Origin of the sequence: Leifsonia poae, from assembly GCF_050632195.1 — a bacterium.
Classification (GTDB): domain Bacteria; phylum Actinomycetota; class Actinomycetes; order Actinomycetales; family Microbacteriaceae; genus Leifsonia; species Leifsonia poae_C.
Map to the genome: position 1 here is coordinate 2201333 of NZ_CP192580.1, position 55870 is coordinate 2257202.

General features: G+C 66.2%; 55 protein-coding genes, 3 tRNA genes and 2 pseudogenes (2 of these 60 cut by a window edge). 19 read left to right on the forward strand and 41 right to left on the reverse strand.

Annotation, left to right across the window (positions count from 1 at the left end; all coding sequences use genetic code 11):
- Window positions 1-30 carry the 5' portion of an ATP-binding protein gene (locus tag ACQ86A_RS11140; protein ID WP_431277130.1) on the reverse strand. It extends 2232 nt beyond the left edge of the window, so 30 of the gene's 2262 nt are visible here — the first part of the coding sequence; its start codon is at window positions 28-30; its stop codon lies beyond the left edge, outside the window.
- Window positions 31-167: 137 nt separating this feature from the next.
- Between ACQ86A_RS11140 and ACQ86A_RS11145 the strand changes: the two genes are divergently transcribed.
- Both ACQ86A_RS11145 and ACQ86A_RS11150 read left to right on the forward strand, forming a co-directional pair.
- Window positions 168-458 (forward strand): YciI family protein, encoded by a 291-nt coding sequence (locus ACQ86A_RS11145; RefSeq protein WP_431277131.1) that lies wholly within the window; start codon window positions 168-170, stop codon window positions 456-458.
- Window positions 459-501: 43 nt separating this feature from the next.
- On the forward strand, window positions 502-1104 hold the full coding sequence (locus tag ACQ86A_RS11150; RefSeq protein ID WP_431277132.1) for a class I SAM-dependent methyltransferase: 603 nt from the start codon (window positions 502-504) through the stop codon (window positions 1102-1104).
- A gap of 47 nt (window positions 1105-1151) precedes the next feature.
- Here ACQ86A_RS11150 and ACQ86A_RS11155 read toward each other — a convergent pair whose 3' ends face one another.
- On the reverse strand, window positions 1152-1934 hold the full coding sequence (locus ACQ86A_RS11155; protein WP_431277133.1) for an SDR family oxidoreductase: 783 nt from the start codon (window positions 1932-1934) through the stop codon (window positions 1152-1154).
- 333 nt (window positions 1935-2267) lie between these two features.
- Here ACQ86A_RS11155 and ACQ86A_RS11160 point away from each other — a divergent pair, with 333 nt between their 5' ends.
- Entirely contained in the window at window positions 2268-3572 is a 1305-nt protein-coding gene (locus ACQ86A_RS11160; protein WP_431277134.1) for a HEPN domain-containing protein, read from the forward strand.
- Window positions 3573-4090: 518 nt separating this feature from the next.
- On the opposite strand, the gene ACQ86A_RS11165 is transcribed toward ACQ86A_RS11160, so the two are convergent.
- Window positions 4091-4327 (reverse strand): hypothetical protein, encoded by a 237-nt coding sequence (locus ACQ86A_RS11165; protein ID WP_431277135.1) that lies wholly within the window; start codon window positions 4325-4327, stop codon window positions 4091-4093.
- 275 nt (window positions 4328-4602) lie between these two features.
- Between ACQ86A_RS11165 and ACQ86A_RS11170 the strand changes: the two genes are divergently transcribed.
- Window positions 4603-5556, forward strand: coding sequence for a TIR domain-containing protein (locus ACQ86A_RS11170; protein WP_431277136.1), 954 nt, complete (start codon window positions 4603-4605; stop codon window positions 5554-5556).
- 2 nt (window positions 5557-5558) lie between these two features.
- A complete protein-coding gene (locus ACQ86A_RS11175; RefSeq protein WP_431277137.1) occupies window positions 5559-6020 on the forward strand; it encodes a hypothetical protein in 462 nt (153 codons plus the stop codon).
- 678 nt (window positions 6021-6698) lie between these two features.
- Here the strand turns inward: ACQ86A_RS11175 and ACQ86A_RS11180 are convergent.
- The 4 genes from ACQ86A_RS11180 to ACQ86A_RS11195 all read right to left on the reverse strand — a co-directional run bounded on the left by ACQ86A_RS11180 (window position 6699) and on the right by ACQ86A_RS11195 (window position 11709).
- The gene (locus ACQ86A_RS11180) at window positions 6699-7199 is read right to left on the reverse strand and encodes a hypothetical protein (RefSeq protein ID WP_431277138.1); all 501 of its coding nucleotides are present in this window, start codon (window positions 7197-7199) and stop codon (window positions 6699-6701) included.
- Between the two features lie 740 nt (window positions 7200-7939).
- Complete coding sequence (locus ACQ86A_RS11185) at window positions 7940-10108, reverse strand: cell wall-binding repeat-containing protein (protein ID WP_431277139.1); 2169 nt, start codon at window positions 10106-10108, stop codon at window positions 7940-7942.
- A 318-nt stretch (window positions 10109-10426) separates the two neighbouring features.
- Window positions 10427-11119, reverse strand: coding sequence for a VIT1/CCC1 transporter family protein (locus tag ACQ86A_RS11190; protein WP_431277140.1), 693 nt, complete (start codon window positions 11117-11119; stop codon window positions 10427-10429).
- Window positions 11120-11196: 77 nt separating this feature from the next.
- Window positions 11197-11709 carry a universal stress protein gene (locus ACQ86A_RS11195; RefSeq protein ID WP_431277141.1) on the reverse strand — a complete coding sequence of 171 codons (513 nt, stop codon included), beginning with the start codon at window positions 11707-11709 and terminating at the stop codon, window positions 11197-11199.
- A 183-nt stretch (window positions 11710-11892) separates the two neighbouring features.
- On the opposite strand from ACQ86A_RS11195, the gene ACQ86A_RS11200 reads away from it, so the two are divergent.
- On the forward strand, window positions 11893-12531 hold the full coding sequence (locus ACQ86A_RS11200; protein WP_431277142.1) for a M23 family metallopeptidase: 639 nt from the start codon (window positions 11893-11895) through the stop codon (window positions 12529-12531).
- Between the two features lie 9 nt (window positions 12532-12540).
- Here the strand turns inward: ACQ86A_RS11200 and ACQ86A_RS11205 are convergent, their stop codons facing one another.
- The 5 genes from ACQ86A_RS11205 to ACQ86A_RS11225 form a co-directional block, all read right to left on the reverse strand.
- Window positions 12541-12960, reverse strand: a complete 420-nt coding sequence (locus tag ACQ86A_RS11205) for a VOC family protein (RefSeq protein ID WP_431277143.1) — start codon at window positions 12958-12960, stop codon at window positions 12541-12543.
- Between the two features lie 70 nt (window positions 12961-13030).
- A complete protein-coding gene (locus ACQ86A_RS11210) occupies window positions 13031-14098 on the reverse strand; it encodes a hypothetical protein (RefSeq protein ID WP_431277144.1) in 1068 nt (355 codons plus the stop codon).
- A gap of 80 nt (window positions 14099-14178) precedes the next feature.
- Complete coding sequence (locus tag ACQ86A_RS11215) at window positions 14179-14778, reverse strand: DUF1269 domain-containing protein (RefSeq protein WP_431277145.1); 600 nt, start codon at window positions 14776-14778, stop codon at window positions 14179-14181.
- 80 nt (window positions 14779-14858) lie between these two features.
- Window positions 14859-14934 (reverse strand) — tRNA-Val (locus ACQ86A_RS11220).
- Between the two features lie 25 nt (window positions 14935-14959).
- A complete protein-coding gene (locus tag ACQ86A_RS11225) occupies window positions 14960-15439 on the reverse strand; it encodes a peroxiredoxin (protein ID WP_431277146.1) in 480 nt (159 codons plus the stop codon).
- A 207-nt stretch (window positions 15440-15646) separates the two neighbouring features.
- On the opposite strand from ACQ86A_RS11225, the gene aceE reads away from it, so the two are divergent.
- The 6 genes and pseudogenes from aceE to ACQ86A_RS11255 all read left to right on the forward strand — a co-directional run bounded on the left by aceE (window position 15647) and on the right by ACQ86A_RS11255 (window position 23256).
- On the forward strand, window positions 15647-18373 hold the full coding sequence (gene aceE, locus ACQ86A_RS11230) for a pyruvate dehydrogenase (acetyl-transferring), homodimeric type (RefSeq protein WP_431277147.1): 2727 nt from the start codon (window positions 15647-15649) through the stop codon (window positions 18371-18373).
- A gap of 17 nt (window positions 18374-18390) precedes the next feature.
- Window positions 18391-19583: pseudogene (locus ACQ86A_RS11235) on the forward strand (PucR family transcriptional regulator).
- Window positions 19584-19676: 93 nt separating this feature from the next.
- The gene (locus ACQ86A_RS11240) at window positions 19677-20597 is read left to right on the forward strand and encodes an ACP S-malonyltransferase (protein WP_431277148.1); all 921 of its coding nucleotides are present in this window, start codon (window positions 19677-19679) and stop codon (window positions 20595-20597) included.
- Window positions 20598-20608: 11 nt separating this feature from the next.
- The gene (locus tag ACQ86A_RS11245; RefSeq protein ID WP_431277149.1) at window positions 20609-21613 is read left to right on the forward strand and encodes a beta-ketoacyl-ACP synthase III; all 1005 of its coding nucleotides are present in this window, start codon (window positions 20609-20611) and stop codon (window positions 21611-21613) included.
- A gap of 41 nt (window positions 21614-21654) precedes the next feature.
- Entirely contained in the window at window positions 21655-21903 is a 249-nt protein-coding gene (locus ACQ86A_RS11250; protein ID WP_271178624.1) for an acyl carrier protein, read from the forward strand.
- A 117-nt stretch (window positions 21904-22020) separates the two neighbouring features.
- Window positions 22021-23256, forward strand: a complete 1236-nt coding sequence (locus ACQ86A_RS11255; protein WP_431277150.1) for a beta-ketoacyl-[acyl-carrier-protein] synthase family protein — start codon at window positions 22021-22023, stop codon at window positions 23254-23256.
- A 129-nt stretch (window positions 23257-23385) separates the two neighbouring features.
- On the opposite strand, the gene ACQ86A_RS11260 is transcribed toward ACQ86A_RS11255, so the two are convergent.
- Entirely contained in the window at window positions 23386-23889 is a 504-nt protein-coding gene (locus ACQ86A_RS11260; protein WP_431277151.1) for a DUF3145 domain-containing protein, read from the reverse strand.
- A 195-nt stretch (window positions 23890-24084) separates the two neighbouring features.
- On the opposite strand from ACQ86A_RS11260, the gene ACQ86A_RS11265 reads away from it, so the two are divergent.
- Window positions 24085-24288 (forward strand): PadR family transcriptional regulator, encoded by a 204-nt coding sequence (locus ACQ86A_RS11265; RefSeq protein WP_431277152.1) that lies wholly within the window; start codon window positions 24085-24087, stop codon window positions 24286-24288.
- A 74-nt stretch (window positions 24289-24362) separates the two neighbouring features.
- Window positions 24363-24641, forward strand: coding sequence for a hypothetical protein (locus ACQ86A_RS11270; RefSeq protein ID WP_431277153.1), 279 nt, complete (start codon window positions 24363-24365; stop codon window positions 24639-24641).
- Here ACQ86A_RS11270 and ACQ86A_RS11275 read toward each other — a convergent pair.
- Window positions 24638-25411, reverse strand: a complete 774-nt coding sequence (locus tag ACQ86A_RS11275) for a DUF1684 domain-containing protein (RefSeq protein WP_431277154.1) — start codon at window positions 25409-25411, stop codon at window positions 24638-24640. The genes ACQ86A_RS11270 and ACQ86A_RS11275 overlap by 4 nt on opposite strands.
- Before the next feature lie 140 nt (window positions 25412-25551).
- Window positions 25552-27235: pseudogene (locus ACQ86A_RS11280) on the reverse strand (bifunctional 3'-5' exonuclease/DNA polymerase).
- Between the two features lie 112 nt (window positions 27236-27347).
- Here ACQ86A_RS11280 and ACQ86A_RS11285 point away from each other — a divergent pair.
- Window positions 27348-27698, forward strand: coding sequence for a hypothetical protein (locus ACQ86A_RS11285; protein WP_431277155.1), 351 nt, complete (start codon window positions 27348-27350; stop codon window positions 27696-27698).
- A 26-nt stretch (window positions 27699-27724) separates the two neighbouring features.
- On the opposite strand, the gene ACQ86A_RS11290 is transcribed toward ACQ86A_RS11285, so the two are convergent.
- Window positions 27725-28183: an NUDIX hydrolase gene (locus ACQ86A_RS11290; RefSeq protein WP_431277156.1), complete on the reverse strand. Its 459-nt coding sequence runs from the start codon at window positions 28181-28183 to the stop codon at window positions 27725-27727.
- 88 nt (window positions 28184-28271) lie between these two features.
- On the opposite strand from ACQ86A_RS11290, the gene ACQ86A_RS11295 reads away from it, so the two are divergent.
- Both ACQ86A_RS11295 and ACQ86A_RS11300 read left to right on the forward strand, forming a co-directional pair.
- Window positions 28272-28739, forward strand: a complete 468-nt coding sequence (locus ACQ86A_RS11295; RefSeq protein ID WP_431277157.1) for an NUDIX domain-containing protein — start codon at window positions 28272-28274, stop codon at window positions 28737-28739.
- A 23-nt stretch (window positions 28740-28762) separates the two neighbouring features.
- A complete protein-coding gene (locus ACQ86A_RS11300; RefSeq protein ID WP_431277158.1) occupies window positions 28763-29671 on the forward strand; it encodes a hypothetical protein in 909 nt (302 codons plus the stop codon).
- 110 nt (window positions 29672-29781) lie between these two features.
- Here ACQ86A_RS11300 and ACQ86A_RS11305 read toward each other — a convergent pair whose 3' ends face one another.
- The 7 genes from ACQ86A_RS11305 to ACQ86A_RS11335 form a co-directional block, all read right to left on the reverse strand.
- On the reverse strand, window positions 29782-30702 hold the full coding sequence (locus ACQ86A_RS11305) for an alpha/beta fold hydrolase (protein WP_431277159.1): 921 nt from the start codon (window positions 30700-30702) through the stop codon (window positions 29782-29784).
- A 151-nt stretch (window positions 30703-30853) separates the two neighbouring features.
- Window positions 30854-34699 carry a YcbK family protein gene (locus ACQ86A_RS11310; RefSeq protein ID WP_431277160.1) on the reverse strand — a complete coding sequence of 1282 codons (3846 nt, stop codon included), beginning with the start codon at window positions 34697-34699 and terminating at the stop codon, window positions 30854-30856.
- 16 nt (window positions 34700-34715) lie between these two features.
- Complete coding sequence (locus ACQ86A_RS11315) at window positions 34716-35858, reverse strand: hypothetical protein (protein ID WP_431277161.1); 1143 nt, start codon at window positions 35856-35858, stop codon at window positions 34716-34718.
- On the reverse strand, window positions 35855-36277 hold the full coding sequence (locus ACQ86A_RS11320) for a hypothetical protein (protein ID WP_431277162.1): 423 nt from the start codon (window positions 36275-36277) through the stop codon (window positions 35855-35857). Before ACQ86A_RS11320 ends, ACQ86A_RS11315 begins: the two co-directional genes overlap by 4 nt.
- 114 nt (window positions 36278-36391) lie before the next feature.
- A complete protein-coding gene (locus ACQ86A_RS11325) occupies window positions 36392-37648 on the reverse strand; it encodes a hypothetical protein (protein WP_431277163.1) in 1257 nt (418 codons plus the stop codon).
- Window positions 37645-39966: a hypothetical protein gene (locus ACQ86A_RS11330; RefSeq protein WP_431277164.1), complete on the reverse strand. Its 2322-nt coding sequence runs from the start codon at window positions 39964-39966 to the stop codon at window positions 37645-37647. Before ACQ86A_RS11330 ends, ACQ86A_RS11325 begins: the two co-directional genes overlap by 4 nt.
- Before the next feature lie 383 nt (window positions 39967-40349).
- On the reverse strand, window positions 40350-41012 hold the full coding sequence (locus ACQ86A_RS11335) for an AfsR/SARP family transcriptional regulator (RefSeq protein WP_431277165.1): 663 nt from the start codon (window positions 41010-41012) through the stop codon (window positions 40350-40352).
- A 283-nt stretch (window positions 41013-41295) separates the two neighbouring features.
- On the opposite strand from ACQ86A_RS11335, the gene ACQ86A_RS11340 reads away from it, so the two are divergent.
- On the forward strand, window positions 41296-41592 hold the full coding sequence (locus ACQ86A_RS11340; RefSeq protein WP_431277166.1) for a hypothetical protein: 297 nt from the start codon (window positions 41296-41298) through the stop codon (window positions 41590-41592).
- Here the strand turns inward: ACQ86A_RS11340 and ACQ86A_RS11345 are convergent.
- The 8 genes from ACQ86A_RS11345 to ACQ86A_RS11380 form a co-directional block, all read right to left on the reverse strand.
- A complete protein-coding gene (locus ACQ86A_RS11345) occupies window positions 41561-42001 on the reverse strand; it encodes an SRPBCC family protein (protein WP_431277167.1) in 441 nt (146 codons plus the stop codon). The two genes, ACQ86A_RS11340 and ACQ86A_RS11345, sit on opposite strands and share 32 nt — an antisense overlap.
- Before the next feature lie 52 nt (window positions 42002-42053).
- Window positions 42054-42818, reverse strand: coding sequence for an ABC transporter permease (locus tag ACQ86A_RS11350; RefSeq protein WP_431277168.1), 765 nt, complete (start codon window positions 42816-42818; stop codon window positions 42054-42056).
- A complete protein-coding gene (locus tag ACQ86A_RS11355; RefSeq protein ID WP_431280431.1) occupies window positions 42815-43603 on the reverse strand; it encodes an ATP-binding cassette domain-containing protein in 789 nt (262 codons plus the stop codon). The genes ACQ86A_RS11350 and ACQ86A_RS11355 overlap by 4 nt, the downstream gene beginning before the upstream one ends.
- On the reverse strand, window positions 43600-43740 hold the full coding sequence (locus ACQ86A_RS11360; protein WP_431277169.1) for a hypothetical protein: 141 nt from the start codon (window positions 43738-43740) through the stop codon (window positions 43600-43602). The genes ACQ86A_RS11355 and ACQ86A_RS11360 overlap by 4 nt, the downstream gene beginning before the upstream one ends.
- Window positions 43737-44039: a PLD nuclease N-terminal domain-containing protein gene (locus ACQ86A_RS11365; RefSeq protein ID WP_431277170.1), complete on the reverse strand. Its 303-nt coding sequence runs from the start codon at window positions 44037-44039 to the stop codon at window positions 43737-43739. Before ACQ86A_RS11365 ends, ACQ86A_RS11360 begins: the two co-directional genes overlap by 4 nt.
- 38 nt (window positions 44040-44077) lie before the next feature.
- Window positions 44078-44151: transfer RNA gene (locus ACQ86A_RS11370), tRNA-Ile, on the reverse strand.
- A 13-nt stretch (window positions 44152-44164) separates the two neighbouring features.
- Window positions 44165-45397 carry a glycosyltransferase gene (locus ACQ86A_RS11375; RefSeq protein WP_431277171.1) on the reverse strand — a complete coding sequence of 411 codons (1233 nt, stop codon included), beginning with the start codon at window positions 45395-45397 and terminating at the stop codon, window positions 44165-44167.
- A gap of 120 nt (window positions 45398-45517) precedes the next feature.
- Window positions 45518-46498: a DMT family transporter gene (locus tag ACQ86A_RS11380; RefSeq protein WP_431277172.1), complete on the reverse strand. Its 981-nt coding sequence runs from the start codon at window positions 46496-46498 to the stop codon at window positions 45518-45520.
- Between the two features lie 40 nt (window positions 46499-46538).
- On the opposite strand from ACQ86A_RS11380, the gene def reads away from it, so the two are divergent.
- On the forward strand, window positions 46539-47105 hold the full coding sequence (gene def, locus ACQ86A_RS11385) for a peptide deformylase (protein ID WP_431277173.1): 567 nt from the start codon (window positions 46539-46541) through the stop codon (window positions 47103-47105).
- Here def and ACQ86A_RS11390 read toward each other — a convergent pair.
- The 10 genes from ACQ86A_RS11390 to ACQ86A_RS11435 all read right to left on the reverse strand — a co-directional run.
- Entirely contained in the window at window positions 47102-48013 is a 912-nt protein-coding gene (locus ACQ86A_RS11390) for a sensor histidine kinase (protein ID WP_431277174.1), read from the reverse strand. The genes def and ACQ86A_RS11390 overlap by 4 nt on opposite strands.
- A gap of 82 nt (window positions 48014-48095) precedes the next feature.
- Window positions 48096-48410, reverse strand: a complete 315-nt coding sequence (locus ACQ86A_RS11395; protein ID WP_431277175.1) for an SHOCT domain-containing protein — start codon at window positions 48408-48410, stop codon at window positions 48096-48098.
- Between the two features lie 151 nt (window positions 48411-48561).
- Window positions 48562-49224 carry a response regulator gene (locus ACQ86A_RS11400; protein ID WP_431277176.1) on the reverse strand — a complete coding sequence of 221 codons (663 nt, stop codon included), beginning with the start codon at window positions 49222-49224 and terminating at the stop codon, window positions 48562-48564.
- A complete protein-coding gene (locus ACQ86A_RS11405) occupies window positions 49221-50432 on the reverse strand; it encodes a histidine kinase (RefSeq protein WP_431277177.1) in 1212 nt (403 codons plus the stop codon). Before ACQ86A_RS11405 ends, ACQ86A_RS11400 begins: the two co-directional genes overlap by 4 nt.
- Before the next feature lie 102 nt (window positions 50433-50534).
- Entirely contained in the window at window positions 50535-50750 is a 216-nt protein-coding gene (locus ACQ86A_RS11410; protein ID WP_431277178.1) for a hypothetical protein, read from the reverse strand.
- Window positions 50751-50941: 191 nt separating this feature from the next.
- A tRNA-Asn gene (locus ACQ86A_RS11415) sits at window positions 50942-51014 on the reverse strand.
- A gap of 238 nt (window positions 51015-51252) precedes the next feature.
- Window positions 51253-52275, reverse strand: a complete 1023-nt coding sequence (locus tag ACQ86A_RS11420) for a D-isomer specific 2-hydroxyacid dehydrogenase family protein (protein WP_431277179.1) — start codon at window positions 52273-52275, stop codon at window positions 51253-51255.
- 58 nt (window positions 52276-52333) lie between these two features.
- On the reverse strand, window positions 52334-53185 hold the full coding sequence (locus tag ACQ86A_RS11425) for an ATP-binding cassette domain-containing protein (RefSeq protein WP_431277180.1): 852 nt from the start codon (window positions 53183-53185) through the stop codon (window positions 52334-52336).
- Window positions 53186-53194: 9 nt separating this feature from the next.
- Complete coding sequence (locus tag ACQ86A_RS11430) at window positions 53195-54886, reverse strand: dipeptide ABC transporter ATP-binding protein (RefSeq protein ID WP_431277181.1); 1692 nt, start codon at window positions 54884-54886, stop codon at window positions 53195-53197.
- Window positions 54883-55870 carry the 3' portion of an ABC transporter permease gene (locus ACQ86A_RS11435; protein ID WP_431277182.1) on the reverse strand. 65 nt of this gene lie beyond the right edge of the window, so only the last 988 of its 1053 coding nucleotides appear in the window; its start codon lies off the right edge, out of view — the gene reads right to left on this strand; it ends in the stop codon at window positions 54883-54885. Before ACQ86A_RS11435 ends, ACQ86A_RS11430 begins: the two co-directional genes overlap by 4 nt.

Sequence of the window (55870 nt, forward strand, 5' to 3'; positions counted from 1 at the left end):
CCCGCTCGGCGCGACCGCCACTCCGCTCACGGGATCCTTCTCTCCTCACGCTCAGCATAAGAGCAGGTGGGCCCCTCGAACCAGGTTCAGGATGTGGAGGCTGCCGACACGCGCTCGGTCGCCGGTCGTCGGCAGCACGTGTCAAGGTTCGGTGGGACGATGGCTGCATGCCTTCTTTCATCTTCGTCTACCGAGCCGGGCCTGACCCGGTGCCGGCTGAGCGCGTAGCAGAGAACAGAGCGGCGTGGCGCGAGTGGAACGCAGCGCTTCAAGAGGAGTACGGGATCCGCACGTCTGGGGGAGTGGTCGTGACTGCCCACGGAACCAACGAGTACGCCGGAGACATGCGCGGCGCTTCGATGGTGGAGTTCGAATCCCTCGAAGCGGCGGTCGAGGTGGCAAAGAAGAGCCCGAACCTCGCGTTCGGCGGCAGCGTGGATGTTCTGGCTGAATACTGAACAGGTTCATGGGTTGGGGGAGTCGCTTCATGGGGGAGGTCCAGTGACCATCGATACCGTGCGTGATGCATACAGTGCCCGATCGGCCGAGTACATCGACCTGTTCGGCACAGTGGATGTGGCCGCTGACGCGGATAGACAGCTCATCAAGGTATGGTCAGAATCGTTGACAGGCTCAGTCCTGGATGTCGGATGCGGGCCGGGTCAGTGGACGGACTTTCTCGTTCGTTCGGGCGTCGATGCCGAGGGGCTCGATATCGTTCCAGAGTTTCTGGACTACGCGCGAAAGCGGTTTCCAGGAGTTCCGTATCGGTGTGCCGGTCTTCCCGCACTGGGGGTTCCGGATGCGTCCATCTCCGGGGTTCTCGCGTGGTTTTCGTTGATCCACCTGTCGCCAGAGGAGACGACTGCGGCCTACCTGGAGCTTGCTCGAGTCGTTCAGCCGGGCGGCACGTTGCTGATCGGCTTCTTCGAGGGTGACGACCAAGTCGAATTCCCGCACGCAGTGGCAACGGCGACCTACCGATCCGTCGAATCCATCAGTCGGGATCTCGCAACTGTGGGGTTCCGTGTTCGGTCGTCGACGTCACGCGTTGATCCCGGCGTTCGTCCGCTCGCGACAGTCACCGCGGAGAGGGTGGGATGACGGTACCCTTCTCGCGGTGACTATTTCGCTTCGCAGTGCGGCAGGGATCACAGCTCGGGGATCGTGTACGCGCCGCGGATGCCACCATCCATCGGAATGTCGGCTGCGGTGAGATATCCGCTGTCGCTGGATGCGAGAAATACCGCCACGCCAGCGATCTCGGCGGGCGTGGCGAACCTGCCGGTCGGTACGTGGCCAAGACGTTCCTTCAGCCCTTCGGGACCCAACTTCTCGAACATGGCTCGGCTCTGCGGAGTCTCAACAGGCCCGATGCTGATGGAATTCGCGCGAATACCCGTCTTGGCGAGGTGGATACCGAGATCTCGTGTGGTCTGGATGACAGCTGCTTTGGCCGCTGAGAATGCGGTCTGGGCCGTCGCGGCCCCCATCCCGGAGAGAAACGAGCCGGTCGTAACGATCGAGCCGCCCCGACCACTGGAACGCATCACGGGTGTCACGTATTTGCACATCAGCACGACGGGAAGTACGAGGTTCCGGAACGCAGCCTTCCAGGTCGCGGTGCTGTTCTGTTCGAGTGCGTGATCGTCAGGATCAAGCGGACCAGCGTTGTTGTAGAGCACATCGATCCGTCCGTGGCGATCAACGATCGCCGACACGACATCAGTCACTCCTTGCTCGTCCCGGAGGTCAACGCGATGACGGTCGACGTTCGCGAGTTCGACTCGGGCGCGATCGAGGCCGACCACAGTTGCGCCCTCACTCAGAAAGCGCGCGGCTACTGCTTCACCTATCGTTCCCCCGACTCCGGCCACCACGCAGACCTTCCCGGCGAGTCGGCGGTTGCTGTCATTGACGCTGGGGCTGGTCATCGTCGTCTCCTCGTCGTCTTTCGGGCATCGGAGAAACTCTACGTCGGCGTAATAGAGAGGGCGAGGGGACCAGGCAGTTGGTAACCAATCTACGGTTGAGATCGCTAACTGGGTAACTTAGATACTACTTTGGCGCCTGTGAGTCGGCGCCAGGGCGTGACCTTAGCCCATTCGACAGCAGAGCAAGTCCCCGGCGGGTCGCCGAGACAATGAGTGGTGAGCGATAGGAGCGCCGAGCATCCCGGAACCCGGCACCGAGGACAGGGGAGCCTCCTAGGCTTAGCGCATCGCTCAGACCAGGGACACTCGAGCAAGAGCCGAATGGGGGAAGTAGTGCCGAACGACCTGAAGCTGGGAACCCGCAGAACCGGGGATCTCATTGACTTCGACCCGACAACCCCGCCGGTCAAGGTTGTGCTGGAGTACACGGAGCAGGGGATAAGCGTCGAGGTCCCGTGGTCAGGCCCGGACGACTATTACGCCTCCTGGTTCCTGGAAGGGAATCTGCTAGGCAACCAGACCGAGCCGCGTGCGACTCCTAAGCGACTTCTCTTCGTCGACTCCCACGGCGCTGTTCAACTCATCGGCTGCTGGCCTCACGGGTATCACACGAACTTCGCCACTGGTACCGGGCGCGTTTGGGCCCAATTCGCGGTGATGGGCGTCGACGACGACGTCGATTTCCTGCAGGTGAACGGCCTGCAGTCGGAAGTGTCCGGACTTCGCGAGTGGCTGGGCGTGAGTAGCGTCTCAGAAGATATGGACGGCCCAACCAGAAGCCTCACGATCGTTGCCAAGTCAGCTGACGAGATCGTTGTCTCTCCCGATCTGACACTTGTGCCGACCTGGGCACTGGAGCGTCCCGAGTCGGGCACGACTCTCGTCCGGGATCTCGTTGCCTGCCGAACTGAGTCCCAATCTCCTCTACCTTGGGGCGATCTCGCTGCAACCCATCAGGGCGTCAAAGATCTTATGGTTCTCGCTCGGTGGCGACCAGAGATCTCGGTTCCGTCGATCGCAACCAGGGACGACGATCCTCTTCTCACCATGGACGGCACCGACCACGGCCGACAGTGGAGGAAGGTCGTGCCGGCGCGTTGGGAAGAGCCGCCAGCCGCACCGGGCGGTTACAGGCCCCACCTGATGGAATTCGGCGAGATTGGGGGAGCCCAAGGCGTGGCGAGGTGGTTGCACCTGCGAGATGAGTTCAGCCGAGCTTTCGACCCCATCATTTCCGACCGCTACCTGCAACAAGTGCCAGCCGTCACGCACCTTGCTCAGGTCGGGCCAGGCCTCGAAGCGCTCGGGTACCTCCTACTCAAGAACCGGGATGGGGTCGGATCCCAATCCGCCAAAGACTCCTCACTGCGGACGCGCCTCGATCGGATCGCTGCGGATATCGACGGTGCGGTTCCGTTCGATGTTGGTATCTGGGCGGAAGAGATGACGCGTGTGTATAACGGCATTAAGCACGCAAATCGACAGCTTCCAGCTGAGCTGTCACTGCTTAATTGTTGGCGGGAGTCGGTGGTTGCCGTTCGGGCATGGGTTGCCCTTGAGCTTGGGACGCCCCCAGCGGCGGCGAAGCGGCGGCTCGAGCTCGATCCATCGGCGGCGCGCTTCATCGAGCGACCTTAAGGCCTAAGAACGCTGGTCGGTACGCTCGCAAGCATGAACGCCGCCACGTGCTCAGCGCTGACCGCTGTCTTCCCGCTGATCCTCCTCACTGTGGTGCTTGAAGGAGCGCGGGTGAGCATCAAGATTCTACGCAAGCCATGGTTTCGGCGTCTCGTTCTCCCGACGATCGCCACCTCGGTTATCGGAACCGGTCTCAGCCCGTGGGTGGCAGCTCGATGGAATAGGGCTGATCGGCGGAACTCTCGCGTGGACGCTGTTCGCGTTCGCTCTTGGAAGCCTTGCGATTATCGCGCTGATGATTCTGGCGCTGTCGGGAAAGCTGCGCCGACTACTCCCGTCTGATGACAACCGCTCCTGCCAGTCACTTCACAGGGATTGAACGAGGCAGCAACTCACGAATCGAGCCATCCGGTCAGGTTGAGAATCTCGCTGACGGATTCCTCTACCGGCGCAGGATGAGTGACGACTTGGAAATGGCGGATCGCCTCGTGGTCCGAACGAGAGTGGTACACGTCCACTCATCCGCGCAGCGATTCCGCCAACTCATCCGTCGGCTCTCGCTCGGTCACCCGCTGCTTCAAGATGGCGATCGGCGCGGTCGTCTCGCAGATGATCAGTCTCGCGCCGGGCACCGTTTCTAGCACTAGCTCCACCTCCTGCTCATCGTTGAAGACCATGGGGATGATGAGCTTGATGTCGGGGACTGCAGCAATGTAATTGGGCCAGATCGCTCGGAGATTCTCGCGCGGAACCACCGACCAGGATATGGGTGCACCAGGCCGAGCTCGTCCATGTCGATGACACCCCACGCGACGTCCGGAGCGCCAAGAGCAAGCGCCAACGCCCTTGCCAGAGTGCCTCTTCCTGAGCCATGGGCACCATGCCGCACTAAGACATCCGCCATGAAGACCGATTATCGCGCCAACCCAGTAGGAACCCGGATTGCAACTCCCGTTCCATCGACTCCCGCCCTTGACGGCTTGTTGGCGAGGAGAAGGATCGTGCGCCTCCCGCTGCGGGGGAGGGCTCGATGTCCGGGGCTGCCGGTACTCTGCACTACATGGTGGCTCTAGGCAAAGAGGCGGAAGACGAACTAGGCGGCAGGATGCCGGAGCGAGTGTTTGTCGTCCATGGGCGTAATGGCGCTGTCCGTGATTCGATGTTCACGTTTCTTCGCGCGCTGGGTTTGCGTCCGCTCGAGTGGGATCAAGCCGTTGCGCTTACCGGCGAGGGAACTCCTTACATCGGTGACGTGCTCGACGTCGCATTCGAGAGCGCGCAGGCGATCGTCGTTCTATTCACCCCCGACGACGTGGCGTATCTGCGACGTGAATACGCTCATGACGATGAATCGGAGACAGAGCCGCGCGGCCAGGCTCGCCCCAATGTGCTTTTTGAAGCAGGGATGGCAATGGGCCGCAACGTCAAGCGGACGGTTCTTGTGGAGCTCGGCGACCTGCGCCCGTTCAGTGACGTCGGTGGCCGGCACGCCATTCGAATGAACAATTCTCCTCAAATGAGAAAGTCCCTTGCCGAGCGTCTGAAGACAGCGGACTGCCCGATCGATCTGAGCGGGACGGATTGGCTGACCGCTGGGGACTTCACATCGCCGCCGAAGCCAGGGAATGGGCTGCCGATGGGGAAGAAGCTCCCGAGTACAGATAGGTTCGGGGCTCATGTCGATGGGCATTGGTATGTCTCCGGAGGCACGAGGCTCGATCAGGTGAAGGTCACCAACAACGGAGCCGTACCGATCTACGACGTCAAGTTGGAAGTCCCAGAAGCTTTGGCGCCGCACGTGCAATTACGGTCAGACAGCCCCGTAGCCCGACTGCCAGTAGGGAAGTCCTTCACGATAAGGGCATGGACGACGAATAAGACGTTTCAGGGTGGGGCGCCAGACCAGTTCGAGTTGCGGGTCGTTGGGCGGCTCGAAGACGGCGAGCCTTTCGAGCAGGATGTCTACTTTGATGCGGTGGGTTGATCATGGAACTTTCGGTCGAATATCCGCTGGATTCTGATGGATTCCTTCGGCGTGAGTGTCCAACTTGCGAGCGCGAGTTCAAATGGCACCACGGCCCAACAGAAGAGGCGCCATCGGATTTCGTCTATCCCGACGTGTATTGGTGCCCTCGGTGCGGGAAATCGGCCGGCCACGACTCCTGGTGGACTCAGGAACAGGTTGAGTATTCGCAGGCTGCGATGGCCGTATCTGCAAACGACATGATCAATGAGGCTCTAACGGACGCATTCAAGCCGAACCGCAAAGGGCTAGTTCACGTAGAGATCAACGAGGTTGCACGACCAGGAATGCCCGATCCGCTCGTCGAACCCGACGACATGATGCTGATCGCTCCTCCCTGTCATCCGTGGGAACCGGTGAAAATTCCTGAGGATGCTACCGAGCCGTACTACTGCCTGATTTGCGGTTCGGCTTACGCCGTCTGAGCTCGGAAACTGGGTGATATCACTTTGGCGCCTCTGAGTCGGCGCCAGGGCGTAATTGTCGTCCATTCGACAGCGGATACAGTCCTCGGCGGGCACCGACCTGCTCACCGGAACCCCCTCGACGTCTGCAGTCTTCGCCGGAACCCTGAGGACGTTCGACGGGTCGGCTTCACCAAACTCGCCCACACCTTCCCCAGCCGACCGGTCCGCGACGCCGGCTCACGGCGCGATTGCCATGCCGAGGTTGTGGACGGCCATTGCCAGGTGCCGGGCGGCCGCCGTCACCGGCGTCCAATTGACGATCAGGTTACGTGCGCTAGGAAGCGGCAGAGCGGACCTTGCGGACTTCGCCGACACCGTCGTCGATCTGAGCGGTGCCGTCAAAGTCGAATCCGTGTTTGCGCAGAAGTCCTGTGCTCGCGGGTTCGGGTCGCTACCTAGAGCTGCTCCGGGTCCCGTTCAGCATGGCCACGAGCAAGCCGACGCCGGCACCAGATTACAACCACACAGATTCTCTCGGACCAATCCCTGAACTGGGTCGGGCTCGGCCTCCCCGGGGGCGCCGCGCCCGTCCTCGCCATCATCATTTGGAGGCGGGTGAGGCGCTATACGTCAGGGTTGTTGCAACGCTGGTTTGTGGAGTCTCGATAGAAGTGCGCTCCTCAATGCTGACGGGCCTCACGACCCGCTACGGCCGAACGCGTGGGACTCCACGTGACTCCGCTGGCGATGGGTGTTGGGGGACTGGACCCATTCGATCTTGACCTCAACCACGTACGAAGAGCCGTTGTTGGTGATCTTCGCGGTGTGCCAGGCGTACTCACCACGCCGCATCACACGCCCAAAGTCCCAATCGGAGAATCCCTCAGAGTGCATCACCGGCCGAGGCGCCGGCACCGGTTTTACACCGTTCTGGCCGTCGTGGGGGTCCCAACCTTCCCAGACGCTTCCGGGTAAGCCGCGGACGCGGGAGGCGATCGAGACGCGCTCGACGTCACCGGGCCCCGCTTGTCGCACCTCGGCGCGCCAAAACTCTGAGCCAGGGTACTGGCCAGCCTGTGACGTCCAGTCGAACTCCCAGTGAGGCATCGACGATGCGCGCTGACGCGCGATCGAATATCCCGACAGCACCAACGCGACGAACGCGATGCCAGATGCAACCCAATCGGCCGGAGTCATGCGGTCAGGGTAGAGCAAATGTAGTCGGCACGCTGGGGGTTTGTGGGCCGATCTATGCTCCTGCTCGCCGGCCAGGACGTCGACGCGGCCGTCTATCAACCACCATGCGGCCGACTATTAGACCACCCGATTCCGATAACTACAAGGAATGTCACGATTGCGCCGACCAACCAAAGCCACTCGGGGACCGCAGTCAGCAAGAAGTTCGTGCGCCAGATCTGGCAGCCCGTTGCGGAGCCGGGCGCGCAAACCGACGACTGTTACGTACGTGTACAGATGCGTGGAAGTGCTCGGCGTGAAGAGGCCTGAGCTCGTCAGCGACCAGGTGGGTCTCTGCGCGCTATTGCCATCAATTGCAACGACGTCAAGCGCTTCGACCGAGGTGAATTCTCCAACGACGACGACGAGACATATGTGGGAAGCGAGATAAACCAAATGATCGTGCGGCTCATGGCGATCCGTCTCACCGGGCGCGGCGCGGACCTACTGGCGTCATATCGGGAAGGCAACAACTCACAAGAGCTCAATCAGGTGGTCGACGCCTTTGGCTTTCAAGTCGATCAAGATGGGTGCTGGCACCGCGACTCCGATGGACGGATCCATCCTGGCGCGTAGCTAGGTTACTACTTGACATAATGTGCATTATCAGCGCTTGACCACCGCGAGCGAAGTCGGCGCCAAGACGCTGGTCTCGACGCCGACCCACTGAGTGTTTCCGGACCGGCGCGCCTACGCAGCCGTCACTGGAGTCGGGCGGTGTTCAGGCATCCGAGGAGGATGTCTGCGTTCGAGTTGAGGGTGCCGGGGCCGCCGAGGATGGTCACCTGGCTGCTGCCGATCGCGTAGATGCTCTGCGCCACCGATTGCGGCACGCAGGTCGCGTCTGCTCCCGGCATGAGCTCCAGCGCCGCGCCCTGGTGCGCAGCCAGGCTCGCGCCGGCGAGAGCGTCAGGGAAGTTCAGCCCGCTGGCCAGGAACATCGGCACACTGCTGCCCGCGCCGAAGAACTGGTTGTTGATCGCAGCGGACGCACTGTATCGGTCAGCCCCCGAAAGGCGAGTCGGCGAGAACCCTGCCGTGCCGAGATCGGTGAGGATGCCGTCCGAGACCGAGGCTGGGCCGCCCGCCACATACGTGGTCGTGATGCCCATGGCGGTCAGAGTGGCTTTCGTCGCCGCGTCAAGGTGGGGCGAGATGCCGGGGACCAGGATCACCGGGGCGCCCAGCTTCGACGCGACGGGACCCGCGGACAGGGCATCCGGAAAGTTCGCGCCGTTGGCGAGGAACGCGATATGCGTGGTCGCTCCGGCACCGGTGCCGAACATGGCTTCAGCGATGTTGCGGGACGCCTCATAGCGGTCGGCACCACCGTTACGGGTCACGTCGGCCGGGGTGGGAGTGTAAGCCTGGAGCTGCGCCAGCACGTCGTCGCCGACCGAAGCCGCGCCGCCCACGACGTAGATCTTCTTCGGCTGCAACGCCGTCAACTGTGCCTTCACCGCGTCAGAGATCGCATGCGGCGATACCAGCATGAGTGGACCACCGCACTTGCCGGCAGCCGGTGCCGCAGACAGCGCATCAGGGAAATTCAGACCGTTGGCGATATACACGCACCCCACCGGTGCCGCGTAGTTTCCGGCGGCGAAACTCGCAGAACCCGTGAACCGGTCAGCTCCGAACAGCCGCGTCACATGCTCCGACTGGATCACGCCGACCTCACCCAGGTTGTAGTCGGAGAACCACAAATGCCCGGAGCCGTCGAATGCCATTCCCCCGACCTGGGTGTACGGCTGCTGCGGGAACATCGCCGCAACCGGAGGCTGACCGGGCTCGATCGACGCGATGCCTTGCGCGATGAGGAACGAGTTGTTGTCGTCGTCGGTGACGTATTGTCCGCTTCCGAACCAGAGCTGGTCGCCCTTACCGGGGAAGATCCAGCCGACTTCGCGCCCTGTGGGAAGCGAATACTCATGTGTGAACGTCCCCGTCGGGGTCATCGACCACACGGTGCCACCGCTGTAATCCTGGTCGAGTCCCAGCACCCAGATGTGGCCGTCCTCGGAGATCGTCAGGTCGCCGATGCGGCCGACCGATCCGTCTCGGCTGTAGAAGGTCGCCGGCATCTGCAATCGCTTCAGGGTTCCGCTGGTGGTCACTTCGTCGACCTCTGTAGGACGGCTGAACCAGATGTTGCCGGCAGGGTCCTTCCGCAATGCGCCCTCGCCGTAGTCGGCGGTCGGCACGAACATCACGGTAGTCCGGGTGTTCGTGGGCAGATAGATCGAGTAGAGGGAGCTATCGGAGAGGTAGTAGATCGTGTCCGGGCCCATGAAGGCGAAGTCGACTCTGCTGCTCGAATTCGTTCCGAGATAATGGTCGGTCAGTGCGCCGAAGCTTGTGCTGATCTCTTCGATGTAGTCGTCCATGAACGGCATCGTGAAGTAGAGATTGCCGTTGGGTCCGAGCGTGAGCTGGTTGACCGTGTAGGTGAACCTCTGCTTCACGATGAGTTTGCTGGCGCCGGCGGGCAGTTCCGCGATGTAGCCGCTGTCGCCCGGTACACCACCGCCGACATAGAGGTTGCCCGCTGCGTCGAACACGAACGAGCTCGGATAGGAGTTGACCGTGTTGGCGCCGAGGAGCTGGGTCTTGTCGAACCCGATTTCGGTGACCTTGCCCGACGGCGTGACCTTGCCGATCCCATCCGCCTCGCCGAACCACATGTTCCCATCCGGGCCCAGCGTCATTCCGTTCGGCAGCTGGTTCTTGGACGTGTCGTATTCCGGGATGTTCGCCGCGTTCGGCGGCGGCGGAACCGCCACTGCGGGTGTGATGATGCCGGCACCGGCCAGAACTGCGGCTGAGATCGACGCGGTGACGGTGAGAGCGGTGACGATGCGACGGCGCACTGGTTCCCCTAGGGACGGCAAGGCGGTCGCGTTCTGGTGAGAGCGCGGCCGCCGGTGTAGATAAGGCGATTCAGCTTAGAGTTCGGGGCGCCCTGTCAGCCATGGGCGCGAATCGCCAATTCCACCCCAATTCGAGGGGCCCAAATGTCGAGGTGGTCGCGCGTCCCTTCACGCTTGCCCGGCGCTCGTTCGTTTCAGGGACCGACTCCCCCGCCACCAGCCGGCGTGGCAAACCGCTGGACTTGCGGCAAGCCTTCCTCAGCATGCTCTGCTCATATGTCAGAGGAGCGCCGGACGGTGTCAGAGAGCCGGACGGTGTCAGAAGATCAGAAGGCCGACCAGATAGCTGACTCCGAGTGTTCCGAGGCCGACCGTGAGGGCGCGCGCGATGGTGCGGGAGACCCCGGTTCGGCCGGTGCGGGCACTGACGATGGACGTCAGGACCAACGACACGGCCACCGCAACGAGGATCGCCCACGCCTCGAGTGCTCCGGGCACCAGAATCGTGATCAGCAGCGGGATGAGCGCCCCCAGAACGAAGGCGGCGCTCGCTGTGACGCCCGCCCAGATCGGTGCGCCGAAGGACATGACCTCACGGATGCCGTGCTCGGTCTCGAGTTGCGCGCCCAGCGCATCCTGAGCAGTCAATTGCTCCGCGACCTCACGCGCCAGCCCGTCGGTCAGCCCCTTTGCTTCGTAATAGCCGGCGAGCTCGGCGATCTCGTCTTCCGGGCTCGACTCCAGTTGGGCGGCCTCCTCGCGGGCCAACCTCACCTGCACCTCGCGCTCGGCGGCCTCCTCCGACCACTTGGCGCCGCCGAGGCTCAGTCCCCCGGCGACGGTCGCGACAATCGCTGCGGTGAGCAGCGTCGCATCGCTGGCGCCGGCGCCCGCGAAACCCTCCAGAACACCGGCCGTGGCGATGATGCCGTCGTTGGCGTCAACCGTCCAAGATCGCAGTGATGCTGCATCCGTCACCGCCAGGCGGAGTCGGGTGAGCATGCTGGTCATGCGTCATATTCTCAGAGGGCGAACCGCCCCGTCGACAGGAAGCGCCGATTGGCGCGGATTGCCCGTGATCCGAATGCTCAGTCGAGCGTCGGCGACTTCGTACCGCGCCGATGCTCTACCGGCACGACGACCACCGGACGGTGCACCGATCGGCTCAGGTGGGTCGCCACCGAGCCTGCGAGCCAGGACTCCAGGGCGCGACCGAATCCAGCGCCGTGTGTGCCCACCACGACGAGGCGTGCGTCGACCTCCTCGGCGAGCCTGGTCAGCGCTTGGCTCGGGTCGCCGTTCAGGATGCGCAGCGACCAGCCCTGCTCGAGCGTCGGCCGGTCCTTGAGCGCGGTGGTGATCGCGCCGGCGAGTTCGAGCGCAACCGACTCTTCCGCCCTGTCGACCTCGACGGGATGCAGGGAAGCCTGCCGGCGGTCCCCTTTCTCCCACTCCGTGAGGTAGCTGTCGAGCGTGACGTATCCACAGAGCAGCGGGCGATCGATCTCCGCCGCGAGCATGGCTGCTTCAACGACCACCGCCACGGCCTGGCCGGGATAGACGCCGACGACCACGGGTCCGGATGCTCGGATCTCCGCCATGCCCCATTGTCGACCTGTGCGCGGGATGGGTGCAATGTCGGTGCCGTCATCCATACCCAGAGCTACGGCCGGCATACAGCCGACGTACGAGAGTCGTCCAGGCTTCTTTGCAGTCAGTATTTTAGAGTCTCTCTGTCGGCCTCCGTGTTCGACCCCTCCCCTCCCCCACTCCCTGGAACACCTGTGCCTACAATCGCGTCCCTCTTCGGCCGTTCGGCCACCGCACTGATCGCCGGTGCGCTCGCTTTCAGTCTCACGGCGGCGCCCGCACAGGCCGGAATCGGCCAGGATGACCTGGTAACTCTCGGCAGTCAGCCAGCCTCCCAAGCCATCGACGTCTCCGCTCAGGTCGATCTCCCGAAAATCGCGCGCGAGAGCGTCGCCATCTCGTACCACCCGCCGGTGGTCTGGCCCGTCGGTGCGGGCGCGCCGATCTCCAGCGGCTTCGGTGCGCGTTCGGCGCCCACCGCGGGTGCATCGAGTGATCACCAGGGTGTCGACTTCGCGCCCGGCATGGGCACGACGGTGCACGCCGCTGCGGCGGGAACGGTGCGGGAGGAAGTCGGCGGCGACGACGGAGGGTGCGGAGTATCGATAACGCTCGACCACGATCTCGCCGGCGAGGTCGTCTCAACCCGCTACTGCCACCTCGCGGTGGGATCGCTCGCGGTCGCGGTCGGCCAGCCCGTCGTCGCGGGTCAGCCCATCGCATCCGTCGGGAACACCGGAGTCTCGACCGGTGCGCACCTGCATTTCGAGGTGCGCCCGGGCGGCACCACCGCTATCGACCCACTCCCCTGGCTTCGCGCGCACGTCTTCTAGACGCGTGCGTCACGCTGGAGCGGCGCCCGAGATGTTCACCAGCCAGTTGACGCCGTACTTGTCGACAGCCATGCCGAAGCTGTCGCCCCAGGGCGCCTTCGACAGCGGCTCGACCACGGTGCCGCCCTCGATGAGCTTCTCCCAGTAGCCCGTCAGTTCGGCCTCGTCCGCTCCGCTCAGCGAGATCGAGATCGACGACCCCTCTGTGAACGGCATGTGCTGGGGAACGTCGGCTGCCATCAGGACGAAACCGCCCGGCGTCGTGAGCTGTGAGTGCATCACCTTGTCCGCCTCAGCGGGATCGTCGGCCATGTTGAATTCGGCGAACGTGCTGATCGTCAGCTCGCCCCCGAAGACGCTCTGGTAGAAGGTGATCGCCTCACGGGTCTTGTCTCGGAAGTTCAGGTACGGGTTCAATGTCGAAGCCATGAAAATGCCCTCCTAGTGGCCATGTGATTTCAGCGTAGCCAGGGGTTACGACGTTGCACGAGTGCAATGTTCAGCGCCGATATGCGTCGACGATCAGGGATCCGCGCACCTCGCCGAGTCGGTCGACCAGACGCTCGATCAGTGCCGATGTCACTCCCGATGCGGTCAGATCGTACGGCCCTATCGGCTGGAGCTTTCCGCACCTCACGCGCACCACCTCCCACCCGGCCGCTCGCAGGAGTCTGTCCTTCTTTCGATCGACGTCCTCGCGCCGACCGACATGTTCCAGACCGTCCCGCCCCGTCGTGTCGTATTCGATCGCCACCCTCAGCTCCGGGATGATGATGTCCGGCCACACTTCGAGGTGGGAGAAGAACGGGCGCGCGACACGCACCGCGTTCTTCGTCAGATCGACGGCGAGGCGCTGGGCCAACCGACGGCGCAGTTCGGGCTCGGCCGCCGAGGCGGGTTTCGGAGCCCACTCGCTCAGGAACGCCTCGCCGACCGGCACAGCATCCGCCCCCGCCCGCGCATGACGACAGACCGGGCAGCGACGGCCGCTCAGGATGCGCTCGATCGTCGCTTCGTACGCCGGATGCCCGTTCTCGCACTGCCACGCGTACCGCGCACCGATGCTGTTCGCCGTCGAGACCGCGACCCGCGAACGCGGAGCCGCCATGGTCACGAGCAGTTCGCGCGTGATCTGAGTGCGGTCCAGGCGGCGACAGAGAAAGCACCGGTCATCATCGGGGTCGCTCTCGATGCGCCGAGGGTCCCGTGCATGGCCACAGCTGTGCATCCCGAGGTCGACGACAGGCAGAGCGACTCGTCTGCCGGTGGCCAACGCGGAACAATCGGGACACCACGTCGAACGTCGCCGTGAACCGGCCGGACGCGATCGCTGCTCCTCGGGCGTCGCGACGAAGCGGTGGCCGGCGTCGCACTCCCACACGAGGAAGACCTCCGCAGCCGGAGGCACCTGGCTGAGTACGATCCCGTGGTTCAGGTCGGGGTGGTATTGCCTCGCAAGCACGGGATAGCGCGCCCACTCGGTTCTATAGGTGCCGATCGGGTAAGGGACGTCGACGCCCTTGGACCATTGACGCCTCGCCCACCACAGTTCGACGCTCTCCGGCACTCCCCTACTCCTTCTCGCCACCCGGTGCGGCTGTACGCGTCAGGGCTAAACGCACCCACCGTCACGGGCTACGCGGAGCTCTACTCGTAGGCATCCTGCACTTCATTGTCGAGCTTCTCGTCATCGACCGCGATCTCTTTCCGCGTCACGCTGGAGGCCTTCGTCAGCAACTTCTCCACGTCGTCGGCGAGGCTCGAGTCGACGACGACCACGATGCCGGCGCTTCCGGCGTGGAGGGTCTCACTGATCCCTTTGAGATCTTCGGCGGACGAATTGTTGGCAATGTGCCCGGCCAGAGCTCCGATGCCTGCGCCGGTGCCCCCGGCCGCCAGCAGCGCTCCACCCAGGGCGACGGCAGGGAACAGTGCGACGACGACACCGCTGGCAAGACCGATGGCGAGGCCCTTCCGGCCGCCATGGTGCTTCGCGTGGTCATCCCGCTTGGGGATGGAGACATTTCCCTCGAGGTCGCGCACGACGACGGCAGCGTCGAAAGCCGCGTGCTTTCCCGAATCCTTGAAATGCTCGTGGAGCCGATCGAAATCGGCCACGGCCTCGTCTTCACTCGCGTACTGCGCGGCTATCGCAATATACGGATTGTCCGGCATCAGATCGCTCCCGTCCGTCACCAGCGAGCACAAAGGGTCCGCTGTGATCCACAGCCGCAGTTGGGCGGCCATAGAAAGCATCGAGCCGTCCGGCCCGCGCTGCATCACCCGCACAGGATGATCCGCGGGGCGTGACGCATAAGCGGAGGTTGTGGTGGGCCCTACCGGGATCGAACCGATGACATCCACGGTGTAAACGTGGCGCTCTACCAGCTGAGCTAAAGGCCCTTCGCCGCGCTGCGGCTTCCCTATCCTACCGGGACGCGGCGTGCACGGGCAGCGCATCCAGGGCGGCTCGGTATGCCTCGATCGAGCGTGCTTCGCCCGGTGCGGTGATGAAGGATGCGCGGATCACGCCCGACTCGTCGATCACGAAGGTCGCGCGGTTGGCGAATCCCTTCTCCGGCAGGAACACGCCGTACTCCTTGGCGATCTCGCCGTGCGGCCAGAAGTCCGCCAGCAACGCGAAGTCGTACTTCTCCTGCTCGGCCCAGGCTCGCAGCGTGTGCTTCGAGTCGACGGAGATGCCGATGAGTTCGACCGAGTGGTCCTTGAACAGCGCGAGGTTGTCGCGGAGCGCGCACAGCTCGCCGGTGCAGGTTCCGGAGAATGCCAGCGGGAAGAAGACGAGCGCAACGGCGCGCTTGCCGGCGAAGTCGCTGAGGCGCACGGTCTCGCCGTACTGGTTCAGCAATTCGAAGTCGGGTGCCTGGGTGTCGTTCTCCAGAGCCATGTTCCAGTTTCCTTTCAGCGCCCGCGCGAGGGATCCGCCCGCGACGCACGAGGACACAGCATAGACCCGCTCGCAGGGACTTCCAAGAGCGCGGTCAACGCGGGGCGCGCAGTGAGGCTAGGCTGGCAGATGGTGCCTTCCGCATGTCGTAATCCGACAGTGAAAAGCGCCTCTCACGATCTATCCCACACAAGAAAGAGGTCGAGGGTGACTGTAAACGACCAGGACCCGTACTCGATGGACAACGTCGATTCGGACCCGGAGGAGACCGCCGAATGGCAGGAATCCCTCGATGCACTGGTTGCGGCCCATGGTCACGAGCGCGCTCGTGAAATCATGCTGAGCCTGCTCAAGCGCTCCAAAGAACTGCACCTCGGTGTTCCGATGGTTCCGACCACCGACTACATCAACACCATCTCCCCCGAGAACGAGCCGGAGTTCCCCGGCGACGAGGAGATCGAGCGGCGCTACCGTGCCTGGATCCGTTGGAATGCGGCCGTCATGGTGCACCGCGCCCAGCGCCCCGGCATCGCCGTCGGCGGCCACCTCTCGAGCTACGCCTCCAGCGCGACGCTCTACGAGATCGGCTTCAACCACTTCTTCCGCGGCCAGGACCACCCGGGCGGCGGAGACCAGGTGTTCTTCCAGGGCCACGCCTCCCCCGGCCCGTACGCCCGTGCGTTCCTCGAGGGCCGGCTCAGCGCCGACCAGCTCGACGGCTTCCGCCAGGAGAAGTCGCACGCCGGCGGCGGGCTCTCCTCCTACCCGCACCCGCGCCTCATGCCCGAGTTCTGGCAGTTCCCGACCGTGTCGATGGGTCTCGGCCCGATCAACGCGATCTACCAGGCGCAGGCCAACAAGTACCTCACCAACCGCGGGATCAAGGATGCGAGCGACCAGCACGTCTGGGCATTCCTCGGCGACGGCGAGATGGACGAGGTCGAGAGCCGCGGACAGCTGCAGGTCGCGGCTAACGAGAAGCTCGACAACCTGACGTTCGTCGTCAACGCCAACCTGCAGCGCCTCGACGGCCCTGTGCGCGGCAACGGCAAGATCATCCAGGAGCTCGAGAGCTACTTCCGCGGAGCGGGCTGGAACGTCATCAAGGTCATCTGGGGCCGCGAGTGGGACGACCTTCTCGCCCGCGACAGCGACAACGCCCTGGTCAACCTGATGAACCAGACCCCCGACGGCGACTACCAGACATACAAGACCGAGAACGGCGCGTACGTGCGCGAGAACTTCTTCGGCCGCGACCCGCGCACCCTCAAGCTCGTCGAGGACTACAGCGACGACCAGGTGTGGGGCCTCAAGCGCGGCGGTCACGACTATCGCAAGGTCTACGCGGCCTTCAAGGCGGCCGTCGAGCACAAGGGTCAGCCCACCGTCATCATCGCCAAGACCATCAAGGGCTACGGCCTCGGTCCGAGCTTCGAGGGCCGCAACGCGACCCACCAGATGAAGAAGATGACGCTCGACAACCTCAAGGCGTTCCGCGACGCCATGCGCATCCCCGTCTCGGATGCTCAGCTCGAGGAGAACCCCTACCTCCCGCCGTACTACAACCCGGGACCCGAGGACGAGGCCATCCAGTACCTGCACGAGCGTCGTCGCGCGCTCGGCGGATACGTGCCGGAGCGTCGGACCAAGTACACCCAGCTGAACCTGCCCGACGACTCCGCGTACGCGATCTCGAAGAAGGGCTCCGGTACGCAGGAGATCGCCACCACCATGGCGTTCGTCCGACTGCTGAAGGACCTGCTGCGCTCGAAGGACTTCGGTCACCGCATCGTGCCGATCATCCCGGATGAGGCGCGCACGTTCGGCATGGACGCGTTCTTCCCGAACGCGAAGATCTACAACCCCAACGGCCAGCACTACACCTCGGTCGACCGCGAGCTGCTCCTCGCATACAAGGAGAGCCCGCAGGGACAGATCATCCACGTCGGTATCAACGAGGCGGGAGCTCTCGCGGCGTTCACCAACATCGGAACGTCGTACTCCACCCAGGGTGAGCCGCTCATCCCGGTCTACGTCTTCTACTCGATGTTCGGCTTCCAGCGCACGGGCGACGCGATGTGGGCCGCCGGCGACCAGATGGCACGCGGCTTCATGATCGGCGCGACCGCCGGACGCACCACCCTCACGGGTGAGGGCCTGCAGCACGCCGACGGCCACTCGCTGGTTCTCTCGTCGACCAACCCGGCCGTCGTGTCATACGACCCGGCATACGGTTACGAGATCGGTCACATCGTGCGCGCCGGACTCGAGCGGATGTACGGGGACAACCACCCTGATCCCAACGTCATGTACTACCTCACGGTGTACAACGAGCCGATCGTCCAGCCGGCAGAGCCCGAGGGTGTCGACGTCGACGGCATCGTGCGCGGCATCTACAAGCTGCGCGGGAACGACACCGCGGGCCCCAAGGCTCAGCTCCTCGCATCGGGCGTCTCGGTGCCGTGGGCGCTCGAGGCCCAGCACCTGCTCGCGCAGGACTGGGGCGTGTCGGCCGATGTCTGGAGCGTCACCTCGTGGGGCGAGCTGCGCCGCGACGGCCTGAAGGCGGAGGAGCACAACTTCCTCTACCCGCAGCAGGAGCGCCAGGTCCCGTACGTGACCCGCAAGCTGCAGGGCGCCGACGGTCCGTTCGTCGCTGTGACCGACTACATGCACGCCGTGCCCGACCAGATCCGTCAGTTCGTTCCCGGCGAGTTCGCGACGCTCGGCGCCGACGGCTTCGGCTTCTCAGACACGCGCGCAGCTGCACGCCGGTTCTTCAAGATCGACGGCCCGTCGATGGTGGTTCGCACGCTCGAACTGCTGGCGGCCCGTGGTCAGGTCGACCCGAACGCTCCGGCCTGGGCGATCGAGAAGTACCTGCTGCACGACGTGAACGCGGGCACCACCGGTAGCGCCGGCGGCGAAAGCTGACCTCGGGCCGCACTCCGGTGCCGAAGACGAAGGAAGAGACGCTCACCTGGCTTCGCAAGATCTCGGGTGAGCTGGCTACCGCTACCCTGAAGCGGCTCGAAGACACCCTGCCGTGGTACCGCGACATGCCCCTGGGCGGCGGTCCGCGGTGGGGTTGGTCGCTCAGGCCGGCATCTCGTCGTTCATCTCGTGGTTCGACGATCCCCGGTCGACGCCGTGGATCGCCGCCGACGTGTTCGGCGCGGCTCCACGCGAGCTGCTCCGCTCGGTGAGCCTGCAGCAGACACTGCAGCTCATCAAGGTGACCGTGGAGGTCGTCGAGGACCGCGTCAAGAACGGCGGCGAGCCTCTGCGAGAGGCGATCCTGCTCTACTCGCGCGAGATCGCGTTCGGAGCGGCGGATGTGTACGCGCGCGCCGCTGAGGCGCGCGGACTGTGGGACGCACGGCTCGAAGCGCTGGTCGTCGACAGCATCCTGACCGGTGAGTACGACGACGAGCTGCCGAGCCGGATCGCCGCGCTCGGGTGGCATGGACACGGCGAGGTCAGCGTTCTCGTCGGTACCGCGCCCAAGATGCTCGACGTCGACCAGCTGCGTCGGACTGCCCGGCACATGTCGGCGGACGTGCTGATCGGAGTGCAGGGCAGCCGACTCGTGCTCGTGATCGGTCGCGCCTTCCCGAGTGCCGCCACGCCGGAGGAGACCATCGGCGCCGCTCCGATGGTCAGCTTTCTGGAGATCGCCTCGCAGCTCGAACCCGGCTTCGGTCCCGGCCATCTGGTGCTCGGACACGAAGTGGCGAGCCTCGTTGACGCATCCAAGAGCGCCAAGGCGGCCCTCGCCGGATTCGCTGTCGCGAAGGCATGGCGCAACTGCCCCCGGCCCGTTCATGCCGACGATCTGCTCCCCGAGCGTGCCCTGGCCGGCGACGGCCTGGCGCGTGCGACGCTCATCAACCGCATTTACCGTCCGCTACAGGCGCACTCCACCGAACTGCTGACCACCCTGTGGTGCTATCTGGACAACGGCCGGTCGCTCGAGGCGACGGCGCGTGAACTGTTCGTGCATCCCAACACCGTGCGGTACCGCCTCAAGCGCGTGTCCGAGGTCATCGGCTGGGATGCGACAGGTGCTCGCGAGGCGCTCATCCTGCAGGCGGCGTTGATCGTCGGTTCGATCAACGAGCCGGACGCGCCCCGCCGCGCCTGACGGCACCCCTTAGTAGACATTCACAAAGGATCGCGGAATACTTCGTATCCGTTCGACACATCCGCTCGGCGGAGGATTGGCAGACTAGAACTCGTGATTGTGATCGTGTGCCCAGGACAGGGCTCCCAGACCCCCGGCTTCCTGGAACCCTGGCTCACCGAGTCCACGTTCCGCGACCAGCTGTCGGGCATCTCCGAGGCTGTCGGCATCGACCTCGTCGCGCACGGCACGGTCAGCGACGCGGACACCATCCGCGACACGGCGGTCGCCCAGCCGCTGATCGTCTCCGCGGGGCTGCTCACACTGTCGGCACTCTTCGCCGACGGCCGCCGCGACAAGGTCGGCGGGATCGCTGGGCACTCGGTCGGCGAGCTGACCGCAGCCGCCGGTGCGGGCATCCTGAGCGAGACGGATGCGGTCGCGTTCGTTCGCGAGCGTGGTGCCGCCATGGCCCGCGCCGCAGCGGAGACCCCCACAGGCATGAGCGCCGTGATCGGCGCAGACGAGGCCGAGCTCCTCGCCAAGCTCGACGAGCTGGGCCTCTCCCCCGCCAACTACAACGGCGGCGGCCAGATCGTCGTCGCCGGGGCGCTCGATGCGCTCGCCCAGCTCTCGGAGAACCCGCCAGCGCGCGCACGGGTCATCCCTTTGCAGGTCGCAGGCGCCTTCCACACCAAGTACATGCAGCCGGCCGTCGCGCACCTCGAGGCCTTCGCGGAAAGCCTCACGACGAACGACCCGACGCTGCCGATCTGGACCAACAAGGACGGCTCGCGAGTCACGTCGGGCGCCGAGTACCTGAAGCTGCTCGTCGGTCAGGTCTCGTCACCCGTGCGCTGGGACCTCACCATGGAGTCCTTTGCAGCCCCCGGAGTGACCGGCATAATCGAGGTCGCCCCCGCCGGTGCCCTCGTCGGACTGGCCAAGCGAGGCCTCAAGGGCGTCCCCGCGGTCGCCATCAAGACGCCGGACGATCTGCCCGCCGCTTTCGAGCTCATCGACCAGGCAGCCTAGGAGGACCCCGGATGACCCACCCCACACTGCAGCAGGCCCACGGCCCGCAGTACACCCGCATCCTGTCCGTCGGTGCTGCCCGCGGCGATCTGGTCGTGCCCAACGACGACCTCGTCGGTCCGATCAACTCTTCGGACGAGTGGATCCGGCAGCGCACCGGCATCATCACCCGCACCCGGGCGAGCCACGACCTGCTCGCCGTCGACATGGCCACCGAGGCCTCGCGCGAGGCGATCGCGAAGTCGGGTGTCGACCCGCAGCTCATCGACGCGGTGATCGTCGCTACGATCAGCAACTCGCAGCAGACTCCGTCGCTTGCCGCTGTGCTCGCGGACCGCGTCGGCGCGAATCCTGCCGCCGCCTACGACGTCAACGCCGCCTGCGCCGGATACACCTATGCGATCGCCCAGGCGGATGCTCTCATCCGCACCGGCGTCGCTCACTACGCCCTCGTGGTCGGTGCAGAGAAGCTCTCCGACGTCGTCGACCCGACCGACCGCTCGATCTCGTTCCTGCTGGGCGACGGAGCCGGCGCCGTCGTGATCGGCCCGAGCGAGTACCCCGGAATCGCGAAGACCATCTGGGGCTCCGACGGATCGAAGGCCGACGCCGTCGGCATGAACGGCACGCTCGTCGACTACCGCGACGGCAGTGCCGAGTGGCCGACCCTCCGGCAGGAGGGCCAGACGGTCTTCCGCTGGGCCGTCTGGGAGATGGCGAAAGTCGCCAAGCAGGCCCTGGATGCGGCCGGCGTGACGAGCGAGCAGCTCGCCGCGTTCATCCCTCATCAGGCCAACATGCGTATCGTCGACGAGTTCGCCAAGCAGCTGAAACTGCCGGACACCGTCGCGATCGCCCGAGACATCGAGACGACCGGGAACACCTCGGCTGCCTCGATCCCGCTGGCGACACACCGTCTCCTGCAGGAGAATCCAGAGCTCAGCGGCGGCCTCGCGCTCCAGATCGGCTTCGGTGCCGGACTGGTGTTCGGCGCACAGGTCGTCGTGCTGCCCTAAACTGATCAACGGTCAAACGACACCCCCCAAGGAGAAAACACATGGCATTGTCCACCGAAGAAGTTCTTGCCGGCCTGGCCGAGCTCATCAACGACGAGACCGGTATCGCGACCGACACGGTTGAGCTGGACAAGTCGTTCACCGACGACCTCGACATCGACTCCATCTCGATGATGACCATCGTTGTCAACGCCGAGGACAAGTTCGACGTCAAGATTCCGGACGAAGAGGTCAAGAACCTCAAGACCGTCGGCGACGCCGTCGAGTTCATCGTCAAGGCTCAGGCCTAAGCGCCCGCAAGAAATCTTCCTTCGCGGCGGCGGGTCTGCCTGCCCGGGCCGACCCGCCCCGCGATCGATGGCGCGCCTCAGCGCCGTCATGTTCCTCACCAACGGAGAGTTGCCGTTATGACCAAGAAAATCGTCGTCACCGGCGTGGGCGCTGCGTCGCCGCTCGGTGGCACCGCCGCAGAGAGCTGGAAGGCCCTGCTCGCCGGAGAATCCGGCGCATCGACCATCGAGAAGGAGTGGGTCTCCGAGCTCGCCCTTCCCGTCACCTTCGCCGCACAGGCGCGAGTCGAGGCCACGTCCGTGCTCGAGCGTCACGAGGTGAAACGCCTCGACCCGTCGAGCCAGTTCGCTCTCATCGCCGGCCGTGAGGCCTACGCGGACGCGGGCAGCCCCGAGGTCGAGCCCGAGCGGCTCGCCGTCGACTGGGCGACCGGTATCGGCGGCGTCTGGACACTGATCGACGCGTGGGACACCCTGCGCGAACGCGGCCCGCGTCGCGTCATGCCCATGACCGTTCCGATGCTCATGCCGAACGGCCCGGGCGCGGCGATCGGGATGGATCTGCACGCACGCGCGGGCATCCGCACTGTCGTCTCGGCCTGCGCGTCGAGCACGGAGTCGATCGCGAACGCCTACGACCACCTGCAGCAGGGGCTCGCCGACGTGGTCATCGCCGGTGGCTCGGAAGCGGCCATCCACCCGCTGCCCATCGCGTCGTTCGCCGCCATGCAGGCGCTCTCGAAGCGCAACGACGACCCGGCCACCGCATCCCGCCCATACGACATCTCGCGTGACGGATTCGTGCTCGGCGAGGGTGCCGCGGCGCTCGTCCTCGAGACCGAGGAGCACGCCAAGGCCCGCGGTGCGAAGATCTACGCCGAGCTCGTCGGCGGCTCGGTCACCAGCGACGCGTATCACATCACCGCGCCCGACCCCGAGGGCTCGGCCGCTGCTCGCGCCATGATCTCGGCGATCTCGAACACCGGAGCCTCGCTCTCCGACGTCAGCCACATCAACGCCCACGCGACGAGCACGCCGGTCGGCGACATCGCCGAGTACAACGCGCTGCGTCGCGTCTTCGGCGACCTGCTCGAGGGCATCCCCGTGTCGGCGACCAAGGCATCCACCGGCCACCTCCTGGGTGGCGCGGGTGCGATCGAGGCTCTGTTCACCGTGATGGCCCTGCACGACCGCGTCGCTCCCCCGACGATCAACCTGACCGAGAAGGACCCGGAGATCCTGCTCGACGTGGTCACCGAACCTCGCTCGCTCGGCGACGGGGACCTGCTGGCGATCAGCAACTCCTTCGGCTTCGGCGGCCACAACGCTGTCGTCGCGTTCCGTTCGGTTTAGACGCCGGCGGTCGACAGCGAGACAGGAAAGGACCCCGACCGGATAGCCGGTCGGGGTCCTTTCGTTCACCGCGGGCGGGCGGCAGCGCACAATGCCTGGTCCGGCCCGCCGCGGGAGCTGCGGAATCGCTCAGCCGACTTTGTGCAGCCAGACGACCCTCGTATCGTCGCTCGCGTGGCGGAACGGCTCGAGTTCGTCGTCCCACGCCTGGCCGAGCGCGAGGCGGAGTTCGCGGTGCAGCTCGGTCGCGTTCGCACCCGCGATCTCCATCGCGTAGCGCACACGGTCTTCAGGGATGACCGTGTTCCCAGCCGTGTCCGTCTGGGCGAAGAAGATGCCGAGATCGGGGGTGTGCATCCAGCGTCCGCCGTCGGTCCCGGGCCCGGGATCTTCGGTCACCTCGAACCGAAGGTGCTCCCAGCCGCGCAGAGCGGAGGCGATGGCCGCTCCGGTGCCCTGCGGGCCCTCCCAGTAGAACTCGGCGCGCTGGGCACCTTTCAGTACCGGTTGCGTCTCCCACGTGAAGTTGACGGCGCGACCAAGGGCACGACCCGCCGCCCACTCGATGTGGGGGCAGAGCGCGCCAGGTGAGGAGTGCACGTAGAGCACTCCCCGAGCTGCGTGTGCTGCCATGAGGTTCCTCCGTCTCGATTCGGTACGTCTTCCCCAACGACCGATCGACGCGGCAACCATGCAGCGAGCTATGAAATTTGGGCCGACCGAAGCCGACGCTTCGAATTATGCCGTACAACGCACCGAAGTTACAAGATTGTGATTCGGTGGTTCTGCACTCCGCCGGAAGGCGCGGACGGGAATACCATACTGAGTATGTCCGTTCAGAACGGTTTCCTCGCCCTCCTCACGCTCGGCCCGGCATACGGCTCGCAACTGCAGAGCGAATTCTTGGCCCGCGCCGCACACCGCAGACAGCTGAACGCCGGTCAGGTCTACTCGACGCTCGAGCGGATGACCGACCAAGGCCTCATCGCACCTGCCGGGACCACCGACGACGGCCTCCCCTCTACGAGCTGACGGATGCGGGCAGCGAGCAGGCCCAGCTCTGGCTGACCCACGGGCCCCACGACAGCCGCCCCGACTGGGACGAGATGCAGGATCAGATCCTGATCGTCGCATCCATCGCCGAGGCTGATCCCGCGCACGTGCTCGAGGACTATCGGCTGTCGTTCACGGAGAAGATCCGCGAACTGGCACACGATGCCGACTCGCGGGCGCTCCTCGCCGCGAACAGAGCCGCAGAGCTCGGGGCAAAGGCGGCCATCGAGTGGATCGACGAGGTGGCGGCTACGCTTGCTGCGCATCCTGAAGGCCTGCTCCAAGAGCGGTCACCCGAACGCCCGCGACGCGGCCGACGCCCGGCGAACTAGTGCAGCAGCTCGCCTGATTTGTTGAGCACGTTCTTCTCTCCGGCCTCGATGGCGACGGCGAAGCGGTTCTGAGCCGGCGGCAGCGGGCAGTTGAAGTTGTAACTGAAGGCGCACGGCGGGAGAACCGCCAGGTTGAAGTCGAGCGTTACCGTGCCGTCAGCGTTGGGCGCGACGAACAGGAACCGACCGACCGAATAGGTCGAGTCACCGTTGGTCGCGTCGGCGAAGACGAGCTGCAGAGCGCGACCGGCCTTGAATGCGGCCAGGTTGTAGTCGACCCCGTCTTTGCTGAACGTGATCTCGCCCGGAACGACCATGTCGCGGGTCTTGCCCTCATCTTTCAGGTGCTCGAACCCGACCGCCTTGCCACCCTCGATGGGCGTGAACTTGGCCTGGATGATCCACTCGGGATCGAAGTCGAAAGCGTCGATGGAGCCGAACTCCTGGATGGCCTCGGAGTTCGCATCCCAGACCCGCAGGGCGTACTCGCCCTCCTCGCTGGCGATGACGAATCCGGACACGGTCTCGCTGAATGTGATCTCGCTCGGGTTCGGGTCGTCTTTACCGCGCACGATCGCCTCGCCGTCGACCAACTGCCCGTCGACCACGATGTTGTCGGCCGGCGTCGCAGTGACCTTCAGACCGGACTGCCCCTTGGGCAGAGGCGACCACAGGCCGGGGACACCCCAGATCGTCTGGGCGGGCTCTTCGGGATCACCGCTCAGCCACTGCGTGTTCACCAGCGCCAGGTTGCCTTTTGGCGCGGTCACCGCCATCTCGCGGCGTTGGCGGTAGCGCGCCAGGATGTCGCGGGGTCGACGGGGGCGGTGGCGGTGTCAGTCATGGTGTCCATCCTCGATCAGGTCGAGGTCAACAACCAACTTCGACACAGCTTTATGCCGCCAGGAACTCATTTCGCCTCGGCGTAGCTGTCCACCACCGCGGCGACTACCGGGAAGTCGACGGGGAAGTCCCCGAAGAGCAGTCGTCCGGACTGTCGGGCGGCCGCGACGACGGCTTCGGCTGTCTGATCGGCGAGGGCGGCGGGAGTGTGCACGATCACTTCGTCGTGGAGGAAGTACACGAGATGGGGTGCGTCCTCGAGTCGCGCATCAGGTGCCAGAGCGTTGAGACGCTGGCGCAGGTCGGCCATCCAGCAGAGTGCCCACTCGGCGGCGCTGGCCTGCACGACGAAGTTGCGGGTGAAGCGCCCCCAGTCCCTGGCCTGACTCCGCGCGCGACGCTCATCGACAGCGGTTGATTCGGGACCGGAGGCTGCGGATTGGGTCGCAGACCAGGTCGCACCGGGTTTCGGCGAACTCCGACCGAGACGCGACGTGACGATCTCTCCCCTTCGCCTGCGCGGGCCGCGTCTTCGACAAGTTTCACCGCTCTGGGGAACGCCCGCGTGAGCCGCGGCATGAGTCGTCCGCTTTCCCCCGTCGTGGCGCCGTACATCGCGCCCAGCATGGCCACCTTGGCGTGCGCGCGTTCTTCGACCGCTCCCGAGGCGACGATCCCCTCGTACAGGTCCTTACCCCGGCCTGCCTCGGCCATCGCCGTGTCGCCGGAGAGGCCGGTCAGGATGCGCGGTTCGAGCTGAGCCGCATCCGCCACCACCAGCTTCCAGCCCTCGTCGGCGACGACGGCCCCGCGCACCTGCTTCGGAAGTTGCAGCGCCCCGCCGCCGCGCGTGGCCCACCGGCCGGTCACGACTCCTCCGGGCACGTAGTCGGGCCGGAAACGACCGTCACTGATCCAGGTGTCGAGCCAGGTCCAACCGTTGGCGGTGAGGAGCCGCGAGAGCTTTTTGTAACGCAGCAACGGCTCGACCACCGGATGCTCCAGCTTGCGGAGCTCCCACGACCGCGTCGACGTCACGATCAGTCCGGCGCGTGTGAGCGCACGGATGAGGTCGGGCGGGCTATCAGGGTTGAGACCCGGCGCCTCCAGCGACAGCCGGATCTCAGCCACGAGCGCCTCCAGAACAGGCGGCCGGCCTCCCGACCGCGGGCGCGGGCCGAGAAGTTCTGTGAGCAGCGCATCGTGGCGGTCAGCGCGGTACGGCAGGCCCGCGAAGCGCATCTCGGCGGCGATGAGCGCCCCGGCGGATTCCGCCGCCAGGAGCAGCCGGAGGCGACCGGGATTCGGACTGCCGGCGACCGCATCCTGCTGCGCGGAGAACTCGTCGAGCGGACTCCTCCTGCTGCTTCCGGATGCGCGTCCACGGCATCGAAGTCGAACAGGGTGGCCGCGCTGACCGCGGGTTCGTCGTCGAGCACTGGAGCCGCATCCCAGACACCTATCGGAGACGAGGCCAGCTTCGAACCGGCCGAGAGGGACGACATCCGCAAGATCGTGTGGCTGAGTTGCAGATCGACGCAGCGTTCGATGCGCACGCCCGCTCTCAGGAGCTGTGGGTACCAGGCGCGGGTGTCGCTCCAGACCCACCGTGGTCCGTCGCTCTCCGCCTCAGAGACGTACCGCGGAAGCTCGCTGGCCTCGATGGTGGTTTCGCTGAGAACCTCTCCCCCGTCGTCCAGTCGCACCGCGGTGAACGGGGCGCTCCCAGAGCGGTCGAGAACGATGTGCACCCTCCATTCTCGCTGGCACGGAAGACATTCTCGTGCAACCCATTGTCACCATCCGCAAAGGTGAGGATAATTCACTACAACCTCGATGGGCCGACCCGAAAGGCGATCGACGATGACCGCATTCCTGTACGACAGCCAAGGTACCTGGATCGCATTCCGCACGGATGAGAACAGCAAGTACCTGTTCAACCCCGACGGCGAATGGATCGGCTGGTTCCCCTGGGGCGACGATGATGCCTGCACCCGAGAGGGCGGATACCTCGGAACGGTCATCGGAAACAGGCTGCTCGCTCGCGAGGCCCCCGCGTTCCGCGGCACACCCGACTACCCGGGTGCACCCGCGTATCCAGGACAGCCCGCGTATCCGGGGGCCGGGTCATACCTGAGCGTGCCCAGCGGATTCGTCGACGTGCCGGGCTCGGCGCTCTGGCCGGCAACCTGGGGGCGGAGCGTAGCCTCGTAACGCGGTACGGCCGGATGCCTACTTGCTCACTCGGCCAGAGCGGACAGCCGTGCCCTCAACTCGGGCCACGAGCTGGCGAATCCCGGATGCAGGGGAAACTCGGCGACCTCGGCAATCGGCACCCACCGCAGTTCGATGCTCTCCACGTCGGCCATCCGCGCCTGGAACGGCTTGACCACCTCGGCCGCGACAGTGGTGTACGACCAGAATCCGAGGTCGAGCGTGCTGGTGAACAGGACATCGACCGCATCCGGAGGCACGGCCGCTTCTTCGTTAGCCTCGCGCAGAGCACCGTCGACCGCTGACTCGCCCTCGTGCCTGGCACCTCCCGGAAGACCCCAGGTGCCTCCGAAATGGCTCCAATCGGCACGGTGCTGTAACAGGATGCCGCGCTTGGCGTCGTGCACGAGCAGACCGGCCGCGCCGAATCGGCCCCAGAATCGTTCGCCGTTGGGGCCCTCGACCCACGCATCGCCGGAGTTCACGCTTCCACGTTAGCGGGATCGGCCGGGAGTCCCCTCTGCGAGAGCCGAATGCGGCATAGGGTTACGGCATGACGAGTCGGACGGACTGATGGCCGTACGAAGCGCGGGCATCCTGCTCTATCGGCGATCGCCCGATCTCCAGGTGTGGATCGCACACATGGGCGGGCCGTTCTGGGCGCGCAAGGACGAGGGCGCGTGGTCGATCCCGAAGGGGATCGTCGAGACCACCGATTCGGACGGGGACCTCGCCGCCGCGCTGCGCGAATTCGCCGAGGAGGTCGGCACCGCAGCCCCCGATGCGCCGTACGCGGCGCTCGGGGAGTTCAAGCAGTCCTCCGGCAAGGTGATCGTCGCGTTCGCGGCCGAAGCGGACTTCGCACCCGCGACCATCCGGAGCAACACATTCCCGCTCGAATGGCCGCCTCGCTCCGGCAAGGTGCAGGAGTATCCCGAGATCGACGATGCTCGATGGTTTCCCGTCGACGAGGCGAGGTCGAAGGTCGTGAAGGGGCAACTCGCCATCCTGGATGCGCTCGAGCGGGTCGCAAGCCCGTGACAGGCGGTCGCAGCCCCCGAATCGTGCCCGGCACCCACCGTCCTGCACTCGTGGTGACCCTGATCATCGCGATCGTGTCGGCGCTGTTCGCGGCGTCGTACAGCCTCGCGATCGCGGATCCGAAGCCCCATGGCGTGCCCATCGGACTCGTGTCGAGCACGGTGACGGCCGCCGAATTCCGCACGATGCTCGGCGAGCCGCCGGCGACGACGTTTCAGATCATCGCCTTCCCCACCGAGGCGCGGGCGCTGCACGCCATCGACGAGCAGGAGATCTACGGTGCGCTCGTCGACGGCGGAACGTCGTCCCGCCTGTACATCTCAAGTGCGTCGGGCGACTCGGTGGCCCGACTGCTCGAGGGGGATGCGCCTGTGATCGAGGCGGCGATCGGGCATCCGGTGACCGTCGTCGACAAACATCCGTTGACCGCGTCAGATCCGTCAGGGCTGGTGCTCTTCTACGTGCCGTTGGTCGCCGTGATCATCGGGTTCCTCGGTGCGGTGCAGACGCGCACCAACGCGCCGAAGCTCACACTGCGGGCCGAGCTCGCCTGGGACGTCGCACGGTCCGCACTGGCGGCTTTCGCCATCGTTCTGACGATCAGCATCCTGTTGCGGATCATGCGTCTGCCGTTCTTTCCCTCCTGGGGCGTTCTCGCGCTCACCATGCTGGTCGCGGGCATGACATACAGCGCGTTCCGGGTGCTTATCGGAGCACGCTGGGCGCTCCTGCCCACCTGGATCGTGTTCGTACTCATCAGCAACCCCGCTTCAGGGGGGCGGTCGCGCCGGCGCTCCTCCCGCCGTTCTACGAGTTCGTCGGGCGGTGGATGCCGACCGGAGCGGCTGTCAACGCCATCCGGGACCTCGCGTACTTTCCGAACAACCTGCATGCCGAGCCGTATATCGTGCTCCTCGTGTGGCTCGTGGTAACGACGACGGCGTTCGTCATGCTGCGGCTCTACCGATTCGGCCCTGGGGCCCCGAATGACCGCGTCAACGGGTTCGTCCGGCCGCTGGCACAGTCGTAGGGGTGACTCTCGTCAGCGTTCTCTGCCGACCCCCTCGGTCGGAGGAAGATGCTTGCCGCGATGGATCTCGTATGAGCGCGCTGTCCCGGGGGAATCCGGGTCGTCGATGATCGGCCGGTCAGCCATGAAAAGCCGGATGATGTGCGCGAGTTCACCCGGGTGGCTGAAATTGATCGCGTGCGCCGCGCCCTCGATGATCACGAGCAGAACGTGATTGTCCGTTCGGGAGGCGACCTGCTTCACCCGCGCCGGGCCCGGCATCAGCGGATCCCGGTTGCCGATCACGACGAGGGTCGGGATGTTCAACTCGAGCAAGCGCTCGAGTGACGGGTACTGCGTGAGGGCTCTGAACATCCTGAACGTGCTCGGGACGCCGAACCGCAGATAGTCGGGCGCTGCGACACGGATCATTCGGGGCGGCTCGCGTCCGCCGTCGCGGGCGAGCTGGCCGACGGCGCGGCCCAGGGGCTGATTGTGCAACCCGCCGGCCGGTGAGACGAGGATCGCCCTGTCGAGGCGCTCGGGGTGGTGATGGGCGAACTCCAGGATGACCGGGCAGCCCATCGAATTGCCGACCAGGGTGGCGGATCCGATCCCTCGGTCGTCGAGGAACCTCGCCGCGGCATGCGCAAGGTGGGGCACGTCGAGCGCGTGCGGCGGATTGCCGCTGCGGCCGTATCCCGGGAGATCGGGAACGAGAGTGTGGAACTCGTCGCGGAGCCGTTCGGCGGTGGGCAGGAGATAGCGACCGGAGAGGCCGAAGCCGTGGAGGTGCATCATCGCCGGCGCATCCGGCGGGTTAGGTGACTCCCGGTAGAAGACGTCGATGCCGTCGATGTTCGTCCAGCGCTCGGCGAGACTCGAAGCGGGACGCCGCGGAGTCTTCCGCTCCCGGCGGCGCGATTCGGCGGAGCTATTCGGATCGGTCGACACCGTCGGCTCACCTCCATGACAGACCTCGGCACGGGACCCGCGTGGCACGAGGACTCGCAGTCCCGACTCTGGCACAAACGTAGGCTTCGATGTCGCGCGGAGGCATCACCCGGTAGTGATGATGTTCACGCGCGGGCGGAGGCCGTGGGCCTCATCCCTCGTAGACCTCCTTGTAGACGGGGATGGTGTGCTGGAGTCGGACGGCGTTGGCACGCGGCTGCCCGAACTGGCTCTTCTTGACCTCGCGGTGGAAGGCCCACACCGGTAGCGACGGAACCGTGCCGTCGGGGTCGGTGTTCTGGCTCATGTTCCGGGTGCGGAATTTCTTGAAGGACTCGGGTGGCATGTTCCAGTTCATGTACGTGAGACCCTCCAGGTCGAGCGGTGTCGGCGAGGAGGCGGCGATTCCGGGCGCGGATGCGGCCCCTGAGCGCAGCTCCCGCCAGAATGCGTCGACGAGCATGAGCGACAGCACGAAGAACCGCTTCGACGGCGTGACGGAGAAGGTGCCCGACGTCCCCGCTGTCACCGAGAGTTCGGCATCGATCTCAGCAGTCACATCCCTCGGCAGGCGCCCGGCTTTGACGTGAGCCAGCACCGCATCGCGGAAGACCTTGTCGTGACGAACACCGCTTCCCGGGCCGGCGTCGAGCAGGTTGTCCTGCCCCGGCTGCTTGGGCAGCTTCGAGACGTAATGATCGATCCCCATGTTCACGTAGTAGTACGAGGAGCGCCAGATCGAGCGCGCGTCCGTGGCGCTCAGAGCGGAGACGGCCGGCCCGATCTGCGCCGTCGTGAGGCCTTCCTTCACCCAGATCGCCATGAGAAGCCAGGGCTCGACAGACTGGGAGGGATTCTCGGCCCAGGCACGATACGCCTGCTCGAACCGGTCGTCGGTGACGTTTCCCGCGAACGGATTGGGCTCGAGGAACGGGAAATCCCCACCCTTCTTTCCCACACCGGTCTCGGAAATGATGCGTGCGCGCGAGATCGAGGTCTGGCTGGTGGAACGGGCGACGTCCTTCCTCGCCTGCGTTACGTGTGTTGCAGCGAACGCGAGGCCCCGCTGGAGGATCGTCGCGCGAACGGCTGGATCGGTCGTCGCCAGGAAGGCGGGCTTGATCACCGAGAATCGGGCGTCTGTCGTCGGGACCGGTTGCGGGTTGGGCTGTGGATTCGGTTTCGGTTGTGGCTGCGGCTTCTTCTTCGCCTTCTTGGCGACGTGGTGTGCGAGCACGACCTGTTTCGCCGCCAAGCCGGCCGCCCCCGGGATGTATGTCCAGAGTTTCCATGTGCCACGCACATCCACGTGGATGTAGTTGCTGCCGATGCCGATCGCGAGGTCTTCGTCGACCGCGTCGATGGCGACCTGCGCCAATTGCTGGCCCGTGAGACCGAGCACCCGGATGTCGGCCGCCTGGCCTGACGCATGACGGGTGTTCCGCGGATGCCCGCCACGCGCTTCGGCGACCGCCATCGCCTGAGCCCAGCGACGGTATCCGGAGTCGACGTACACCGGGCGGCCGAGCCGCGAGCGGATGGCCTGCAGGACTCGCACGAGTTCGGGCGAGATGCGTGAATACGGTGAGGACTTGCCGCCCGTGGAGGAGAGCTCGCGCACGACGAAGTTCGTCGACAGGGCTCGACGGTGCAGGGATGCCGGGGTCGCCACGAGCGGGACGCCCGTCTTGTTCGGGTCGGCGTATCCGGGTTGCGCAGCGATCGCCGGCGGGGCGGCGGCCAGGGTGAGTCCTGACGGGTATGTGACACCGTTGGTCGCCTCGGACTGTTCGCCCTCACCACCCCACGAGTCGGCTTCCTCGTCTTCGAACTCCTCGGCCACCAGCTCTGCGAGCGAGACGACTTCGGTGTCGAGCGCTTCGAGGGCGAAGCGTGTTGGCGGCTCTTCGGTGTCGAAATACTCAGCTTCGGGTGACTCGGCTTCGGGTAACTCGGTGTCGAGGTACTCGGTGTCGAGGTACTCGGTGTGGAGATACTCAGGCTCGAACGACTCGGTGTCGAGATACTCCGATTCGAGTTCCCCGACATCCAGGCCTTCCGACTCTGAAAGCTGTTGCTCGGACTCCTCGGCTTCACCGGATTCGGCTTCTGCCTCATCGAGACCCTCGCCTTCGTCGTAGCTTTCGCCTTCGTCTTCGTCGTAGCTCTCGCCTTCGTCGTAGCTTTCGCTCTCGTCGTAGCTTTCGCTCTCGTCGTAGCTCTCGCCCTCGTCGTACGCCTCGTTCCCGGTCCAGGGCAACTCGGCCTCATACGCGTCCCAGGCGAGCGCCTCGGGAGCCTCCACGGACTCCCCCACCGTGAACTGCTCGCCGGCGAACGCCTCCTGCTGCAACCCGGGGGCCGGGGTGGTGCCGGTCAGGTCCGCCCCCGCATCCCCGAGCAGCGTGCCACCGTATCGCTTCGGGATCGTGCCGTGGTTATCCGTGGTCCGTTCGACGCGAAATCTTCCCCGCAGAGCAGCCGACGCCGGCACCGACAGCACCGCGCCGAGCCGACGCGCGAGCGACTCGCTCGACGGTTGCGTCGACTTCTTGCCGTCCGCACGGTAGAGAACGCGGAGCGCCGGCGGCGGGTCGGACGGTGACGCGATGTGATGGTTGACCCGTCGCTCCATCCAGTCGCCAAGCGCCGTGGACGCCTGGTACAGGGCGTCGAACACGAACACCTCGTCGGGATCGCTACTGCCCAAGATCGCCAGCATGGCCTTACCGCCACCCGAGTGCGCCGTCAGGATGAAGCGTCCGCGTGGCGCGCTGATCCCGGTCTTCGCGGTGAAGGCCGCCATCGCTGACGCGATCAGGGCGTCAATCCGGCCGCGCGCGGTGAGTGCCGGAAAGTCGTATCCGCGTCCCGAGGTGCCTCCGAAGAAGTCGCCTCGCGGCAGGATGGTCACCGTGGGTCGTGTTCTCGCGCCGAGCTCGAGCCCGCTGACCGGGAGCTTCTCGGTGTCCAGACGCATCGCCGCGCCGTTGGGCGAGTATCCGTGGAGGTGCACAACCACGTCGATCGCGGCCGGTGAACTCATCGCGTTCCAGCCGACGATGAGGTCAGGATGCGTTCCTCGATGCGATGCCAGAAGCGGCGAGTTCTGCACGACGAGCGAACCCCCACTCGTCGTCCCCGGAACGACGGGGATCGGCACAGGCGGGATCGGAGGGACGGGCACAGGATCCGGCGGCTTCGGCGCGGACTTCTTCGCCTTGCGATAAGCGTCGATCTCCGCGATTGCGCGGCGGCTCGCCTCGCCGCTGAGGTAGGTCCATCGTCCCCACTGGGGGCGAACGTCGACATGCGCGTAGTTGCCTCCGATGCCGACGCCGATTCGCGAGCCCCACACGTCGATGGCGAGCTTCGCGATCTGCATCCCCGTGTATCCGGGGATCGAGATGTCGGCGGCCTGCCCGGAACAATGACGGCTCAGGGTCGGCGGCTTTCCGTAGCCCTTGTAGACGACGCCGTTCCGCTTCCACGACCGGTATCCGGAGCTGATCTTCACGGGTTTCCCAGCACGCTCACGGATGCGCTGCAACAGCTCGACGAGCCGAGGCGAGATACGAGCCGGGTCGGCGTAGACGCCGCCGCTGCGAACGAGCTCGCCGACGGTGAAGTTCGGCGACAGCTTCTGGGAACGCACAGACGCACCGGTCGATAGCAGCGGGATGCCCGTGTTGTTCGGATCCCAGTGCTCCTGTCCCGCTCCCGTCGCTCCTGTGGTCTCCGTCAGCACGAGGCCGGACGGGAACACTTCGCTCTCCATGGCGGGACCTTCGAGCGTGAAGTCCTGGCCGAAGGACTCGTCGCTGCCGAAGCCCTCGCCCACGGTGAAGCCCTCGAAGCCCTCACCGACCGTGAAGCCTTCGAACCCTTCTCCGACCGTGAAGCCCTCGCCCACCGTGAACTGCTCCCCCGGCGTCACCTCGAACGGCGACTCGAACCCTCCGGGAACCGGCGGCTCGCCGAATGTCTGAGCCGGCATGATCCTCGCCCTCCTCTCAACGAACGAGCGCCGGACGCCGCTGCTGGGTGTCCACGGGCACCTTGCGTGCCTTCAGGTCGCGCCCTGCGGCGGACGACCACTCCGTGATCACCCGGCGGGTGTACGACCCGAGCGGCGTCACCGTCGAAGGGCCGGGCGCCACTGTGTCGTAGAGCACCCAGGCGAACTCGGGTCCCGTGACGATGTCGGCTTCGATGGTCCGCATCAGGATGGACAGGTCTTGCGCCATCGTGATCAGCGAGGTCGACTTCGAGTGGGCGGGCAGCCCGACGCGCTCGCCGAGCAGCCGCAGCCGGTCGCCCGCACTGGTGGCCTGCGATTTCAGGTCGACGACCACCGATGTGTTGGAGTCGAGTGTCAAGTTGAGCCAGCCGAGCACGGTCGCAGCCGCCAGTTCCTCCCGCGCGAGCACGGCGTTCTGTCGCCGCGAGCGGAGCACGTACTTCAACTCCTGGGTGATGGCGTAGATGCGGTCGTTGTCGGCCGAGTTCACGCCGGCGACGTTGCGCAGGTTGACCATCGCCTGCCACACCTCGTAGAGCAACTCCTCGAAGAGCCGCACGAACGTGGTGTTGGCCGCCGTCGCGCGCGCGAAGCTCGCCGGACGGTTGTCGTCCATCCCGAACGACAGGTCCATCCCGAACATCCGCCAGTATGCGTTTCGCCGCACCGCCTCGGCATCCGGTCGCACTGCACTCGTACTCAGCCACAGCGGCACAGGGTTCCAGGCGCCGAGCAGGAGCGCCTCGGTCGTGTCGAGCCAGCGCTGGGTCGCGACGGACGGGACACCGAGGCTCTCGCCTGAGCGGTACTCCTTCACCACCCGCGCGAAGATCTGGACCATCCGAGTGTTCTCGAGCGCATACGAGGCAAGGAAGTGATCCCACGCCGGCCCAGGCACAGGCAGATAGCCGCTGAACAGCCCCGTGGCGAACAATGCCGCGCGGGCGGGACCGGCCCGCATCCCGTTCGGAGCCCAGACGTCAGCGCTGTCCCAGACCTCCTCCATGTACAGGACGAGGTCGAGCGGATCTGCTTTGAGGACCGCCGCCGCCGCGTCGGCGGCATTGGCGATCGGGAGAACCGTGCCCGGCCCGGACGGCGGTGTGAGCAGACGGTTCGTCAGCTGCGGGATCATGATGGCATTCCCTCCTGGGTGAAGCCGGCTGCGCCGGTGGCGTCCGGCCCGCCTCGCGGGTCGTTCAGGAAGCCGACGTCGAACTCGCCGAGCGGCACCTGATAGGAGTCGGCCTGGATGCGCTGCTGCGTCGCCTGCAGGTTCACCAGCCGGAACTCGGTCGGGATGGGGAGCGGGATGTCGCCGTTCGGCGGCCGGAACTCGGTCAGCGGCTCGAGCTGCCCGATCACTCGCTCGAAGCCGTTCTCGAGCACCGTGCTGATCGCATCCAGACCGCTGACCAGGTAGAGGTCGCGTTGGCGGTCCTCATAGTCGCGACGGATCTGGGACTGCTCGCTGCGGAGCTGTTCGTACTGCTGGCGCAGAGCTTCGCGCTCCTCGGCGAGGCGATCGGCCTCGGCCGCGATCAGTTGTTCCATCGCCTCCAGCCGCTGCGTCGTATTGGGGCGCCCCGAGGAACCTCCCGGGGGAGCTGACTGGCTCATCTCTTCTCCGATCTCTCGTGTGCTTCTCGCACCGTCGTCATGCTGTCGTCATGCCGCCAGGGGCGCGGCCGTCATCCATTCGCGGGCCCGGGCGATCCACGCCGAGGCCTCGTCGGGTCGTTCCGCCTCACGCAGTCCCGCCAGTGCGACGATCCGGATGCCCTCGAGGCGTCGCCAGTGCGACGACGTCCAGAGCGCAGTTCCTGCCGTTCGTTCGAGCTCCGCCAGCGCCACAGGCGACACACGAGCGGGGTCGACGGCGCCACCGATCGGGCGCCCGCCGAGCCCCGGAACGGATGTGCGCAAACAGGTTGCGGCGATTGCGGGCATCCTTCGCCGTGACCGGGCGAGCAATTCCCGCACAGTCGGGTCGGCCCGCCGCAGCGGGAAACTCGTGACGACGGCCTCCTCGAGGTCGTCCCACGGGCCCGAACCGTAGACTCCGCGGCACATGGCGCACCCGAGGAGGGTTCGCAGCCAGCCGACAGGATGGGGATCCCCGATGGGCCAGCGGAGGATCGTGCGGGCATCGCCGACGACGTCGTAGAGGGCTGTGACGGAGGCGAAGCCGGTGTGGACGAACGCGAACACATCGGCGGCGATCTCCGACGCCCACGGGGTCCACATCGCACGCAGGGCCGGATCTCCCGAGAGTGCCCGGGCAAGGGTGGCCTGCAGGGCGGGCACCCAGCCGGTGACTGCCGCGACCTGGTGTCCCACCTCGTGGAACAGTGATGTCGGCCGATAGAGGTTGTGTCGCACGATCTTGATGGCGGCCACCGGGTTGATGCTGCCGGGCGCCCAGAGCCGGATATCCGCCCGCAGGATGGAAGCGCCCATCCCCTTGTCGACATATGTCAGAACGGGAATGGGAGCGTGCCCGGCCTGCGCGAGCACCGTCGCCATGCTCGCCGTGGCGAGTGCGTCGAGCGACTGCAGGGCTGCTCGCAGCTGCGGGCTCGTGCGCGACGAGACCGCGTCACCGAAGAAGTCGAGCGTGGTCTCCACCTGGCTGTAGCGGCGGCGCAGGTTCTGCACAGCGGCCATCGCCTCCGGCAGGGCGAGCGCGTCGCGCCTCGCGGCTCGGGTCATGGCGATGGTGGCTCGACCGATGTCGATCAATTCCTCCACGATGAGCTTGAGGTGCCGTCGCAACGGAATGCCGACGTAGATCTCGACGGATCGCCAGGCCGCCTCCGAAGCGAACTCCTCCGCGTCGAGGAACGTGGTCGCCGCTGCGACCCAGTGCGCACTCTGACGCTCCAGGTCGGCTGCGACCGCTCGAGTCGCGGCGTTGGCGATCATGGTTGCCGCCGCCCGGCCTTGGCCAAGATGGTGACGGTCGGCGTCGCGCGGAAAGCGGAGCCGGACGAGAGTGCCCCCAGCGACGCTGCGCTCAGGGAGCCCGCTGCAGCCTGTCGGATCAGATCGAGCCCCGGAACCGAGCGAATCGTCGCGGTGACAGTGACCCCGTTGCGCGGGTCCGCCGATGCCCGGGCGAACTCGGCGCTCGCGTCACGGGACCAGGTCGCGAACGCAGGCAGCAGCCAACGTCGCAGGGCGACGGTGAAGCCCGATATCGCAGCGGGTGCAATTCGATCGAGTACCCGAGGCAGCCGCGCTGTCGTCTCAGACTGCTCGAGCTCCGCGCGGATCCTCAACCGTCCTGTTCGGTGGGCGAACCGGCGCGCGAGACCGTCGTAGGCCTTCGTGAGCGCAGGGAGAAGCACGGCTTCCGCTCGTCCTTCGCGAATGGCCGCGGCAATCGCCTGTGTCTCAGACTCGGCGAAGAAGAGCCCGACGATGACCCGCGACGAGCGGGTGTCGACGACGACCCAGCCCTGCGAGGCTGCTCCGGCGCGCCCACCTTGTGCGATCCGGCCTCCGGATGCGCCCGATCCAGCGACCGGCAGCGCCATCTGATCGAGCGGCTCGAGCCAATAGAAGCGTTGTCCCGCGGCGACCCGCGCCCGGCTCTGCAGGAAGGCGGCGGGCACTGCCACGCCCATCCCCGGGTCTTTGAGAAGCAGGCCGGCCGCTTTCGGCGTCAACGGATGCAATTGCGAACTCGAGAGCCGCACACCGTTGCGGGTGCGCTCGATCGCCGCGATCCGTCGTAGGGACGTGCCGATCGTTGCCTGATAGACGTGGATGCGCACTCGCACCGGAAGTGTCAGACCCACGGCCCGCAGGCTTGCACCCAGGCTGACACCGCCGAACGTGTCGATTCCGTCGGCGATCGCCGCTGTCACCTCGACCTCGGGCGAACGGCTGTAGCGTCGATACGGGCCAACCGACCGAGCCTTGCGCGTGACGAACCGTCCACCGAGCTGGGCGCCTCGCTGCACGCCCGAACGCAACAGCGTCGGCGGGAAGTTGGCGCCGACGGATCGATCGAACGCCCGAGCAGTGGCCGCCTTCATCAGCGACTCGTCCTCGAGCTCGTACTCCGAGGTCTCGGCGAGCTGGCGGACGGTGTCCTCGATCGTGCCCGCCAACATGGTAGGCACGGCCTCCGACTCCAGTTCGGGTTCCATCTGCTCGAGCGAGATGAGTCGCAGACCTGTGTCGACGATCGCGGTCGACAGCGGTCCGGAGAGCTGCGGACCGACCCACTTGCCGATCAGCTTCCCGAGGAACTTGGCCAGGAAGCCGACCACCCGCGGACGTCCGACCAAATTGATCCCGATGCGCAGCGCGCCAAGCAGTGCCGGGATGAACTGCTCGACCGCCGGCGTGACCTCATCGGCGCTTCGCGCATTCGCGAGCGAATCGATGAGCCGCCCGCGCGCTTCAGCCAGCGTTTCCAGCTCGGTGCTCCCTTGCTCGGCCTCGCTCTCGCTCTCGCTCTCAGAGGCGAACGCGGTCTCCGACTCGCTGCCCCCATCCCCGGAGACCAGAGCTTCGGCGAGTGCCGCATCGAACGACTCCGTCAGAGCCTCGGTGTCGTGCGAGACGGCCGGCGAGATCGCGAACGACTCGCCCTCGCTGGCGGCTTCGAATGCCTCTGCCTCCGCGACGGTCTCGGCCTCACCGAACAGCTTCTTCGCGAGCAGTTGGGCCGGGGCTCGCAGCGGGGCCGGGAGGCGCCCGATCGCGAAGCTCAGCACGCGCTTGAGGAGCGGACGGACGAGCTTGAGGAGGCCCTTCAGTCCGGCTGTCAGCAGACCGCCGGCGGCCTTGCCAACCGTCTTAGCGGCCTTGGCAACGAAGCTGACGGCGCTGCGCGCCTTCTTGATCAGGCTGCCGATGAACTGCTCGCCCGCGGGCGAGACCTCGGACAACTCCGGCTCGACCCGGTCCATCAGCTCATCGAGCTGCTCCTCGGTGAGGGACTCCACATCCTGGCCGGCGAGCGTCTCGTTCAGGCGTTCGAGGTATTGCTCGGCGGCGAATTGAGTGGGGGCGAGATGTGCGGACGCGATCCGTTCGCGTTCGCCCGCAGTGGCCGGCGATTCGTCGGAGAACCGCTGTCCGATCGCGTCCTCCGTCTCGGCGAGCAGTTCAGACACCGCTTCGTCGAACGCTTCGTCGCGCACGGCTTCGAAAGCATTTTCGAGCAGGGCGTCCTGCTCACCCAGGGGCGACTCCCCTCCGCGAACGGCGTCAAGCCCTCTGCCCACGGCGAGAACGACGCCAGGCCGACGCCCGACGTCTCCTGCGTCTCCGACTCGCTCCCGGTCTCGCCAACCGACTCGCCGACCGTCTCACCGGTCACCTCGGCGAATGGCTGGCTCTCCAGGGTGAACTGCTCCTGGTCCCTGATGATCGTCATCGCGAACGCTCCCTCCGAACCTGCGTGGTCCCGGTCGTCTCACTGCACCAGACGGCCCGTCCTCTGCCGTATTGCGTGGCGACCGTTCTCCGTGCCGGTCTCGTCCGTCTGAGGGTGCCGGATGGTCGGCACGGCATCCCGGTTGCGTCGCGTACGCGTCCGCCTGGCGTCTCGGGAGCGTCGGGCAGGCGTCCGCTCTCCGCAGGACGCCGATGCCCCGAGTCCTCGGCGTCAGGCAGAGTGGACCGCGACCGCCGCGTTCACCACTCGCGCGAGCCGCGGATCCGGCTCGACACCGAGCTCTTCCTCGAGCGTGCGGGCGAAATTGCGGAACCGCACCGCGGCGGCGTGCCTGTTGCCTTCCCTCAGATGCGCTCGGATCAGGGCGTATGCAGCCGACTCGCGGAGTGGATCCGCGATGAGCGCTGCCGTGCCTGCCTGCGTGGCGAGGGCGTACATCCCTCGCTCGGTCATCGTGATGCAAGCCGCCTCGAGCGCCTGCACCCGGAGCAGGTGGAACGAAGCCTGCGCGGGGATCACCCACTCCTCGTTCCAGCCGGGGAGAAGATCGTGCGAGAGCCTCTCTATCTGGTCCATCGTGAGCGTACCGCCGTCGATCGCGTCACACGCCGCGGTGTGCAGTTCGGACAGGTCGACCTCGGCGTCCAGCTGGAGCTCGTCTCCGTCCGCGGTCACCCACCCGGCGGGTGTCTGCCAGATCGCGCGGCGCACGTTCGCTCGCGCCTGCGCCTCCGGTACATCCGCCCAAAGGATGCCGGCGACGAGTGAGCGTGGCGCCTCGATGCCATGAACGGCGAGGAATGCGAGGAGCCTGCGCGACGGCAGCGACAGTCGTGCGGCCGGGAAGACGCCGAGTCCTCCGACGACCGCCAAACGCCGAGTCGGCATCGTCATAACGGGCAGCTCTCTGCTGACGCGCCGCGCCTCGGGCCGGCGCCTGTTCCGTGCGACGCGAGCCCCTCCCCCGCCGCACGCAACAAGCGTGGACCTGCCGCTCTACCCACGTCAAGACGCAGCCCCGCATCCGTTTCTCGCATCGCCTCAACCGCACGCGGGCATCCAGAACACGCGCGCAAAACTTGCGTGGCGCTGACGCCAGTTGAACCCGTCCGCCGCGCTGACCGGCCGGCGGAGGCCGCAGGTCTATATTCTTTCCATGGCTGCAGTTCTCCGTCGGTGGAATCCTCTTGTGGTGTCTCTCGTAGCGGTTGGTGCGTTGGCCGTTTTCGGAGGTGTCATCGGAGCGGTGGTGACGAAAGCGGCAGCCGATCGCGTGTCGAACGCCGTCCCCGCCATGCAGACGCTCCCGGTTTACACCTACACCCAGTACACCCAGCACCTGCTCGTGCCCGATTATGCGGGTATCCGCGTCTGGGTTCTCCTCGCACTGTTAGGCATGATTGCCGCCTTGACGGGGCTCTTCATCGCGCGTGCTGCTCGACGTAGAGCTTGAGCGCCTTGAGCGTCCGTTCGCTCTCCATGGCGGCCATCCGGATGAGAACCGGCTGCATCATGCGGAGCATCCCGTGCGTCGTCATCTCGCCCACCCTCGTCAGATGTGTGCCGGACTCGGTGACATCGACGGTGTACCGGATGCGGGCGTCAAGGCTTCCTGACGGCTTCGCCTGATGGAACCGCAGCGTGTGGAAGGGAACGTCCTCGACGAGTTCGCCGGGCATCCGGCCAACCGTCGTGTGATCCTCGTAGGTGGATTCCGGATGGCCTGAAGGCTTTCCCGCCTTCGTCCCGCGGTAGACGGTGGAATGCCGAAGCCACGTCGGGTATGCGTCGATCGCTCGAAGCGCGTCGTACACATCCTGGACCGGAGCTCCGATGTCGATCTCATTCGTGAACTGGACCATGGTGCTTGTACTACACCTCGTGTCGCTCGGATGCCAGCGGTCTGAATCTCGGTCAGAGTTCCTGCCGCCGGAAGAGCAGGGTGGCAAGGGCGACCGCGATCGCGCAGATCAGGAGGGAGACCAGCACGGGCCACAGCAGTGATGCCGTCGATTCCCCGGATGCAAGCGTCGTCGCGCGTCCGAGGAGGCCGGCGGGCGAATAGTCGGCGATCGGTTTCCAGAGACCGCCGACCGAGAAGACGACGAACACGCCGAGCCCGGCACCCGCTGCACCCGCTGCCGACGGGATCAGGACGGAGAAGAACACCATCAGCGACAGGTAGACCAATGCCAGCACCAGCCAAGTGAGAGCGGCCGCCCACAATGACCCGCCCGGCGCATCGCCGAAGACGGCCGCTGACACGCCCCAGGTCACGAGAGTCCCGGCGATCAGGACCACCGAAAGGTAGAGACCGTGCACGACGGCCTTGGCGATGACGAACGCTGCCCGCGAGAGCGGCTTGGTCAGCACGAGCACGGCCGTTCCACCGCGTCGCTCGGACGAGACGATGCCGCCGTAGATGATGATCAGCGCGAAGAGCCCGATCTGCGAGAGGTTCTTGATCCACTGGGCGTATGCGTCGGACACCCTCGGCTCGGGCAGGCGCAAACCGGAGAACTGGTCGCCGGCGACAGCCGTGAGCAATTCGGGCGTGTACTTCGCCAACAGCGGGCCGGTCACCGCGAACAACAGAAAGATGGCCGGCAACACGTAGATCCGCCACGTGCGGAGGATCTCGAACGCTTCCTTGCGGCTGAAGACCAGGGCTGCTCTCATCGCTGGCGCTTTCCCACAAGCTCGACGAAGACATCCTCGAGAGTCAGCTCTCCCGCTTCGAGGCGGACGAGCCCCACGCCGAGCGCGTCGACCATCCCGGGGAGCTCATGCTGAGCGGCTGCGACATCGGCGACGGTGACGGTGAGCGACCCGGCTTCACGACCGACGTCGATCGTCCACGGTCGAGCGAGCAGCGCTGAGGCGAGCGCGTCGGAATCACCGGTGACTTCGATCAGGATGCGGTGCCTCCCGTACCGCGCCTTCAGCTCCGGGATGGGCGCCTGCGTCACCACGCGCCCTCTGTCGAGGATCGCGACCGAGTCGCACACCCGTTCCACATCGCCAAGGATGTGCGTCGAGAAGAAGATCGTCGTGCGACCGCGGAGCGAGTCGATCAGGTCGAGCACCTCCTTGCGCCCGATGGGGTCCAGTGCGCTCGTCGGCTCGTCCAGGAGAAGCAGTCGAGGAGCGTTGACGAGCGCCTGCGCGATCCCGAGGCGCTGGCGCATCCCGCGGGAGTACCCGCCGATCCGCGTGGTTACACCCTCGAGTCCCGCGGTATCGAGAAGCAGTGATGTGCGCTTCTTCAGAAGGCGCCTCTCCAACCCGAACAGGCCGCCGACGAAGTGCATGAACTCCTCGGCCGTCATCCAGTCGTAGAACGCCGGAACGTCGGGCAGAAAGCCCAGCTGCGCGCGAACGGCGTTGTCGGCCGTCGCGACATCCGAACCGAGGACCCGCACTGACCCGCTCGTCGGACGAGCAAGGCCTGTGACGAGCCTCAGCGTCGTCGTTTTGCCCGCGCCGTTGGGCCCGAGAAAGCCGAAGACCTCCCCTCCTCCACGGTCAGGGACACAGAGTCGAGGGCGCGCTTGCCCTTGTAGACCTTGGTCAGCTCCCGGGTCTCGAGCGCGACGGTCATCGGTCGTCAGACCGGTCAGCGGGGCCGTAGAGCTCGTCGGCGACCGAGGTGGGTGACGTCACGTGCCGCTCCTGCAGTGCAGGCGACGCGCCAGCATGCAGCGCAGGCTTGCGACCGACCACCAGGTACAGGATGGCGCCGATGAAATTCACCAGGATCGCAACCCAAACCCACTTGTTGTCGAACGTCACCCGTGCCCGCGGGCGACGCACGAGATCGACGATCGCGATCACATCCAGCACGCCGAGTACGACGACCACACCGGGCGGAAGGGAGTTGACACTCAGTTGTGCTCTCATCGGGAGTCCTCCCATGGCCCCAAGGGTTGCCGCAGCGGTAGGGCGGACGGGACTTGAACCCGTGACCGGCGGATTATGAGTCCGATGCTCTAACCAGCTGAGCTACCGCCCCGTGTGCCTCTCGTCTATTCGGACGAGGCCACTGGATTGGCCGCATCCGTCACCGGGTCGGCCACCGGCTCACCACGATACAGGCTTTCGAACGTGCTGATGGTGCGCTGAATGTCGTGTGCCGCGACGATCCTCAGTGAGGCGTTCTTGAGCGTGTCGAGCTGCTCCTGCGGCAGCGTGAGCACTCGCTCGAGGTGCGCGGCGAGGTCGTCGGCGTCGCCCGGTTTGAAGAGGTAGCCGTTGTCGCCGTCGTGCACGAGGTGCGGGAGCGCCATCGCGTCAGCGGCGACGATGGGAAGAGCGGAGGCCATCGCCTCCATGGTGGCGATCGACTGCAGTTCGGCGATGGATGGCATGGCGAAGACCGAGGCGCGCGTGTACGCGTCGCGGAGCTCCTCATCCGTCACATAGCCGGTGAACGTCACGCGATCGGCGATACCTAGGGTGTCGGCGAGGTGCTGCAAGTTCTTGAGCTGGTCGCCGCCGCCGACGATCTCGAGCTTCGCATCCAGCGTCGCCGGGAGCTTCTTGACGGCGTTGAGCAGCACGTCGATCTGCTTCTCACCGGTGACGCGGCCGACGAACAGGATGCGGTTCTCGGTGCGCGGCGTGAAGTCCGGCGTGTAGTTGCCCGCGTCGATACCGCACGAGATGGCGTGCACGCCGCGGAGGCCAGTGAACTTCTCGAGGAACTGCGCCGCCTTCTTGGTCGGCGTCGTCACGGCCTCGGCGCGGCCGAAGGTGCGTTTCGCTGCCTTCCAGGCCAGACCGATCGCCCACTCCTGGATGCTCTTCGGGATCATGGTGAACTCGAGCATGTTCTCGGGCATGAAGTGGTTGGTGCCGATGACGCGGATACCGCGCTTCTCGGCCTCGATCGAGAGCCCACGACCGACGACGATGTGCGACTGGAAGTGCACGACGTCCGGCTTGACCGCGTCGATCACGCGGGCGCTGTTCTGCTTGATCCGCCACGGGATGGCGAAGCGCAGCCAGTCGTGCGGGTACCAGCGCCAGCTGTAGAGGCGGTGGGCCGTCATCTTCTGGCCCTCGTGCTCTTCGACCCACGTGCCGTGCTTGCGGCTGGCGGCGGGCGCCATGATGTGAACGTCGTGGCCACGGGCGACGAGTCCGGCGGCGAGACGCTCGGCGAAGCGCGCGGCTCCGTTGACGTCGGGCGCGAACGTGTCGGCGCCGATCAGGACCGTGAGGGGTCTCTTGTCGGCGCTCGCCGGTTGGGCGGGCATGGAATTATGCGGTCCGCTCGAATCGGGCAAGTGATGAGTCCCTACGTTGTGGGCCGGGATAGTGAATCCGGCGATGGTCTTCGCTCGGCCGGACGGAGCCCGACCGGCTGATTCAGTCGCTTAGTCTAAGCCGGAATCGGCCGCTGTGTCGGAAACCCCGACCACCGTCGGCGCGGCGGGCTGCGTGAGCTCGAGCGCCTGCGGATGGTGTCTGGCCAGCAGGAAGACCCCGTAGACCGCCACCGCGCCCGTCACGACATAGCCGATGACCGCCCACCAGGGAGCCTGCGCGGCCTCATCGAGAATCAGGATGCCGATGGTCACGGCCACGAGCGGATCGATGACGGTCAGCCCCGCGATGACCAGGTCGGGCGGCCCCGACGAGTACGCATTCTGCACGAAGTAGGCGCCGAGCGCTGCCGCTGCGAGGAGCGCGATGATGCAGAGCACCAGGAGCCAGTCCCACTCGGCGTTGCTGATGCGGTCGATCGTCACCTTGGCGAGCGTCGCGACGAAACCGTAGAGCACGCCGGCGCCCACCACGTAGATGAGGGCCTTGAAGCGCGAGCGCAAAAAGTAGAAGAGCACTCCGAAGGTCACCAGCACGATGGCCAGGATCACGAGGATCTCGACGAGGGCGCGGCTCGACACCGGAACATCTCGAGCAGTGAAGGCCGCGAGGATCGCAAAAGCACCCACTCCGCCCACGCACAGACAGATCGCGATGATCGACGTGCGGTTCAGCTTCACGTGGCTCACCCGGGCGTTCAGGATGGCCGTGACCACGAGGGCGATCGCCCCAAGCGGCTGCACCACGATGATCGGGGCGAGCGAGAGGCTCACGAGCTGGAAGACGATCGCGAGGCCCAGCATCACGGTGCCGATGACCCACGAAGGGCGGGCTAGCAGGAGGCCGAGCTGTGAGAGGCTCAGGCCCGAGTTGGCGTGCTGAGTGTTCGCCTCGACCTTCGCGACTCCGTGGTGCTGCAGCTGAGCGCCGATCGAGAGGAAGCACGCACCGACCAGCGCGATGGGGATGCCGATGAACGCGCTCGGTTCCAGAGCGATGTCCTGCGTCACATCCATCAGTGCCGTACCCACCCCACGACCCTACCCAGTTTCATCCCGATATTCTTGCTGAATGGCCGTCCTTCCCATCCGGATCTCCGGAGATCCCGTGCTCCACTCCCCCGCCTCCGCCGTCACCGAATTCGACGACGAGCTGCGCACTCTCGTGTCCGACATGTTCGAAACGATGGATGCCGCCCCCGGCGTCGGTCTCGCCGGTCCCCAGGTCGGCGTTCCGCTGCGGCTCTTCGTCTACGGCTGGACCGACGACGACGACGTGCTGCACCGCGGGGTCGCGATCAACCCGGTGCTCTGGATCTCGCCGGCCGGCACCGAGGAGTTGGACGAAGACCTCGAAGCCGAGGGATGCCTTTCATTTCCGGGCGAGCGTTTCCCGCTCCGCCGCTCGGAGAGCGCCATCCTCGAAGCGGTCGATCTGGAGGGCCAACCGTTCCAGGTCCGCGCCGACGGCTGGCTCGCGCGCATCTTCCAGCACGAATACGACCACCTCGACGGCGTGATCTACGTGGATCGGCTGACGCATCCGTTCGGAAAGGCGGCCGCCAAGGCCTCTCGCAAGAACAGCTGGGGCGTTCCCGGCCTCAGCTGGCTGCCGGGCCGCGACCATCTGGAGGACTAGCGGTCGAGGTTCACTCCGTGCACCCCGTTGTGGAAGCGCAACGCCGGAAAGACCGCGGAGATCGAGAATCCGACGCCCGGCACCGTGCTCGCGTTCAGGATGCCGCCGAACAGTGCTGCGCGCTCGCGCATCTCGGTGAGTCCCGCGCCCTCGAAGTGCTCGGTCAACGAGCGCAGGTCGTCGTCGATCGTGTATCGGGCGGCGTCGTCGACCTCATCCGGTGCCAGGCCCGCGCGTCGTGCTGCCGACCGGATGCCGTCGTCGTTCACGCTCACCTGGAGACCCTCGTTAGTCCAGGCGAAGGAGACCGCAACGCTGGTTCCCGCTCCCCCGTGCTTGAGCGCGTTCTCGAGCATCCCCTGCAGGATGCGGAACACGGCGAGCTCCGCGCCCGGCCGGAGCTCGAAGCGCTCCCCGCTCTCCGTGAACGTGACGTCGAGGCCGGCATCGCGCATCACGCGGAACAGATCGCGGGCTGAGTGCAGACTCGGTTGCGGTTGGGCTGCGGACTCGCCTTCGCGCACGATGGACTGCACGCGCCGAAGGTCGGCCAGCGCATCCCGTGCCGTCGACTCCAGCACGCCCGCTGAACGAGTTGCGGCGTCGGGATCGGTGGTTGCTGCGTAGCGGATGCCCTCGGAGATCGAGACGAGCTTTGACACCGCCTGCACCGCGACATCCTGAAGCTCGCGGATGATCCGGAATCGGCCCGCGTGCTCGGCGAGTTCGAGTTCGCGGTCGATGCGGTCCCACTCCGACTCCTCGCGAGAGTTCTGGAGGCGTCGGAGTGCGGAGCGGGATCGCAGCCAGAGCACGAGCAGGAGCACCACCGCCAGCACGAGCACCCCGCCGAGGACGGCGAACAGGAGCGCCATCGTGCGGGCGTCGGCAGCCGAGAGGCCGTTCATGGGTGTCCCTTCGGGCCGTTCTCTGACGAACGGCCCGAATGAGTTTACCCGGCGCGCTCGGCGGGGTGCTCAGAGACGGTGGTCAGCCCTGATTCTCGCGGTTGGCACGGATGACTTCGAGGCGGGCGCGGTACTCGACCTCGTCGATGTCTCCCTTCGCAAAACGCTCCGCGAGAGTGGACTCGGCCGACCGGCTGGCGGAACGTGGTCCATAGCCGTATCCATAGCCGTCCCGGGCCATGGCGGCACGGCGCCAACGACGACCTGCGAAGGTGAAGATCAGCACGAAGACGGTGATCCAGAAGAGCGGGATCAACAGGAACAGGAAGCCGAATCCGGCTCCCCACGGGCCGACCCAGTGGGCGGCGACGGTCGTTGCAGCAAGAGTGCTGAGCATGATGGCGATCCAATCGGTGTGTGCGGTCCGCGCTCTGCGAACCATCACCTCAGCCTCGCCGGATGCCGTGATTCGCGAATCCGCCGGCCGGAGTGACCCGCCGTACTCCCCCGGGAGCAGACACCGCGACGCACGTCGTACCGGTGTGCCGTTACTGCCAGCCGGGCTGCACGAGCCCGCTCTCGTAAGCGACGACGACAAGGTGCACCCGGTCGCGGGCATCCAGTTTCGTCATGATTCGAGAGACGTGCGTCTTGGCCGTGAGCGGGCTGAGGAAGAGCTTCTCACCGATTTCGCCGTTCGTGAGGCCGAGCCCCACCAGGGCGAGCACCTCGCGCTCGCGCTCCGTGAGGGCGTCCAGCTCGGCAGCCGGACGGGCCGGCTTCATCCCGCCGGCAACGCGCTCGAGAAGCCGCTTGGTGACGCCCGGGGAGAGCAACGCATCCCCGGCCGCGGCGACCCGGACCGCGCGGATGAGGTCCACCGGCTCCGTGTCCTTCACCAGAAAACCGCTTGCCCCGGCCGCGATCGCCTGGGCGACGTATTCATCGAGCTCGAACGTCGTCACGATGACGATGTGCGTTCCTGCCAGGGTTGGCTCGTTCACGATCTGCTCGGTGGCCCACAGGCCGTCGCCGTCAGGCATCCGGATGTCCATGAGCACGACGTCAGGATGCGTCTCGAGCGCGACCGCAACGGCCTCACGCCCACTGGACGCCTCACCGACGACGTCGATGCCCTCCTCGGCCTCCAGCAGGGCACGAAAGCCGGCACGGACGAGGTGCTGGTCATCGGCCAGCAGCACTCGGATCACGGGGTCGACTCCGCGCGCGTCCATCCGGTGGAGGTCGCGGCGGCTCGAGCCGGGATGCGGGCCGTGACGACGACACCGGCGCTCTCACCGGCGACCACCTCGAGACGGCCCCCCAGCAGCTCGGCGCGTTCCCGCATCCCGAGCATGCCCTTGCCGCCCTCGCTGACCCCGTCGGGGAGACCGCGCCCGTCGTCGGAGATGGTGACGACATAGTCGCCGCCCGATTCGCCGAGGGTGATGTGGACGGTCTTCGCCTGCGCATGCCGGCCCACATTGGTGAGGGACTCCTGAACGATGCGGTAGATCGCGAGCTGGATGGCCGGTCCCGGGATGCTGTGCAGGTTCTCGTCGTAGCTCACGTCGAGCCCCGCGCGCAGGTAAGTCTCGACGAGCACCGGGATGCGGTCGAGGTCGGGCTCGGGCGCACGGGACGTGGGATACCCCTCCGAGCGCAGAAAGCCGAGCACACCGCGAACCTCTTCGAGGGCCTGGCTGCTCGTCGCCTTGATGGACGCGAGGCTCTCCTTGGCCTTGTCGGGCCGTGTGTCGAACAGGTGGAGCCCGACGCCGGCCTGCACGCTGATCTGCGACAGGGAATGGGCAAGCACGTCGTGGAGCTCGCGGGCGATGCGCAGGCGCTCCGCCTCAGCTGCCGACTCGCGACGGGCAACGATGCGCTGGGCGACCTCGTGGTAGCGCTCCCGGCGGTTGCGCAAGGCCTCCCCCACACCGACGAGCAGGCTCAGGATGAGCGCGACGATGAGCGGTCGGATGATGGCGATCGGCTGCCCCGCCAGCAGATATGCGCTCAATGGGCCCAGCACGGCAAAGCCCGCGACCGTAGCCCACGCCCAGATCCGGGCGCCGCGCGCCACGGCGCTGACAACGGCCAGGGCGAGGGGAACGGCGGCGACGGGCGGTCCCATCGTGACGGCGATCGCCGGAAGGCACAGCACCCCCACGATGGCGACGACGCGACCCGGCTGCGTGCGCGCGGCCACAAGCACGAACGAGGACGCGAACGCGAGCGCGACGAACACGAGAGTCAGAACGTCCTCGCTCGCATGGAACGCCGCGATGATGAGCCCTGGCAACTGGAACAGCAGCGCGACCACGACCGGGATCCAGCGGGCGGACGGCGGACGACGACGGCCCCAGCCGTTCGCGGCGCGCGCGAACCAGGCCTCCTCGTTCGCGTTCCACGGCATCTGCTCATGCTAACGAGCCCGGCTGAGCATCCCATCCGCCCATGGTCGCTTTACGACTACTCCCGCGGGAGTAGGGCTGTGCTCAGGATGCTCGCCGACCGCTCACGGGTTGTGCTCGGCGTCGAATCCCTCGTCGTCGTATCCCTGGTCAAATACGATCCCGCCCGGAGCGGCTAGTGCGATATCCGCAGCCTCGTCTTCGCGCTCTTCCAGGTTCTCTTCCGTGCTCGTCTCGTAGTCGTGCGCGATCTCATCCGGGTCGATTCCCGGCTCGGCTTCCTCGTCGCGCCAGCGCCCGTCGCCATTGTCAATCGTCATGCCGTGAGCGTACGCGCGCAGACCCCGCCGGCGCAGGTGAACATTCGGTGACGCGGCTACATGCCCGAAAGGACATATTCGGGCGCAATGCCGCGGACGTTGGCCGAGCTTCCGTGACCCCCGCGCACGCCTCGCGAGGTTCCGCCGAGATAGGGAAGGGCCCGGAGGCGATGCCTCCGGGCCCTTCTGCGCTCCCCGACTTGGACTCGAACCAAGAACCTGCCGGTTAACAGCCGGCTGCTCTGCCAATTGAGCTATCGAGGAATGCTTGAATCAGCGTAGTTACTTTATCAAGGATTCGCGTACCGCCAAATCGAGCGCGACTTCCGCGCGCGTCGCCCCCTGATCCACGCATCGAGTCGTGCCAAAAGTGCGGTTGGGGATGCCCCAACCGCACTTTTCGCACGACCCGACACGCGCGCTTATCCACAGCTCGCGCGACGCCTATCCGTCAACGCCGTATCGGCGCGCGGATCACGCGATCGCATCGCGCCGCCCGAAGTCAGTACCCGGCCTCCGCGTCCACCACGCCCACAAACCGACTGTCACCCAGGAACGCCTCGACGTTCAGTCGGATGCGCTCGGCGAGAAGCGGTGCCGTCATCTCCAGGGTGTCGGCCTGGTGCGGCGTGATCAGCGCGCGCGGCTCGTCCCAGAGCGGATGTCCTTCGGGCAGCGGCTCCGGGTCGGTCACGTCGATGCCAGCGCCCGCGATCGTGCCCGACGACAGAGCCGCGACCAGCGCATCCGTGTCCACCAGTCCCCCACGCGCGATGTTGACCAGGTACGCGGTGGACTTCATCGCTTCGAACTCGGCTGATCCGAACAGGTGCTTCGTTCCGCCGGTCAGGGCGGCGGCCACGATCACGACGTCGGCTTCGGGCAGCACGTCACCCAGCGCATCCGTCGCCACCGTTCGGCCGGCACCGGGCACAGGAGTCTCGGCCCGGCGGACGATCGTGATGTTCGTGTCGAACGGCGCGAGCAGGCGGATCAGCTCGAGAGCAATCCCGCCCGCACCGATGATCACCACATTCATCCCGTAGAGCGATCGTCCCTCGGGCTCGGTGGCCCAGCTCCGCGCGACGACGCGCTTCGGCAGCACCCGCAGCAGGGCGAGCGTCAGGGCCAGTGCGTGTTCGGCCACGGGCTCGGCGTATGCACCCTTGGCGCTGGTCCACAGCATCTCGGACCGCTTCTCGTCGGCGATGACCTTGGTGAACGCGTCGACGCCGGCGAACGGCAGCTGCACCCAGCCGATCGACGGATGCTCGTCGAGCGCGGCCGCGAGCTCGTCGGCCCCTCGCGGCGAGAGCCAGATCAGACCTCGGGTATTCTCCGACAGCTCTGCGACCTCGCCACCGCCGGACTCGACCGCATCCACGAACACCTTGCCCGGCCGCGGCAGCACGGCGATGGTTCCGGGCTCGGGCCGACGCTCTTCGGGAATCGCGCTGGGGTCTTCGGACAGCACGGCTCGGTGCTGCGAGGTGGAGCGGTGGTCGGTCTGCTGGGAATCGGTCATGGTCGTCTCCAGATTGATCGGACGGACAGAGGGATGCGAAGAGGTGAGTGGGTGCTGGCTACTCGGCGCTGGCGCGCTGTGGACGACGTTCGGTCCGACGCTGCGGCGGCTTGAGCGCCTTGGCGAGACCCGCGACGAAGGGATGCTCGGGTCGGGCCAGCACATCCTCGATCGGCCCGTAGCCCACGACTCGACCACCCTGCAGGACGACCGTCTTCGTCGTCGCCCGGCGCAGCACGGACAGGTCGTGGCTGACGATCACGGCGGAGAACCCCGCGTGGTCCTTCAGCTGGCCGAGGAGGTCGATCACGGCATCGCGCACGGTCGCGTCGATGCCGGCGGTGGGCTCATCGGCGATCAGCACAGAGGGGCCGAGCACGAGCGCGCGGGCGAGCGCCACGCGCTGACGTTGCCCGGAACTCAACTCGTACGGGTACTTCGAGAGCACGCTCAATGGCAGGTGGACCGTGTCGAGCATGGTTGCCGACCGCTCCCCCGCCGCACGTCGGCTGTAGTGCTCATCCCGTTCGAAGATGGGGAGCGCGACGTTCTGCGAGACCGTGAGGGACGGCTCGAGCGTGTTCGCAGCATCCTGGGCCAGATAGCCGACATGAAAGGTCACCTCGGCGATATCGCGCTTGCGCGCCTTGCGCATCGAGTGGCCGAGAACCGACGCGTCGCCGCCGCTGATCCGCGGGCCCGGCTCGGACGCGCGGATCGGCAAGCCGCGCCCCGCGAGAATTGCCGCGAGCGTCGATTTGCCCGAGCCGGTCTCCCCAAGGATGCCCAGAACATCACCCTCCTGCACCTGAAAGCTGACCCCGCGGAGCGCGACGCACGAGGCGCTCGCACCCCGCGCGGGGTACTCGACGGACAGATCGCTGACGGTGATAGCAGGGTTGGAACTCACATTTAGACCCTAGGCGTTGTCGGCGCGCAATGCGCGCAGTGCCTCCCGCCGGTCGGCCTGCTCGATCGGATCCGGCACAGGGAGCGACGCCAGCAGTCGCTGCGTGTACGCCTCTCGCGGGTTCCCCAGGACCTCGGCTCCCGTTCCCTCCTCGACGAGCTTTCCGCGGTGCAGCACCGCGATGCGGTCGGCCAGCAGGTCGACCACGGCCAGGTCGTGGCTGATGAACAGGGAGGCGAAGCCGAACTCCTTCTGCAGTTCTGCGAACAATTCGAGAACCCGGGCCTGGACCGAAACGTCGAGAGCAGACGTCGGCTCGTCGGCGATCAGGAGGCTCGGCTCGAGCGCGAGTGCTCGCGCCAGGCTCGCTCGCTGCCGCTGTCCACCGCTCAGCTCGTGAGGGAAGCGATCGCCGTAGCTGCGTGGGAGCTGCACGGCCTCGAGGAGGTCGTCGACCCGCCCGCGCGCATCCGCCGGGCTCGACGCCCGTCCGTGCACGACAAGCGGTTCGGCGACGCAGTCCGCGATGGTCAGGAGCGGGTTGAAGCTCGAGGCAGGGTCCTGGAACACGAAGCCGATGTCACGTCGCACCGGTTTGAACTGACGTTCCCGAACGCCGTTCATCTCGACTCCGAGAACCTTCAGAGACCCACCGGTGACCGTTCCGAGACCGCCGATGGCGCGACCGATCGTGGTCTTGCCCGAGCCGCTCTCGCCGACCAGACCGAGCACCTCGCCGGGACGAATCTCGAAATCCACGCCGTCGACGGCGACGAATCCTGCCTGACCAAGCCGGCCCGGATACTGGATGCGCAACCCTTGGGCTTTCACAACGGGCTCGACGTTCGCCCAGTCCTCTGCCCGCGATTCGGCGCGGTCCCTCGTCGAGGAGAGCCCCTGGCCGATCTTGGGTACAGCAGCGAGGAGACGCTGGGTGTACTCGGCCTTCGGCGATGCAAAGAGAGTCTTCACATCCGCCTCTTCGACGACCTTTCCCTGGTACATCACCGCGACACGATCAGCCAGGTCGGCGACCACGCCCATGTTGTGGGTGATGAGCACGATCGCGGCACCGAACTCGTCGCGGCAGCGACGGAGCAGATCGAGGATCTCGGCCTGCACGGTCACGTCGAGCGCAGTGGTCGGCTCGTCGGCGACGATCAGGCCCGGGTTCAGAACCAGGGCCATCGCGATAACGATGCGCTGCTTCTGGCCGCCGGAGAACTGGTGCGGGTAGTACTTGACGCGCTTCTCTGGCTCCGGGATGCCCACTCGGGCCAGGATCTCGACCGCACGTTTGCGAGACTCCGACTTCGACATCTTCTCGTGGGCCCGGATCCCCTCGGCGATCTGCCAGCCGACGGGATACACGGGGTTCAGCGCGGTCGACGGCTCTTGGAAGACCATGGCGACGTCGGTCCCACGCACTTCGCGGAGCTGACGCTTGCTGAGCGAGACCACGTCGGCCTCGGACTTGCCGTCTTTGCTACGCAGGATCACCGCTCCCGAGGCCGTCGCGGTCTCGGGGAGCAGGCCGAGGATCGTCTTGGCGGTCACGGTCTTACCGCTGCCCGACTCCCCCACGATCGCGAGCACCTCGCCGGGGGCGACTCTCAGGCTGACGTCGTCGACGGCCTTGACCGCGCCGGCGTCGGTGGAGAAGGAGACCGCCAGGCGGTCGATCTGAACGATGTCGCTCACGGGCGGACCTCGATTCCGTGCTCGTCGAAGGATTCCCCGCCCTCGAGGCCGTCCAGGCCTCCTGGACCGGCGATGAGGGTGCCGCCGGGGACGACGGAGGTCTCCGCTACCAGTCCCGACGACTTCGCCACTGCTCGACGACCGCGCAGACGCGGGTCGGCCAGGTCGTTCATGCTCTCGCCGACGAGGGTGATGCCGAGCACGATGAGCACGATAGCGAGACCCGGATACAGCGAGGTCCACCAGATGCCGCTCGTCACATCCGAGAGCGCCTTGTTCAGGTCGTAGCCCCACTCCGCAGCGGCGGTGGGCTGGATGCCGAAGCCGAGGAAGCCGAGACCCGCAAGCGTCAGGATCGCCTCCGACGAGTTGAGCGTGAAGATCAGCGGAAGGGTGCGGGTCGAGTTGCGGAGCACGTGGCGGAACATGATGCGCGTATTGCTCGCGCCCACCACCTTCGCCGACTCGACGTAGGCCTCCGACTTGATGCGCACCGCCTCCGCGCGGATGACCCGGAAGTACTGCGGGATGAACACCACCGTGATCGAGATCGCTGCGGCGAGGATCCCGCCCCAGAGGCTCGACTGCCCGCCGCTGATGACGATAGCCATCACGATCGCGAGCAGCAGCGACGGGAACGCGTAGATCGCGTCGCAGATCACGACGAGCACCCGGTCGAGCCAGCCGCCGAAGTATCCGGAGACGAGCCCGAGGAAGATGCCGGCGAAGATCGACAGGATCACGGCGACGATGATCACCGAGAGCGCGGTCTGCGCTCCCCAGATCGTGCGGGAGAAGACGTCGTATCCGCCGACCGTGGTGCCCCAGATGTGAGCCGGGCTGGGCGGATCCTGTGCGCCGAACTGTCCGTTCGCATCCTTCAGCTGGGCGAAACCGTACGGCGCGATCACCGGCGCGAAGATCGCGATGATGATGAACAGGCCGGTCAGCGTCAGACCGGCGATGAGCATCCCTCGCTGCAGG

Excerpts from the sequence above, each read along its gene's own strand:
- ACQ86A_RS11360 (WP_431277169.1), bottom strand. The coding sequence starts at position 43,740 with ATGACCGTCGCGCTCGAGACCCGGGAGCTGACCAAGGTCTACAAGGGC.
- ACQ86A_RS11350 (WP_431277168.1), bottom strand. The coding sequence starts at position 42,818 with ATGAGAGCAGCCCTGGTCTTCAGCCGCAAGGAAGCGTTCGAGATCCTC.
- ACQ86A_RS11155 (WP_431277133.1), bottom strand. The coding sequence starts at position 1,934 with ATGACCAGCCCCAGCGTCAATGACAGCAACCGCCGACTCGCCGGGAAG.
- ACQ86A_RS11325 (WP_431277163.1), bottom strand. The coding sequence starts at position 37,648 with ATGATCGCCAACGCCGCGACTCGAGCGGTCGCAGCCGACCTGGAGCGT.
- ACQ86A_RS11270 (WP_431277153.1), top strand. The coding sequence starts at position 24,363 with ATGCAGGATCAGATCCTGATCGTCGCATCCATCGCCGAGGCTGATCCC.
- ACQ86A_RS11375 (WP_431277171.1), bottom strand. The coding sequence starts at position 45,397 with ATGCCCGCCCAACCGGCGAGCGCCGACAAGAGACCCCTCACGGTCCTG.
- ACQ86A_RS11195 (WP_431277141.1), bottom strand. The coding sequence starts at position 11,709 with ATGGCGGAGATCCGAGCATCCGGACCCGTGGTCGTCGGCGTCTATCCC.
- ACQ86A_RS11310 (WP_431277160.1), bottom strand. The coding sequence starts at position 34,699 with ATGCCGGCTCAGACATTCGGCGAGCCGCCGGTTCCCGGAGGGTTCGAG.
- ACQ86A_RS11260 (WP_431277151.1), bottom strand. The coding sequence starts at position 23,889 with ATGGCAGCACACGCAGCTCGGGGAGTGCTCTACGTGCACTCCTCACCT.
- ACQ86A_RS11245 (WP_431277149.1), top strand. The coding sequence starts at position 20,609 with ATGACCCACCCCACACTGCAGCAGGCCCACGGCCCGCAGTACACCCGC.
- ACQ86A_RS11390 (WP_431277174.1), bottom strand. The coding sequence starts at position 48,013 with ATGAACGGCCTCTCGGCTGCCGACGCCCGCACGATGGCGCTCCTGTTC.
- ACQ86A_RS11395 (WP_431277175.1), bottom strand. The coding sequence starts at position 48,410 with ATGCTCAGCACTCTTGCTGCAACGACCGTCGCCGCCCACTGGGTCGGC.
- ACQ86A_RS11225 (WP_431277146.1), bottom strand. The coding sequence starts at position 15,439 with ATGGCTCTGGAGAACGACACCCAGGCACCCGACTTCGAATTGCTGAAC.
- ACQ86A_RS11265 (WP_431277152.1), top strand. The coding sequence starts at position 24,085 with ATGTCCGTTCAGAACGGTTTCCTCGCCCTCCTCACGCTCGGCCCGGCA.
- ACQ86A_RS11315 (WP_431277161.1), bottom strand. The coding sequence starts at position 35,858 with ATGATCCCGCAGCTGACGAACCGTCTGCTCACACCGCCGTCCGGGCCG.
- ACQ86A_RS11250 (WP_271178624.1), top strand. The coding sequence starts at position 21,655 with ATGGCATTGTCCACCGAAGAAGTTCTTGCCGGCCTGGCCGAGCTCATC.
- ACQ86A_RS11215 (WP_431277145.1), bottom strand. The coding sequence starts at position 14,778 with ATGGCCGCCCAACTGCGGCTGTGGATCACAGCGGACCCTTTGTGCTCG.
- ACQ86A_RS11340 (WP_431277166.1), top strand. The coding sequence starts at position 41,296 with ATGGCTGCAGTTCTCCGTCGGTGGAATCCTCTTGTGGTGTCTCTCGTA.
- ACQ86A_RS11365 (WP_431277170.1), bottom strand. The coding sequence starts at position 44,039 with ATGAGAGCACAACTGAGTGTCAACTCCCTTCCGCCCGGTGTGGTCGTC.
- ACQ86A_RS11255 (WP_431277150.1), top strand. The coding sequence starts at position 22,021 with ATGACCAAGAAAATCGTCGTCACCGGCGTGGGCGCTGCGTCGCCGCTC.
- ACQ86A_RS11175 (WP_431277137.1), top strand. The coding sequence starts at position 5,559 with ATGGAACTTTCGGTCGAATATCCGCTGGATTCTGATGGATTCCTTCGG.
- ACQ86A_RS11170 (WP_431277136.1), top strand. The coding sequence starts at position 4,603 with ATGTCCGGGGCTGCCGGTACTCTGCACTACATGGTGGCTCTAGGCAAA.
- ACQ86A_RS11405 (WP_431277177.1), bottom strand. The coding sequence starts at position 50,432 with ATGCCGTGGAACGCGAACGAGGAGGCCTGGTTCGCGCGCGCCGCGAAC.
- ACQ86A_RS11410 (WP_431277178.1), bottom strand. The coding sequence starts at position 50,750 with ATGACGATTGACAATGGCGACGGGCGCTGGCGCGACGAGGAAGCCGAG.
- ACQ86A_RS11295 (WP_431277157.1), top strand. The coding sequence starts at position 28,272 with ATGGCCGTACGAAGCGCGGGCATCCTGCTCTATCGGCGATCGCCCGAT.
- ACQ86A_RS11420 (WP_431277179.1), bottom strand. The coding sequence starts at position 52,275 with ATGACCGATTCCCAGCAGACCGACCACCGCTCCACCTCGCAGCACCGA.
- ACQ86A_RS11345 (WP_431277167.1), bottom strand. The coding sequence starts at position 42,001 with ATGGTCCAGTTCACGAATGAGATCGACATCGGAGCTCCGGTCCAGGAT.
- ACQ86A_RS11190 (WP_431277140.1), bottom strand. The coding sequence starts at position 11,119 with ATGACCAGCATGCTCACCCGACTCCGCCTGGCGGTGACGGATGCAGCA.
- ACQ86A_RS11205 (WP_431277143.1), bottom strand. The coding sequence starts at position 12,960 with ATGGCTTCGACATTGAACCCGTACCTGAACTTCCGAGACAAGACCCGT.
- def (WP_431277173.1), top strand. The coding sequence starts at position 46,539 with ATGGCCGTCCTTCCCATCCGGATCTCCGGAGATCCCGTGCTCCACTCC.
- ACQ86A_RS11145 (WP_431277131.1), top strand. The coding sequence starts at position 168 with ATGCCTTCTTTCATCTTCGTCTACCGAGCCGGGCCTGACCCGGTGCCG.
- ACQ86A_RS11285 (WP_431277155.1), top strand. The coding sequence starts at position 27,348 with ATGACCGCATTCCTGTACGACAGCCAAGGTACCTGGATCGCATTCCGC.
- ACQ86A_RS11180 (WP_431277138.1), bottom strand. The coding sequence starts at position 7,199 with ATGACTCCGGCCGATTGGGTTGCATCTGGCATCGCGTTCGTCGCGTTG.
- ACQ86A_RS11320 (WP_431277162.1), bottom strand. The coding sequence starts at position 36,277 with ATGGAACAACTGATCGCGGCCGAGGCCGATCGCCTCGCCGAGGAGCGC.